The sequence below is a fragment of the Blastomonas sp. AAP53 genome, assembly GCF_000331245.1.
Classification (GTDB): domain Bacteria; phylum Pseudomonadota; class Alphaproteobacteria; order Sphingomonadales; family Sphingomonadaceae; genus Blastomonas.
Map to the genome: position 1 here is coordinate 1 of NZ_ANFZ01000013.1, position 54,505 is coordinate 54,505.

Here is a 54,505-nt window from a genome sequence, read left to right on the forward strand (position 1 = left end):
TCGCACCCAAAATCCTCCCCCAGCTGGCTGGGGCCAGTCTCGCACCCAAAATCCTCTCCCAGCTCGCTGGGGGAGGGGGGCCATTCACGCAGTGAATGGTGGAGGGGCAGCGGGATCGTACCTCGTCAAATCGTTTCACTATCCCGCCGCCCCTCCACCCCTGACCTTCGGCCAGCGGTCCCCCTCCCCGAGACAAGCTCGGGGAGGATTTTGAAGGCCTGACGCACCCACCCCCGCTCAGCCCGAACGAAGTCGAAGGCCCCGCGCCAACGTCCGCGATATTGTTGGATTCCCGCACACAGCTCCACGCCACGCAGCAAGAGAACGCAAGGTGGCGGGCCGGGGCGATCCGGCTGGGCCGGATGGCGGGCGGCGGTGTGCAGCGGATGATTGGGTCAAGGCCTCAGTCCGCCAAGGGCCGGTTGCGCCTTTCCATCTGGTGCTTGCGGTGGCCCCCGGCGCGATGCCGGTTTGCGCGGTGAGGAAGGCGTCTTGACCCGCGCGGCTGACCGTCTGCCTGCCTGGTTCGGCTCCCGACGGATCCCGGCTCTCGCGAAAGCCCCCCGCCAACCCCAACCCGCCACCCCCGGTAAAACGGAGGCCTGTGCCGTGGTTCCGCACCGGGCAGATTGGTACGGCGACGGAGTGGTTTGTAACCTATTTGGTTAAAATAGTCAATCTTGATTGCTGGGTCTTGTGGTTTAGACGATCCATTTAGCACGCGCTACCCCAAGACATGACTCCACTTGCGTTTTCCTGCGACAAATTGCAGGCTTGGCGTGATGTATTTTAACCCACATGAGAACGTTGCATCCATCGAGATCGTTAACGCACTTGGAGATGTCCAAAGCGTGTCAGCGGTAATCCATCAAGACCCCCACTACTTGCATGCAAATCGCATTTCTCTGTTTGGCACTCGCGAACTTGAAATTGAACTTCTTGGATTTAGCAAAGGCGGAGTCGTTCACTGGCGTTACCATGTGCGCCCTGACTGGAAGATCAGCGATGATCCTGGTCATGATTATATCCAACGTGGCACCGGTATACTGCGGTCAACTGGAATGACGTATGGTGTGATGATTGCTGACGATTCAATTCAACCTATCGCCGAGATTGAAGTTATTGAAGCTACTAACGAACTTCGGTTCAACGAAATTAATGACCTCAAGGCAGAATTCTGGTTTTTGCAGAGGCCTAAAGATGGCTGGAACATTTACCGGCGGTCACGGGGGAAACACGAACCTGCTAAGCTCCTAGGCTCTTGGACAAAAGTCGCATCATTGGGGTTGCGCTTCCGGCTGTTACGCATTTCCAGCTACCGTGATGATGAACGTATTACGCAAGAACGCGAGCGAATTGACTTACCAGGCGTTGAGATAAGGCCAATAGAAAGCTTAGAAGAGCCAGAATTCTTCAAATCGGTTGAAAGCATGTGGCTCAGCTTTCGCATTTTGTTAGCTTTTCGCCATAGGCAGTACATTAACACACTTGCTGAGTTTAAGGATAGTGCTTCGAAGCGTGAAGCGAATTGGCAAGCTGTTCGGCTGGAGCCACGTTATAGGCGTCGATCAGACGAGGCTTATGACCCTCCCTTTCGTGGAAAAATTGAGCAATACCTTGCCAAGGGTGCGGCGCGATTGGGTGTTATCGAACAGCAGCGCGAACTACTGCATGCTGCCGCTATTGGTTACGCTACCTCCTACACCGCACCCATTATGGAGAGTAGCTTAACGGCCTGCGTCGAAGGAATCGAGCGGTTGGTGGAAGCGTTTGAGCAGGAACGTCAGCTAACGCGAGAGTGCATTGCGAAAAAACGCTGGCGATACTTGGGCAGTGCGGTGCGCGAAGCGGCTCGTAGCATTGATGCCTCACCTGAAGAGCATCAGGCCGTCAATCGCGCACTTTCTGACGTACCCAAGCTTCGCCTTCTCGAACGGATTGATCGCATGGTGCAAGGGCTCCCGCGCAATCGACGGGGTGGTCTTTTGGAACTTATGGGAGGCGCTGAGGGCATGATTGTGATGCGTAACCAAATAGTTCACGGTCGACTGATCGCGGACTACCAGAGGCTAGACATCGAGCGCACCCGAGCGCAAGGCTTGTTCGAGTTACTTTGGCTCGGCTATCTGGGTAACGGAGACCTTCAAGATTCAGGTTGGGCGAGATACCAAGTCCGTTGCTACGCTTCAGAGCAACGGACGCCAGTCGTGGATTGATCTGTCAGTCCCCCCCCCGCCCCAACCCCCTCAAATCAACTCATCCTCATCCAGCAGCCGGTCGTTCAACAGCGCTTCGGTAATCTGATCCACCCGTTGCTCGACATCGCCGAACCGCATCACCTCGGCGATGTGCACCAAAGCGTCGCCCTGGTTGACCACGGGCAGGACGGCGTGGCCGATGATCATGCCGTCGATGGGGGCACGGAAGTCCTGGGCGTCGTCGCCGAAGATGCCCGCGACGCGGCCGATGATGTCGCCTTTCTTCACCGCGTCGCCCGAGGTGCGCTGCAGCACGCACAGGCCGCCGCGCGGGGCGCGGACCCAGATCGATCGGCGGGAGCGGGCAGGGATGGTGACCTGCGTCGCCTCGGGGTGCGGCTGGATCATGCCCAGATGTGCCATCACGTTGAGCACGCCGTTGACGCCGCAGCGCACCGACAACTCGTCGAAGCGCAGCGCCTCGCCCGCCTCCATCAGCAGCATGTCGACGCCTTCGCCGCGCGCGATGTCGCGCAAGCTGCCGGGGCGGAGCGGGCTCTCGATCACTGCATGCGCGCCGAACAGCATCGCGAGCTCGCGCAACTTGTCGTTATCGGGCGCGATGCGGATCTGCGGCAGGTTGTAGCGGTGGACCGCGGCGGAGTGGATGTCGATGCCCAATGAACAGTGGCAGATCACCTCTTTCAGGAACTTGTTGGCGAGTTGCCCTGCAAGCGAGCCCTTGGCGCTGCCGGGGAACGAGCGGTTGAGGTCGCGCCGGTCGGGCAGGTAGCGACTGTGCGCCTGGAAGCCGAAGATGTTGACCACGGGCAGGAACAGCACCGTGCCCGCCATGCTGGCCGCATCGAGCTTGGCGAGCAGCCGCTGGATCACCGCAGTGCCGATGATCTCGTCGCCATGGATCGCGGCGGAGACGAAGATGCAGGGGCCCGGGCGCGCGCCGTGCAATACGCGGACATGGAGGCTGGCGGGCAGGCCGGTCGCGGTGTTGCTGACCGGGATGGCGACGGTGGCCGAGACGCCCGGATCGATCACGACCCCTGCGAGCGTGAACGTTCTCGCGGCGGCTGTGTCAGTCGTGTCGTCGGTCATACGGCCCCCCTGGCCCCTGATCGAACCGCGTCTGGCTTGCGCGGGGGGCCGGGCAGGAGTATGATCTTTGCCAGCGCAGCCACGCAATCGTTAAATATTGTGCGGCCCGTCTGGTTTGTCTTGTCCCGCGCTTGACAGTGTGGGCGACTCCGCTTATGCGCGGCATTCATTTTCATCAAGCGGCTTACCAACAGGCCTACGCATCATCCCATGCGAAGGCCTGTATTTTGCGCTTTATGGCCGTGAAGCTATGAGATGGGGTTGCGGCATTGGCCCGCGCCCTGTGGAGCAGGAGAAGTATTAAGTGGCACGTATCGCCGGGGTCAACATCCCCACCAACAAGCGCGTTATCATCGCGCTGACCTACATTCATGGAATCGGGCGCACCAAGGCGCTGGAAATCGCCGACAAGCTGGGCATCGACCACACGCGTCGCGTTCAGGACCTGAGCGATGCAGAAGTCCTGCAGATCCGCGAAGCCATTGATGCCGACCACACCGTGGAAGGTGATCTTCGTCGCCAGACCGCGATGAACATCAAGCGTCTGATGGATCTGGCCTGCTATCGCGGCCTGCGTCATCGCAAGGGCCTTCCGGTCCGTGGCCAGCGCACGCACACCAATGCGCGCACCCGCAAGGGCAAGGCCAAGCCGATCGCCGGCAAGAAGAAGTAAGGACGACGGGGCGCGTCATGCGTCCCGCCCTTGTATTCTTTTTCAGCAATCCCTTTATTCCAGGATAACGAATTATGGCACGCGAACCGCAAAGGCTCAAAAAGCGCGAGCGCAAGAACATCTCGTCTGGCGTTGCTCACGTCAACGCCAGCTTCAACAACACCATGATCACCATCACCGATGCTCAGGGCAACACGATCAGCTGGTCGTCTGCCGGCATGATGGGCTTCAAGGGCAGCCGCAAGTCGACCCCGTATGCTGCGCAGGTTTGTGCAGAAGACGCGGGCAAGAAGGCTGCCGAACATGGCGTCCGCACGCTGGAAGTCGAAGTCAAGGGCCCGGGTTCGGGTCGTGAATCGGCTCTTCGTGCCCTGCAGGCGGTGGGCTTTACCATCACCTCGATCCGCGATGTGACGCCGATCCCCCATAACGGGGTTCGTCCGTCCAAGCGGCGTCGCGTCTGACACCCAGGCTGTTCACTACGGGGATGGCGGACGCGCCATTCCAAGAAATTTCCGGCCAGGGCTCCCAAGCGCATTGTACAGCGTCGCCCTCGCCCAACACTCAGGGGAAGTCTATGACTGTCAACATCAAGAACTGGCAGGAACTGAAGAAGCCGAACGGTCTTGAGGTCAAGAGCGGCGGCGATCCCAAGCGCAAGGCAACCTTTGTTGCAGAACCGCTGGAGCGTGGCTTTGGCCTGACGCTGGGCAATGCCCTGCGCCGGGTGCTGCTGTCGTCGCTTCAGGGCGCGGCCATCACCTCGATCAAGATCGAGAACGCATTGCACGAGTTTTCCTCGCTCGCTGGCGTGCGTGAAGATGTCACCGACATCGTCCTCAACGTGAAGCAGATCGCGCTGAAGATGGAAGGCGAAGGCCCCAAGCGCCTCCAGCTTTCGGCAACCGGCCCCGCTCAGGTGAAGGCTGGCGATATCGCTGTTTCGGGCGACATCGAAGTGATGAACAAGGATCTCGTGATCTGTCATCTCGATGACGGCGCGACGCTGAACATCGAACTGACTTGCGACACCGGCAAGGGCTATGTCCCTGCCGTGGCCAACCGTCCGATCGATGCGCCGATCGGCCTGATCCCGGTGGACTCGCTGTTCTCGCCGATCCGTCAGGTGTCGTACAAGGTGGAAAACACCCGCGTCGGCCAGGAACTGGACTATGACCGTCTGTCGCTGACCATCGAAACCGATGGCACCGTGACTCCTGAAGATGCCGTCGCTTATTCGGCGCGCATCCTGCAGGACCAGTTGCAGCTGTTCGTCCACTTCGAAGACAGCATGACCACCAGCACCCCGGGTGCGGTGAGCCAGGCTGCTCCGGATGAAGGCGATGCCAACCAGATCAACCGCTACCTCCTCAAGAAGGTGGACGAGCTGGAACTGTCGGTGCGCAGCGCCAACTGCCTCAAGAACGACAACATCATCTATATCGGCGATCTGGTCCAGAAGACCGAAGCCGAGATGCTGCGGACTCCCAATTTCGGTCGCAAGTCGCTGAACGAAATCAAGGAAGTTCTCTCCAGCATGGGCCTTCGCCTCGGCATGGACATCCCCGGATGGCCGCCCGAGAACATCGAGGAAATGGCCAAGAAGCTCGAGCAGGAACTGCTGGGCTAAAGTTCAATCCTCCCCCAGCTTGCTGGGGGAGGATTTCAAGATCGGCATCGGCGGTGGCCGTCAACATCGCCAGGACCGGGGTACCTTGAACGGCCCCCTTACGAACGGAGTACTGAACAATGCGTCACGGAATTGGCAAGCGCAAGCTGCAGCGGACAAGCTCGCACCGTATCGCGATGCTGCGCAACATGGCAGCCTCGCTGATCAAGCACGAGCAGATCACCACCACTCTGCCCAAGGCGCGCGAACTGCGTCCTTATGTCGAAAAGCTGATCACGCTGGCCAAGCGCGGCGGTCTTTCGAACCGTCGTCTGGCGATGGCTCGCCTGATGGACGACGCCCAGCTGGTCAAGCTGTTCGACACGCTCGCGACCCGTTATGCGGACCGTGAAGGTGGTTACACCCGCGTGCTCAAGGCCGGTTTCCGCGCTTCGGACGCCGCCCCGATGGGCATCATCGAACTGGTCGACCGCGACACCAGCGCCAAGGGCAAGGATTCGGGCCCAGTGATGGTTGAAGAAGACGAGTACGAAGGCGCGTAACAGTATCATCCGATACCGGATTGCCAGACAGGCCGCGAATGTGCACATTCGCGGCCTGTTTTCGTTTGTCCAATCAACATTTTAAAGGATCGCCCATGCGCAACTGCGCCCGTCTTGCCGCTCTGCTGGGAACCGTCGCCATGACCCTGTCCGTGCCCGCTTCCGCCAAGGACGCACCCTTGTCCTATCCGGTGACCGAAACGGTCGACACCGTCGAAGAGCAGTTCGGCGTGAAGGTGGCCGACCCCTATCGCTGGCTGGAAAATGACGTGCGCGTCGACCCCAAGGTCGCCGCCTGGGTCGAGGCGCAGAACAAGGTGACCGACGCGTTCCTCGAGACGCTGCCGGGCCGCGCCGCGCTCGCCAGCCGCATGCGGGCGCTGTACGATTATGCGCGCACCGGCGTGCCCGATGTCGCGGGTGGACGCTATTTCTTCACGCGCAACTCCGGCCTGCAGAACCAGGCGGTGCTGTATGTCCGCGACGGCCAGGACGGCGCCGAGCGGGTGCTGATCGACCCCAATGTCTGGGCGAAGGATGGCGCGACTGCGCTCGATGCGTGGGAGCCCAGCGAGGACGGCACGAAGCTGATCTACTCGATCCAGGACGGCGGCAGCGACTGGCGCACCGTGCGGGTGCTCGATGTTGCGACCGGCAAGGTGCTGGAAGACGAGGTGAAATGGGTCAAGTTCTCCGCGCTGGAATGGGACAAGGCAGGCAAGGGCTTCTATTACTCGCGCTTCCCCGAGCCGGACAAGGCGGGCGAGTTCCAGTCGCTCAACACCAATCAGGAAATCCGCTACCACGCGCTGGGCACGCCGCAGGCCAGCGATCCGCTGATCTACGCCACGCCTGACGAGCCGGAGCTCAACCACAGCGCGCAGGTGTCGGACGATGGCAGCTTCCTGCTGGTCACCTCGTCATCGGGCACCGATGAACGCTATCGCCTGACGATGATCGGCCTGACCGGCAGCAAGGCGCAGCGCGTCATCGTGCCCGAGCTCAAGAACGACTGGCAGATGGTCGGCATGGCCCAGGACCGCATCTATTTCGTCACCAACAAGGGTGCGCCGCGGCTCAAGGTCGTCGCGATGGCGATCGATGGCGACGAGACCAGCATCCAGACCGTGGTGCCCGAAAGCGAGGCCGTGATCGATGGTGCCTCGGTGATCGGCGGCAAGCTGGTGGTCAACTATCTGCAGGACGCGCACGATGTCGTGAAGCTGTTCGATCTGGCCGGCAAGCCGATCGGCGATCTGCCGCTGCCCGGCATCGGGTCGGTCGGCGGATTCCGGGGCGATCTGGATTCGAAGGAAACCTTCTTCTCCTATTCCAGCTTCAACCGCCCGACGACGATCTATCGCTATGACCTGACCTCGGGCGCGGTGACGCCCTGGGCCGAGCCGAAGCTGGCGTTCAACCCGGACGACTACAAGGTCGAGCAGCGCTTCTTCACCAGCAAGGATGGCACCAAGGTGCCGATGTTCATCGTGCGCAAGGCTTCGGTCACCGGTCCTGCGCCGACGCTGCTTTACGGCTATGGCGGCTTCAACATCTCGCTCACCCCCGGATTCTCGCCGACGCGGCTTGCGTGGCTGGAACAGGGCGGGGTGTTCGTCCAGGCGAACATTCGCGGCGGCGGCGAATATGGCAAGGCGTGGCACGATGCCGGGCGGCTCGCCAACAAGCAGAACGTGTTCGACGATTTCATCGCGGCGGGCGAGTTCCTGATCAAGGAAGGCGTCACCGGCAAGGACCAGCTCGCCATCCAGGGCGGATCGAACGGCGGTCTGCTGGTCGGTGCGGTGGTCAACCAGCGGCCCGACCTGTTCGCTGCGGCCAATGCGGCAGTCGGCGTGATGGACATGCTGCGCTTCGATCGCTTCACCGCCGGGCGCTATTGGGTCGATGATTATGGCTATCCCAACAAGGAAGCCGACTTCAGAACCTTGCTGACCTATTCGCCCTATCATACTATCCGCAAAGCCGATTATCCCGCGATCATGGTATCGACCGCCGATACCGACGACCGCGTGGTGCCGGGCCACAGCTTCAAGTACACCGCGCGTCTGCAGGCGACCGAGGCCGGCGACAAGCCGCACCTCATCCGCATCGAAACGCGCGCAGGGCATGGATCGGGCAAGCCGACCGACAAGATCATCGAGGAATCCTCGGACATCTATGCCTTTCTCGCGCACTTCACGGGGCTGAAGATCGCGGGCGAATAATCAGGCCGAGAAACGGGAAGGGGGGGCGGTCGTTCGCGACCGCCCTTTCCGCTCATGACGGGGGCAGGCGCCTTTTGCCCTTCAACCTGCTGGTCAGGTGATAGCGGCCGCAGCGGTCGCAGGCATAGGCGCGCAGATCGATGCTCGCAGCCAGCGCTGCCGCCAGCGCCTCGGCCTCGCTGGCGAAGCGTTGCTTGCGCTGGCAGACGGAGAGCCGGGTGCGGGGCATTTTTGCAACAGCATTCCTGATTTCGGCATCGCGCGATGCCATGCGCTTTGCGCTCTCTTGCACCAGCGGCGCGCTTTGCGCCATGACCATGCAATGACACACCCCTTCCGGGCTCGCGCCTTCACCACCCTGGCCGTTGCGGCCTCGACCCTTTGCTTCGCAGCGCAGGCGCAGGACAAGCCCGCGCCGATCAGCGTCGACGAGGTGCGCAGCCACATCGCCATCCTCGCGAGCGACGCGTTCGAAGGCCGCGGACCTGGTACGGCAGGCGAGACCAGGACGCTCGATTATCTGGCGAAGACCTGGGCAAGCTATGGCCTGATATCGGGGACCAACGATGCCGCGCATCCGTGGTTTCAGCCGGTGCCTCTGGTCGAGCGCAAACCCTATGCGCAGGCGGTGCACGCGACCGTGCGCGGCAAGCTGCTCAAGCTCGCCGAGGATGGCGTGCTGCTGTCCGGGCGCAACCCCACCGACCGCGCGACCGGAGAGCCGTTGTTCGTCGGCTATGGTGTTGGTGCCGATGGCAAGCTGAACGCCGATGTGCAGGGCCGCATCGTGCTGATGCTGTCGGCCGAACCGAAATTCGAGGGCGCGGCCAAGCTGCCGACGTCGCGCGAGCGCCAGAAGATGCTGGCAGAGGCAGGTGCCGCCGCCGTGCTGGTCACTGCGCCCGAAGCCGCGCCCTGGGGGGCGCTGCGCAACCAGCTCGCCAATGGGTCAATGCGCCTGGCGAGCGATGATATCGGCGCACCGATCACCGGCGTTTTGCGCGCCGACGTGACAGAGGCGATGCTGCGCACCGTGCGCCTGTCGCCCGCTGATGCCATGGCCAAGGCGGGCCAATCCGGTTTCGCCGCGATGCCGCTGCCGGTGGCGCTCGATCTGGCGACCAGCACATCCGTCCGCAGTTTCGAGAGCCACAATGTCATCGGCAAGATCCCCGGTGCCAAGCCCGGATCGGGCGCTGTGGTGCTGCTGGGCCATTGGGACCATCTGGGCATCTGCCGCAGCGAGGAGGCCGAGGATCGCATCTGCAATGGCGCGGTCGACAACGCCAGCGGCATGGCCGTGCTGCTGACCGTCGCCGAGCGATTGGGGCGGGGCGCGCCGATGGACCGCGATGTCTATTTCATGGGCACCACGGCCGAAGAGCGCGGCCTGCTGGGCGCCTATCATTTTGCCGACAAGCCCGTGGTTCCGCTCGAGCAGATCGTGGTCGCGCTGAATGTCGATACCGTCGCGATCGCTCCTGCTGGCGCTCCGGTGGCTTTGGTCGGGCGCGGCGAGAACGGGCTCGACGAAATCGTCGATAAAATCGCGCGCGACATGGGCCGCGCGGTCGATGCCGATACCGAGGCCAATGCCTTCATCCGCCGTCAGGACGGCTGGGCTTTGGGGGCCAAGGGCGTCAAATCGATCATGGCGGGCGGCTCGTTCAGCGACATGAAGCTGCTGCAGGCGTTCCTCACCACCGTCTATCACCAGCCCGACGACGAGCTGACCGATGCGACGGAGCTGGGCGGTGCGGCGGATGATGCCAATCTGCATGTCAATCTGGCACGCCATTTTGCCGACGAAGCGAAATATAAGCCCGCAACCACTGGCGATTGACGCGCAGCTTGGTTACATGGGCCGCCACCAGAAACCAGATTCGGATCAAGAAAGTGGCATCGCGCATGGACATCCCCCTCGGCCTTACCTTTGATGATGTTCTGCTGCGCCCCGCCGCGTCGGAAATCGTGCCTAGCCAGGCGGACACCACCACCCAGCTGACCAAATCGATCCGCCTCAACATCCCGGTGCTGTCGTCGGCGATGGACACCGTGACCGAGGCGAGCATGGCGATCGTCATGGCGCAGCTGGGCGGCATCGGCGTGCTCCACCGCAACCTCAGCATCGAGGAACAGATTGCGGCGGTGCGTCAGGTGAAGCGCTTCGAAAGCGGCATGGTGGTGAACCCCATCACCATCACCCCCGATGCGCCGCTGGCCGAAGCCCAGGCGCTGATGCGGCTGCACTCGATCTCGGGAATCCCGGTGGTCGAGGCGTCGGGCAAGCTCGCCGGCATCCTCACCAACCGCGACGTGCGCTTTGCCGAAAACCCGATGCAGCCGGTGCGCGAGCTGATGACCTCGGAGAATCTTGCGACCGTGCCTGCCGATGTCGGGCAGGAGGACGCGCGCCGTCTGCTGCACCAGCGCCGGATCGAAAAGCTGCTGGTGGTCGACGCCAACTATCACTGCATCGGTCTGATCACGGTCAAGGATATCGAAAAGGCGGTAATGCACCCCGATGCCACCAAGGACGCAGCGGGCCGTCTGCGCGTCGCGGCGGCTTCGACCGTCGGCGAGGCCGGGCTGGAGCGCAGCAAGGCGCTGATCGATGCCGAATGCGACGTCATCGTGGTCGATACCGCGCATGGCCACTCCAAGATGGTCGCGGTCGCGGTCGAAGCGATCAAGAAATATTCGAACCACGTCCAGGTCATTGCAGGCAATGTCGCCACCGCAGCCGCCACGCGCGCGCTGATCGATGCAGGCGCGGACGGCATCAAGGTGGGCATTGGCCCCGGTTCGATCTGCACCACGCGCATCGTCGCGGGCGTCGGCGTGCCGCAGCTGACCGCGATCATGGACTCGGCCGAAGAGGCGGACAAGTCGGGCATCCCGGTGATCGCCGATGGCGGGCTGCGCACCTCGGGCGATGCCGCCAAGGCTCTGGCTGCGGGTGCATCGACGATCATGATCGGATCGATGCTGGCGGGCACCGAAGAGGCTCCGGGCGAGACGTTCCTGTATCAGGGCCGCGCCTACAAGAGCTATCGCGGCATGGGCAGCGTCGGCGCGATGGCGCGCGGCAGCGCCGACCGCTATTTCCAGCAGGACATCAAGGACCAGCTCAAGCTCGTCCCCGAAGGCATCGAGGGCCAGGTTCCGTTCAAGGGACCGGCGCGCGATGTTGTCCACCAGCTGGTCGGTGGCATCAAGGCGGCGATGGGCTATACCGGATCGCCGACGATCGACGCGCTGCGCCGCAATGCCGAATTCGTGCGGATCACCAATGCGGGCCTGCGCGAAAGCCATGTCCATGATGTGTCGATCACCCGCGAGGCCCCGAACTATCCGACCCGTTGACAGCTGATGATCGAGCTGGTCCCCTATATGCTGATGCTGGCCTGGGCATCGCCCGGCGAGCCTGGACGGATCCAGATCGAGCGGGTGGCCCAGGTGTTTGCCAGCCAGGCCGATTGCGAAAAGGCGGCGGCGGTGCATGTCGCAGCGGCGCGGCGCGAGGGCGTGACGCACAGGTGCATGGCCATTCCGGCGCGCGATGAATTCGACCGGCTGTTTGCCGAACTGGATGCGCGCGAGGCCCGCAAGTGACGCCCTCGGCGCGGGTGCAGGCGGCGATCGACCTGCTCGATGCGATCCTCAACGCAGCGCGCGGGCAGGGGGCGAGCGCGGATACGCTGGCGCGCAATTTCTTCCGCGAACGGCGCTATATGGGCTCGGGCGACCGGCGCGCGGTGCGCGATCTGGCCTATCGCGCGGTGCGCCGCTTCGGTGAAATTCCCGCAAGCGGACGCGCCGCGATGGCGGGGCTGGCGCGCGAGGATGCGGTGCTGGCGGCGCAGTTCGATGGCTCGCAATACGGCCCGGCGTTGCTCGGCGATAACGAGCCCATGGCCAGCGGCGGGGTGATCCCCAGCTGGATCGAGGCCTTGCTGCCTGCCTTGTTCGACGCCGACGAGAAAACTGCGCTGCTCGACCGCGCCGCGCTCGACCTGCGTTACGATCCATCGCGCACCGATCGGGCGGCGCTGGCGGCGGTCTGGCCCGATATCGAGTTCAGCGATGTGTTGTCCCGCGCCGCACGGCTGCCCAATGGCACCGCCATCGAGGACACGCCGCTGTGGCAGCAGGGCGCGATCGATGTGCAGGACTGGGGCAGCCAGGCGATCGTTCAGGCGTGTCTTGGCGACCATGATCCGGCGCTGGTGATCGACCTGTGCGCAGGCGCGGGCGGCAAGACGCTGGCGCTCTCGGCGATGCTGCCCGAGGCGCGGATCATCGCATCGGACACCAGCCGCGACCGGCTTGCAGCGATGGAGCCACGGCGCAGGCGCGCGGGTGCGGATCGCATCGAGACGCTGCTGCTCAACCCGAAGCGCGAATGGGACAGCCTCGCCGCGTTCGAGGGCCAGGCCGATATCGTGTTGGTCGATGCACCATGCAGCGGATCGGGCACCTGGCGGCGCAACCCCGAAACCCGCTGGCGGCTGACACCCGAACGGCTGGAGCGGCTGGTGGGCGAGCAGGCGCGGCTCGTCGAGATCGCGATGCGGCTGGTGCGCCCGGGCGGCGCGCTCGTCTATGCGGTCTGCTCGCTGCTCCCCGACGAGGGGCCACGGCAGATCGCGCGTGCCTTGTGCAACCAGCCGGGCTGGCATATATCGCTGAAGGATATGAACATTGGCCGCCTGATCGGGGCCGATGGCGGGCTGTGCGATGCGCCGCAGGGCGCTGGCGATGCCGCCGGAAGGCTCCTGACGCCGCATCACGACGGCACCGACGGCTTTTTCTTCACAAGAGCTTGCCGGTCATGATAGCCTTGCGGTCAGCCTGGGAGAATATGATGCGTTTCGCGCCTGCCGCCATTGCCTTGTCACTCGCTCTTGCCACCGTTTCGAGCACCGGAATCGGCCAGCCCATCCGCTATGCCGTCGATCCGGCCTCACAGGCGCTGATGGACGAGGGGGCAAGGGTGCAGACCGCAGGCGACCTGGATCAGGCCACCGGCCTGTTCGAGGCAGCGTTGGCGGTCGATCCGGGCAACCGCGCCGCGTATATCGCGCTGGCACAGGTGGCGAGCGCGCAAGGCCTGCCGGGCAAGGCGATCCGCTTCTATCGCGAGGCACTGCGGCTTGACCCCAATGACGTTGCGGCGCTGGCCGGACAGGGCGAGGCGATGGTCCAGCGCGGTGCGGTGGAAAAGGCGCGGCGCAACCTGGTCCGCATCGAATCGCTCTGCACCACCGGCTGCACCGAAGCCGGCCGCCTGCTCGCCGCGATCGACAAGGCCGCCGCCAAGCCGGTGCTGTCCGCCGAAGCGGTCGCCTCGACGCCGACGGTGACCGAGCAGCCTTGATCGCCTTGCGCTGGGTCTTTGCACCCTACGCCCGCTCCGCCTGAGCCTGTCGAAGGCCCCGCGCCTGACGTTCCCGATGATCTAAACCGTCACCCTGAACTCGTTTCAGGGCCCATTTCTCCCCACGCGGCTTCGATGCTTGGGGCACGATGGGTCCTGAAACGAGTTCAGGATGACGTGAGTATTGTGGCGGGGGGCGGTGCGCAGCCTTCGACAGGCTCAGGCTGAGCGGAGCGGAGCGTCACCTTCTGGAGCAGCCACAGCCGGCCCCATCCCCGGCATTTCCTTGATATACAAGTCCCGCTGCGGGAACGGGATCTCGATGTCGTGTTCCTTGAACAATACCCACACGCGCATCAGCACGTCGCCGCGGATGTTGCCCATGCCGCCTTCGGGATCGCCGATCCACGCGCGGATTTCCCAGTTGACGGAATTGTCGCCGAACTCGGTCATCCAGATGCGCGGGGCGGGTTCTTTCAGCACGCGCGGGGTCTCGTCGACCGCCCGGTAGAGCAGCTCCTGCACCAGCTGCATGTCGCTGCCATAGCCGACCCCGATGGGGATGCGCATCCGCACGTTGCGGTCGGAGTACGACCAGTTCTCGACCGGATGGGTCATCAGGTCCTCGTTGGGGATCAGATGCTCCTTGCCATCGCGGGTGATGACCGAAACCGCGCGCACGCCGATCTTGTTCACCCAGCCGAAGCTGTCCTGCACCGCGATGACATCGCCCGGCTTGATCGAGCGGTCGAGCAGCAGGATGATGCCCGCGAACAGGTTGCCGATCGTCTTCTGCAGCCCGAAGCCGATCGCGAGGCCGAACGCGCCCGAGAAGAAGCTGAGCGCGGTGAGGTCGATCCCCAACGTATCGATGCCGATGAAGAAGGCCAGGACGATGACGCCGACGCTGGCGATCTTCTGCCCGAGCAGCTTCTGCGTCGGGTCGAGCCCGTCGCTGCTGCCGATGATGTGCCCGGCGATGCGGTTGACCACGCGCGCGGCGGTGTAGAGCACCAGGATGGTGATCGCGATGGTGACCACGAGCAGCAACGAAAATCGCTTTTCGCCCAAGTTGAAGCCCACCCGGTCCATCGCAGTGGTGATCGGATCGAGCCCGCCGAACATGCTCGCCAGGATCGAGATGAGCGTGGCGAGGCCCAGGAACGTGCCCAGCCAATCGGGCATGCGCACGCCGCGCACCAGATCGTTGACGAACAAAGCCAGCGCAATCGCCAGCGTGATCCCGAAGATGACCGAGGCGATCAGGCTCCACTCGTAGAGGTTGAGCGCCATGCCGATCAGCATCGCGGTGGTGAAGCGCCGCACCATGTCGCGAATGCGGCGGCGCGCGAGCTGGCTTTCATGGCCCGCGCGGCGTTCCCAGATCGCGGCGAGACGCAGATAGGTGAGGCGGCTGACGCTCCAGCCGATCAGCAAGGCAGCCGTCGCGATCAGCGCGGCGATGACGCCTTCGACATATTGCAGGTCGTCGGGGCGGTCGATCCAGCCCCATCGCATCAGAAGTCCCGAGATCGCTGCGTTCATGCGTGCATCGTAAACGCCGCCAGCCCCTTGGCAAGGTCCGCGATAAGATCATCGGGGTCTTCCAGCCCGATATGCAGCCGCACCGCGTACGGATTGGCATCGCCTTGCGGCGGCCAGGGCGTCACGCTGCGGCAGCGTGCGGGGTCGATCGGGATCGCGAGGCTCTCGAAACCGCCCCAGCTATAACCGATGCCGAACAGATCGAGCGTGTCGACCAAGGCCGCGCGCGCCGCGTCCGATCCGCCGTTGAGCACGAAGGAAAACAGCCCACTCGATCCGGTGAAATCGCGCTGCCACACATCTTGGCCGGGGCAGGTGGGAAGCGCCGGATGCAGCACCCGCGCGACCTGAGGCTGCTCCGCCAGCCAGTGCGCAACCTTCAAAGCCGAGGCCTGATGCTGGCGCAGCCGTACATCGAGCGTGCGCAGGCCGCGCAGCGCCAGCCAGGCATCATCGGGCGAGACGACGTGACCCAGTCCCTGCGCGGTTTGGCGCAGCCGGGGATAGAAGCCTTCCGTGGTGGTGACCGACCCCAGCATGACGTCCGAATGGCCGACGATATATTTGGTGCACGCCAGGATGCTCATGTCCGCACCCAGGGCGAGCGCGGGCAGGAAATGGCCGGTCGCCCAGGTGTTGTCGATCAGCAGCGCGATGTCCGGGTTGGCCGCGCGCGCCGCCTGGCAGATCGCGGGCACGTCCTGCACCTCGAAGGTCAGGCTGCCGGGGCTTTCCATCAGGATGGCGCGGGTGCGTTCGCAGATGAGCGCGGAAATACCGGCGCCTATCAGCGGATCGTAATAGCGCGTCTCAATGCCGAAGCGTTTGAGGAAGCCATCGGCAAAGCCGCGCGACGGGTCATAGGCGCTATCGGTCATCAGCAGCACATCGCCCGGCGACAGCACGCTGAGCAGCGCGCCGGTGATCGCTGCAACACCCGAAGGGTAGAGCATGGTCCCGTACCCTCCCGGTTCGAGCGCGGTCAGCGCCTCGGCCAGCGCCCATTGCGTCGGCGATCCGCGCCGACCATAGAAAAAGCGCCCATCCTCATTGGTTTGCGGGCCAGACTTGAGAGCAGCTGTATCGGGGTATAGGTGCGTGCTTGCGCGCCAGACAGGTGGATTGACCACGGCGCCGGGCTGGTCCGCCGTTCCCGTCCACTCGGCGCGCCTGCCACCGGTGATGATCCGGGTGGCGGGCGATTGCGGGCTGCGGGGGGGCTTGGCCATGGTTCAACTCCGCCATCTCCCCTTGCGGGAGAGGGCAACGAGACTTGGACCGCAAAGCGGGCCTAGTCGCAGTGGGAGAGGGGCTAGCCCTCTCCAACGTCGCCTAGGCAGCAAGCTGCCAAGGCTTTGGTATCCTCTCCCGTAAAGGGAGAGGATGATTTGAGGTCAGCCCATCGCCTTGGGGGTGTCGGAATCGGCGCCCCATTCGGCCCAGCTGCCATCGTACAGCGCCACATCGGTCTTGCCGAGCAGATGCGCGCCGAAGGCGACGACGCTGGCAGTCATGCCGGAGCCGCAGGTGGTGACGATCGGCTGTTCGATGTCGACGCCGGCGGCCTGAAACGCCGCCTTGAGGTCAGCGCCGGTCTTCCAGGTGCCATCGGCGTTGAACAGGCTGGAGTGCGGCAGGTTGACGGCACCGGGAATGTGGCCCGCAGCGATGCCGGGGCGCGGATCTTCTTCGGCACCGGTGAAGCGTGCAGCGGGACGTGCATCGACGACCTGTTCGGCCTTGCTGTGCAGGTTGCCCAGCATGTCGGCCTTGGTGCGGACGTTCTTCTTGTCTTCCCACACGGTGAAGTGGCGGTGACGCAGCGTTTCCTTGCCGGTCTTGATCGGGCGACCTTCGGCCTTCCACTTGGCGATGCCGCCATCGAGAATGGCGACCGCGTGCGCGCCGAACATGGTCAGCATGAACCAGGCGCGGGCCGAGGACTTCAGCGGGCTGTCATCGTACAGCACGATGCGGCTGCCATCGCCCAGGCCCAGCGACTGCATGCGGCTGGCGAACTTTTCGGCAGGGGGCAGGGTGTTTTCGACCGCAGAATTGCTGTCGACCAGCTCTTCCAGATCCATGAACACGGCGCCGGGGATGTGGCCGGCCTCATATTCGGCCAGCGCATTGCGGCCGGTGTCGGCCAGAAACTTGCTCGCATCGACGATGCGAAGATCGGAGGCGCCCATCTCATTGGCGAGCCACTCGGTTGAAACCAGCGAATCCATCTTGGTGTGTCTCCCTACTGCGATTACGCGCCCGTGTTATTGGCGTTTTTCCCGGCTTTTTAGACGTGAAACCCGGCTGGTTGCTCAGCCGGGGTGCCATGATTTTGTTGCGCTGCACCATCAACATTATCCTGTCACGGCGGGCGCGTCGAGTCGCAACGGGAAGCCCGGTCCAGTTTTTTCACCTATGTTGCAATGATGTGCAGGCGGCGGTGGCATGGCCCGGAGGTTCGCGGTACCAAGCACGGCAATGACACTGAAAGGAACTCCATGCGCATCCTGCTGACCAACGACGATGGCGTTCATGCGCCGGGGCTGGCGGTTCTCGCCGATATTGCGCGGGCCATTTCGGACGATGTCTGGATCGTCGCGCCCACAGAAGAGCAATCGGGCGCGGGACATTCGCTCACCATCACCCGGCCGCTGCGGATCCACCAGCATGGCGACAAGCACTATTCGGTCACCGGAACGCCGACCGACGCGGTGATGATGGCGGTGGCGCGGCTGATGAAGGAGACGCCGCCCGATCTCATCCTGTCAGGCGTCAACCGGGGCGCGAACCTGGCCGAGGATGTGACTTATTCGGGCACCGTGTCGGCTGCGATGGAAGGGGCGCTGGCCGGGGTGCCGTCGATCGCGCTGAGCCAGGTCTATGCGCGCGAAGGGGCAGGGCTTGATGTCTCGTTCGATGCCGCCGCCCATTGGGGCGAGCAGGTGGTGCGCAAGATCATCGGCCAGCCGATGCCGCGCCGCACATTGGTCAATGTCAATTTTCCCGCCCGGTCCGCAGACAGCGTGCGCGGCGTGCGCGTGGTTGCACAGGGGTTCCGCGATTACGGGCGGTTGAAGATCGTCACCAACACCGATCCGCGCGGGTTCGAATATCACTGGTTCGGGCTGGGCCAGGCGGAACAGACCCCGGCGCACAGCACCGATCTGGAAGCGGTGGCCGATGGCTATATCGCGGTGACGCCGCTGCATCTGGACCTGACGCACCATCAATCGGTCGCGTCGCTCGCAGCCACATTCGATCAGGCGTGAGCGGGCCGGAGGGCAGTAGGGCGGTGTAAATCCTGCCCAAACCGGTGGCAAAGCGCGCAATCCGTGCTAGATGTTGACGCCATGGCGTGGGGAAACAAACGTAAGTTCGCAAGTGTGGCCATTACGGCGACGCTGCTTTTGGCAGGCTGCATACCTGGCGGGGTGAGCGAGCAGGGACTGCAGCCCGAGATCAGCGAGGCAGGCGTTCCGGCCGAACTGCCGCAGGAGGTGGTGACGGGTAGCGACGCGCCGGTGTGGGAAAGCCGCAGCGTTGCCGCCAACGCCGCTGACGTGATCGGCACGGTCTATGTCGTGAAGCCCGGCGACACGCTGCGCGGCATCGGCAACAGCACCGGCGCGGGGTCCGAAGCGATTGCTGCAGCCAACGGCCTGGCTGCACCCTATGTGCTGCGTCCCGGGCAGCAGCTGACCATTCCGGGCGGGCGCTACCACACCGTGGCGCAGGGCGAGACGGGCATTGCCATCGCCTATGCCTATCGCGTCGCGTGGAGCGATATCGTCGCGCTGAACGATCTGGCCGAACCCTATATCCTGCGCATCGGGCAGAAGCTGAAGCTGCCGCCGGGTGCTCAGCTGGCCGTCAGCGCAGGAAGAACCGCTCCTGCGGCGGCGCCTGCGACCAGGACGGGGCGGATCGGTGAGCTGGTGGTCAACATCGATGATGTCGTCACCGGCAGCCAGCCTGCCATCGCAGAAGGCTCGGCCGTCCCCGCCGCCAGGCCCGCGCGCGCGCCGGTCGCCGCGAGCGTTCCCGTCAAGGTACCGGACGCCTTTGCCGGCCGGTTCACCTGGCCGCTGTCGGGCCCGCTGCTCACCCGCTTCGGCCCGGTGGGCAAGGGGCAGATCAGCAACGGCATCGACATCACCGCGACGCGCGGCCAGCCGTTTCGCGCGGCCGCCGATGGCGTGGTGTCATACGCGGGCAGCGAAGTCGCGATCTATGGCGGGCTGATCCTGGTCAGCCATGGCGGCGGCTGGGTCAGCGCCTATGGCCATGCCGAGCGGATCGATGTGACCCGCGGTCAAGCGGTCAAGGCCGGGCAGGTGCTCGGTTCGGCAGGGCAGAGCGGCTTCGCCGAGAGCCCCAAGCTGCATTTCGAGCTGCGCAAGGACCGCAAGCCGGTCGATCCGCTGCTGTATCTGCCCAGGAAGTAAGCTGCGCGCATGGCCGATTCCGATATCAAGCCCAGGGCCCTGTTGAAACGGGCGTCGCGTCTGCCGGTCTGGGCCGACGTGGCATTGCGGCTCAGCGTGGCGTTCATGCTGATCGGCGTGGTCATCCTGATCCACTGGCTGGACCGCGATGGCCTGGTCGACAATGTCGATGGCGATATCAGCTTTCTGGACGTCGTCTATTTCACGATGATCTCGGTCACCACCACCGGCTTCGGGGATATTGCACCGGTTTCGGACCGGGCACGGCTGATGGAATCGGTGGTCGTGACCCCGGTGCGGATCGCGGTCATCTTCATCTTCGTCGGCACCGCGTACAGTTTCGTCATCAAGCGCACATGGGAAAAATGGCAGATGAGCAGGATCCAGCAGCGCCTGACAGGGCATATCGTCGTGCTGGGCTTCGGCACCAGCGGCACCGAGGCGGTGCGCGAACTGGTTGCGCGCGGCACCGACCCTTCGTGCATTGTCGTGGTCGATCAGTCGGAGGAATCTCTGGCACGCGCCGAGGCTTTGGGCTGCAATGTGCTCAATGCCGATGCGACGCGCGACGAAACGCTCAAGGACGTGCATATCGACCGGGCGTGCTCGGCGATCGTCTCGGCCGGGCGCGACGATACCTCGATCCTGATCGTGCTCACCATCCGCCATCTGGCCCCCGATGTACCGATCAGCGTGGTGGTGCGCGCGAGCGACAACGAGCTGCTGGCGCGGCAGGCGGGCGCGAACACCGTCATCAACCCGGTGAGCTTTGCCGGGCTGCTGCTCGCAGGATCGTGCCATGGCCCGCACATCAGCGCGTATCTGGCCGATCTCGCCTCGTCGAGCGGACGCGTGGTGCTGATCGAGCGCGCAGTGCGTAACGAGGAAATCGGCGTGCCGCTCAAGGACATCAAGGATGGCGTCGGCGTGCGCATCTATCGCGATGGCAAGCCTTACGGTTTCTGGGATGATGAAACCGCCAGCCTGCGCGCGGGCGATCTGGTGGTGGTGATCACCCAGGGCGATGGCCGCAAACCGGTGACCATGGCGAACGATTGAGGGGGAAAGGTTGTTGGGGCCGCTGGCAGCGCGGGGCCTTCGACAGGCTCAGGCTGAGCGGGTTTGGGTTGGATCTCGCTTTTCTGCCACTTGGCACCACCTCCGCTCAGCCTGAGCCTGTCGAAGGCCCCGCGCCGGGGTCGGCCAAGCGCACAATTTCAATCGCCGCCGCCGCAGCCTCCGCCGCAACCACTGCTGCTGCAGCCGCTGTCGCCGCCCGAATCGCTGCTGTCGCTCGAATCGCTCCAGTCGCCATCCGCGCCACCGCCGCCGAATTCGCCACCGCCCGCTGCGAAGGCTGCGCCGCCCGCTGCAGCCGTGCCCGTGCCCGAACTTAGCCAGCCATCGGACGAACTGTCGCCGCCAATGGAGCTGTCGCCCCTGTCGCGGCGGCGCTTGCGGTTGTGCACAGTTCTGGTCTGGCGGGCATGGCTGCGCCGACGGTCGATCAGCAGGCCGAGCAGGAACAGCATCAGGCCAAGGCCAGTGATGAAGGCGATAAAGCCGAAGCTGGTTCCGAACGCGATTTCCCAGAACCGTTTGAACAGCGGCGCATTCCCGGCGGCGGCGCTTTCAGCGGCCAGTGCCGTGCACGCCGCGAGCAGGGTCGCACCGCCAGCCATCGCCGCCAGCGCAACATGGCGCCGCGCCAGAAGATAGTGGCGCGAACGGTCAACCCATTGATAACGCACGCCAAAGCGCAGATCGCTGGGTGGCCAGATGTCTGATGGGGGCTCGCTGCCAAAGGTGTCACGATAGCGTTGCAGCGTGGCGGCATAGAGGCTCCGGTACTTGCGCCCCTCGGCGCTGCCGCCTGCGGTGGGGCCATGGTGCAGCGGCCGCCCGATGATCCGCGCGCACAGCTCTTCCCAGTAATGCCGGGTATAGGCCAGGTGCAGATGCCAGGCCTGATCGACCTGATCGGACGGGGTGACCATGTCCGTGCCGGTCGCTGCAAGATAGAGAAAGCGGCGATACTCTTCCATCACCGCTTCGGCATGGTGGCGCGACCAGCCGTTTTCGCGTGCGAGCCGCCGCGTGAAGCTCAGCGCCGCACCCTCCGGCTCGATACGCATGGCAGCAAGCGCCCGCCAGATCGGATCATCGACCATCACCGCCCTCCCGCCGTTTTGGTGACTGGCAGGCTATCGAGTCCTTGTGGGATGAGCAATCACTGAATGTAAAATGACAATGGGAGCGGCCGCAGCGTGCGGACGCTCCCATTGGGTGGACCTGCCGGTCGGGAAAAAATCAGCGGCGCACGCGCGCCCGGGTTTCCAGATCGCGCAGGCGACGTTCCAGATAGGCACGATCGTCGGCGCTGGCGTTCAGCCGGGCATAGGCCGCTTCCAGCCGGGTGAGGTCCTCATGCTCGACACGCAGCTGCGCCTGGGCGCTCGCGGAAAGGCCGCTGGCGGGCAGGGCGCGGGCAATGGCGTCCAGCCGCGCGCGCGAGGTCATCGCAGGCGTGGTGCCAGCGCCGGTCGAGGCCATGTCGCCCACGCGCGCATCGAGCGCTTCCAGCCGGGTATACAGGTCATCGCGCTCCTGCTCGGTCACGCGGCCATCGCGCAGATAGGTCGCTTCGGTGCGGACCAGGGCTGCGTAATCGGTCTTGAGCCGGGCCCCTGCGACGCGCGTGATGCGGCGAGCCGTCACCGATGCATCGACGCGCTGGTTGAATTCGCCCTGTCCGTCCGCGACCGAGATGCCGATGTCGTTCTGACCGTCATCGCCATAGCCGCCATCCGACACGATCTGCGTCAGACGACCATAGCGGTCGGTCAGATCCTGGCGTTCCTGCGTGGTGAAGCGACGATCGGCGCCATAGCGGGCCTCCAGCTGGACCAGATCGTAATAATCGGACTTCAGCCGGGCGGCGGTGCGCTGGTCGATCGCGCCCGAGCGCACATCGGTATCGATGCGCTGTTCGAACTGCGCGCGCTGCGTCGCCAGCGGGGTGCGACCGATCGACCACTGGGCCTCGATCGACTGAGTCGATCCGGTGCGGTCCCCAAACAGCGCGCCAAAGATCGAGTTCAGCCGGTCCTGCTGGCGCGTTGGCTGCTGGTTGCTGGTGTCGGTCTGGGCGAAGGCGCTGGTTCCGCTGAGCAGCAGGGCTGCAGCAGCAGTGGCGGTATAGAATGACTTCATTTCGGGTAATTCCTCGGTGAACGATCCCCACACTACGTGCAGCATCACCGAGGGTTGCGTCGAACAGAGCCGCAGGCGCGACCGACAGGTCAGCTCGAGAGGCTGGCCTTCATTGCATTCATCACCTGATCCTGGCCGTCCAGCAGCGCCAGGACATGCTGGCGGGCCTGCTCGATCTGGTCGCTGCCACCCGGCTCCAGCTCGCCTGCGGCTTCCTTCGCCAGCCGTGCGACGTACAGCTCTTCCAGATCGCCTAGCAGCTGGGCAAGGTCGCGGCGGGGCGCTCCCAGCGCACTGATCCGCGTCTGCGCCACCGACCAGGCTTCCGACCCCACCTCCTTGCCCCGCGCGGCACCGGTTGCGGCCTGTGCGGCCGAACGGGCCAGCGCGAAATCGGCCTCCGCCTTGTCGGCCCGCGCGAGCATCGCTGTCAGGTCCCGCGCCAGCGAAGGATCGGCTATGGCCGTGATCGCCGGCGGCGGCGCCTTGGCTTCTGCCTGCCGATCGCGCAGTTCTACCTCGCGCCGGGCCAGCGAGGGCCGGTCCGCCATCGGCTCGAGGCAGGCCGACAGAAGCAGCGGAGTTGCAACAATCAGCATAGGGGCGAGACGGATGGTAGTGACTTTCATGCTTCAAGGCTCTAAGGCACTGGCAACGCATCGGCAACCGGCAAGCCGGACCGGGCGGGGGGGAATAGGTCGATTACGGTCGGGCAAAACCGCCAAAAAAGCGGTGCCGAAGGTTGACAGCCCCGGCACATTCACCTAACGGGCATGGCTTTCCGGCGCGGGACATCCCGTCGCAGGGCAGCGTTTTTCACTCCGGTGATTCGGGACTGGCAACAGGTCGATAGTCAGAGCGGAACTCGCATATTGCGTGCCCGGAACCGATTGAAGCAAACAGAAACGAGACAACCCATGTTCGCTATCGTGCGCACAGGCGGCAAGCAGTATCGCGTTGCAGCCGGAGATAAAATCGCAGTGGAAAAGCTGGCCGGTGAGGCTGGCGACGTCATTGCGCTGAACGACATTCTGCTCGCCGGTGACGGTGGCGAATCGAAGGATCTGGCCGGTGTGGTCGTTTCTGCTGAGATCATCGCGCAAGCGAAGGCCGACAAGGTCGTGATCTTCAAGAAGAAGCGTCGCCACAACTATCGCCGCAAGCTCGGCCATCGCCAGCAGCACACGATCCTGCGCATTCTGGGCGTGGGCGATGCGGTGAAGGAAGCGCCCAAGAAGGCCGCTGCCAAGACCGAAGCACCGGTGGAAGCCGCTGCAGACGCACCCGCCGCTGAAGCTGCGCCCAAGAAGGCTCCGGCCAAGAAGGCAGCACCGAAGAAGGCCGCCGCCAAGCCTGAAGCCGATTCGTCGGCCGACAACGCCTGATAGCGCGCGCACAAGGAGTTTTGAAAAATGGCACATAAGAAAGCTGGCGGTTCGTCGCGCAACGGTCGTGATTCCGCAGGTCGCCGTCTTGGCGTGAAGAAGTTCGGCGGCGAGCCGGTCATTGGTGGCAACATTATCATCCGCCAGCGCGGAACCAAGGTCTATGCCGGTGCCAATGTCGGCATGGGCAAGGACCATACGCTGTTTGCGCTTACCGAAGGCCGCGTGAAGTTTCACGAAGGTCGCCTCGGCCGCAAATACGTATCGGTCGTGGCCGAAGCCATGGCGATGGCTGCCGAATAACGGACGATCAATGACGGGTCGTCCCTCACAGGGATGACCCCGGCCAGTGGCGCGCCACTGGACCAAATGACAGGGAGATGGGGTCCGTCCCATCTCCCTTTCTTTTTGTCTCCCTGTCACCGCTTTGACTCAGGCCTGTCACGTTTGGCTGGCATGGGCGCGGGGTACACAGGAGAGACATAATGTTTGCTAGAACGCAAAGATTGTTGCTGCGGCCGGTCTGGCCCGAAGATGCGGAGGGCTTGTTCGCTGCGATCAACGACGCCGGTATCGTGTGCAACCTGGCGCGCGCGCCCTGGCCCTATGGTCGCGACGATGCCCGCGCCTTTGCCGAACGTGCGCAGGATGCGCGCTTCCCCCATTATCTGCTGACGCGTCCGGACGATGTCGGCCAGACACTGATCGGCAGTTGCGGCCTGGGAGAAACCGACGGCGCGGCGGAGCTGGGCTATTGGATCGCGCGCGATCACTGGGGCAAGGGCTATGCCACCGAGGCGGCGCGCGCGGTGATCGCCAACGCCTGGGCGATCGGCCACCGTCGCCTGGTCGCCAGCCACTATATCGACAATCCCGCGTCGGGCGCGGTGCTGCGCCATCTGGGGTTCAAGCCCACCGGCATTACCCGCCCGCGCTTCAGCGCAGGGCGCGGCTATGCCGCCATGGCACAGGAATATGCGCTGGACAGCGACATGGCGGACGTGGAGCGACCGCTCGCGGCCTGAGGGCGGACGGGGGGCCGGATTTGACGGTCGCAAACTGAGCGCGGCGTGGACCACTGCCCGCGTTGCACCGAGTCCCCAACCTCCGCTCAGCCTGAGCCCGTCGAAGGCCCCGCGCAGTCGCTAGCCGGCTCGACCCGGCCTGACTGACAGCTGCCGTCGGTGTGCCGCTACGAAGCAATGCGTAGCCGACCGTGCCATGCACGCTGCCGTTCCTGCGGGGCCTTCGACAGGCTCAGGCTGAGCGGACGGGGGTATGGCTAGCCCCTCCGGAAGAGCCTATTTCTTCACCGCGAAACAGGCCTGGCCGGTGCGGACCACATTGTCGCAGGCCTTTTTCGCGGCGGCCTGGGTGGCGAAGGGGCCGGCTTGGAGCTTGGTGACGGCGCCGGCCTTGACCAGATAGGGTTGCAGGCCTGCGAGCGCCGCATTCTGGCGTTCGAGACCGTTCCACAGCGTGCGGGCGCGGCCCTCTTCGCTGAAGGCGCCCAGCTGAATGCGCCAGTCGCCACTGGTGGCGACGGCGGGGGCGGTCGAGGCAGCAGCGACCGGAGCGGGCGCGCGGGGAGCAGGTGTCGGCACCGGAGCCGACGGCGATCCCATGGTCGCGAAATCAACCCCGGCGCTGGCGGCGGTGCTGGTTGGGCTTGAAGGGATGGTGGGGATCACCGATCCGTTCGCGCTCGATGGCGGCAGGCTGGTGGTCTGGATGGTCGAGGGTGCAGCCGGTTGACGGATGATGGGCGCAGGCGCGGGCTTGGCGGATGCCAATGCGGGGCCAGAGCCGCCCGCCGCTCCGGTGGCAGGATCGGTCCGCATGCCCGCTGCGGCGCCTGCCAGCTTCTGGCGCTCGGCAATGGCCTCGCGTTCCAGCTGGGCTGCAAGCTGCGTGCCCTTGGTGCGTTCGGCCATCGGAATGTACTTGTCCATCGTCGCCAGGCTGCGCGAGGCCTGCGGCAGGCCCTGCGCCGAGGCGCGGGTCATCAGCGCATAGGCGCGCACCCAGTCCTTTTCGGCAATGTCACCGTTGAACATCGCGGTGCCCAGCACGTATTGCGCGCGCGGTTCGCCGCGCGTGGACGAGGCGCGGATATAGGGCATTGCCTCCTCGCGCCGGTTGTCCTGGAACAGCACCAGCCCGTAATTGTCGGCGGCCTGGATATGGCCGCGATCGGCAGCCTTCTTGTACCAGCTTTCCGCTTGCTTGAGGTCCATCGGGACGCCGCGACCCAGCTTGTAGGCCTGTCCCAGATTGAACTGCGCATCGGGATCGCCCTTGGCAGCAGGGTCGCGCCATTCGGTGACGGCGCGTTCGAACTCGCCGCGCTCCCAGGCATCAACCCCGGCCTTCACATCGGCCAGCGCCGGTCCTGCGGTCGCCAAAGCGACGATGGCGGCACCTAAAAGACCGAAATTGCGAGAAAATTTTGTCGAACGTGCCATGCGGGTGTTGCTCCATCGCATATGGTAAAGCCTTCGGACAACCATATCAGGCCAGAAATGCGCCGCAAGCAGCGCTTGCCGGTCGTTACATGCGTAAATTGCTATAGCTAACGACATATTAGCAAAGCGTTGATGGAAGGTTCAATAGCCTCCCGTGACTATGCAAAGGCCCCGGATATGCCGCCCGGATGGGCCGCCTCCAGACCAGCGTTAACCCAAAATTAGCTGCCCCGGCGCATTTTCCACCCCGACCGAATGGACCGTATAGGGGGTTTGAGTGCGCGTACTCGCTTTGGCATCTCAAAAAGGAGGATCGGGCAAGACGACCCTTTCAGGTCATCTGGCCGTGCAGGCGCAGCTGGCCGGCGACGGCCCGGTGGTGCTGATCGACATCGATCCGCAGGGCTCGCTGGCCGATTGGTGGAACGAGCGCGATCCCGAATATCCCGCCTTTGCCCAGACCACCGTCGCGCGGCTGCCCGCCGATCTGTCGATCCTGCGGCAGCAGGGCTTCAAGCTGGCGGTCATCGATACGCCGCCCGCCATCACCATGGCGATCCAGTCGGTGATTTCGGTCGCCGAGCTGATCGTCGTGCCGACCCGGCCCAGCCCGCACGATCTGCGCGCGGTGGGGGCCACCGTCGATCTGTGCGAGCGTGCCGGCAAGCCGCTGATCTTCGTCGTCAACGCCGCCACGCCCAAGGCGCGGATCACGTCCGAGGCCGCCGTCGCGCTGTCGCAGCACGGTACCGTGGCGCCGACCACGCTGCACCACCGCACCGACTTTGCCGCATCGATGATCGATGGCCGTACGGTGATGGAGGTCGACCCCAACGGCAAGTCGGCAGGCGAAGTCCGCGCGCTGTGGACCTATATTTCCGATCGGCTGGAAAAGAATTTCCGCCGCACCGTCTTCGCCGTGCCCAATGCGCCCGTCGCGCCGGGGGCCATCCGCCCGATGGGTGGCTTCGGCCGCCGCGTGGCCGGATCGTGATGCAGCAGCGGGGCAAGGATGAGCTTCATGGCTGAACCCAAACCGATCGCGTCGCTTTCGTCCGGGCTGCTCGCGCGCAAGGGGGCCGCACGCCCCGCGATGCGTCGCCAGGGGCTGGGGATGGGTGGCATGATGTCGCACCCGTTGCCCGATGACGGCCTGAACGAGGACCTTGGCTGGAACGACATGGGCTATGATGTCGATCCCGCGCATGACGAAGGCGCCCCGCAGTACGGCAATCTGTTGGCAGGCGCGATCCCCGATGCGCCAGCTGCTCACGCTGCTCCTCCAGCGCCGATCGCAGCGCCAGCAGCCGAACCGGTACCGGTGGTCCCCGATGTCGTGCGCCAGCAGGCCGAGATCGCCCACCGTATGGCCGAGCCTGTTGCCGCCGCCGAGCCTTCCGCCATTGCCGAGGCGGCTGTGCCCGTCGCAATCGAGCTGCCCGAAGCGATCGAGGCGCCTGCACCGGTGCTGGCGGTGCGAAAGGGCAAGCGCAAGCAGGCTGCGATGGACGAGGTTGTCGCTGCGGCTGCCACTCCACAGGGCCGCCGCGCGGCCTTCACCTTAAGGCTCGACAGCGATCGGCACCTCAAGCTGAGGCTGGCCAGCGCGGTCACCGGTCAGTCGGCGCAACAGCTGCTGACAGCGGCGCTTGACGAATTCTTAACCAAAATACCCGAAATAGAAGACCTGGCTGGTCGCGTGCCACGCGCTGCACCGCGCTGAGGCATGAAGACAGGTTGAGCCGGACGAAGAGGGAAAACAGGGCTATGGCAAGCGGATCGAAGATCAACGGCGCACTGGCGCTCAAACTGGCCGCATCCACCATCCTGGTCGGCAGCGTGCTGGTCAGCTGCTCGGCGCACTCGGGCGGCGGTCGTCCGCAAACGCTGTCTGCCAATGCGCAAAAGGCGCTCGCCTCCGGCAAGCCCGAAAAGGCCCTCGAAAGCGCCGAAGCCGCCGTCGCGCTCGATCCCCGCAATGCTGGCCTTCGCAACGCCCTGGCGCAGGCCTATCTCGCCAACGGCCGCTTCTCGTCCGCCCGCCAGAGCCTCGATGATGCGCTTGCGCTGGGTGATGCCAGCGCGCGCACCGTGATCAGCCTGGCGCTGATGCATGTCGCCGATGGCCGCAATGCTGCAGCCAACGCGCTGCTGCGCGAACACCGCAATACCATTCCCGCTGCCGATTATGGCCTGGCACTGGCGCTGGCCGGTGAGACCGGCCAAGGCGTCGATGTGCTGGTGGACTTGATCCGCAATGGAGAAAACTCCGCCAAGGTACGGCAGAACCTCGCTTTTGCCTATGCGCTCGATGGCCGCTGGCGCGAAGCGCAGATCATGGTCGGGCAGGATCTCGACCCCAAGGTCGCGCAGGACCGCATCGCCGAATGGGCGCGCCTGGCGCATCCGCAGGCGCATGCCCAGCGTGTCGCTTCGGTGCTCGGCGTCAGCCCGGCTCAGTTCGATCCTGGCCAGCCGGTCATGCTGGCATTGGCGAACACGCCTTCGATGGCGCAAATCGGTCAGCAGGCGATGGCTGAAGCCACTCCGGTTGCAGGTCCGATCCAGCTTCCGCCGGTGCAGGATGCGCCGATGGAACTGGCCGGTGTCGAACCCGCCCCGGCGCCCATGGCCGCACCCGCCACCGTCTATGCCGAAGCTGCGCCCGCCATGCCTGCCGAACAATCGCGCGCGGTCGTTGCGCCCTTGCTGGTTGCGCGCGAGATCGTGCAGCCGCTGCCGGGCAATTACCGCGCCAAGCCCGTGCGCAAGACGCGCCCCGTCCAGGTCGCCTCGCGCGAACCGATCGTCGAGCACCAGGGCGCCCCCCGTAAGCCGGTGGCAGCGCCCAAGATTGCTGCGCCCGCGCCCAAGCCCGCCGCTGCGCCTGCGGTCTTCCAGAAAGCCAGCTTCTCGCCGGTCAGCAATGGGGCCTTCGCGGTCCAGCTGGGCGTGTTTTCGAACGCGGAGAACGCCAATCGCGCCTGGGCTGGATACAGCGCCAAGCACAAGGATCTGGCGGCGTTTTCAAAGGTCGCCGTGCCGACCACGGTCGGTGGTCGCAAGTTGCACCGCCTGACCGCCAATGGCTTTGGCGATGAAAAGAGCGCCCGCGCGATGTGCGCCCAGGTCCGCTCGTCCGGCGGCGAGTGCATTATCGCGCGCGCCACGGCCAAGCCCGCCGGAACGCAGATCGCCGCGCGCCGCTGAGCCGCGGCACCCACTCACCCAGACCCACTCACCCAGACCCGCTCAGCCTGAGCCTGTCGAAGGCCACGCTATACGGCCAACGTGAGCGCGGGTCCTTCGACTACGCGGGCTGCGCCCGCTGCTCAGGATGAGCGGAGGTGGTTAGGCGGGGGCCGAAAGCGCCTTTCAAGCCTTCACCAGCCCGATTTCGACCAGCCGCTGGTGCAGATAGTCATCCGCGAGGATCGGCTCGGGATACCGATTGGGCGCGTCGTCGCTGATGCAGCCTTCCAGCGTGCTGATCGGGAAGTCCGAACGCAGGTGGAGGAAGAACGGCATCGAATAGCGGCTGAATTTCGCGCGGTCGCCCGCCGGGTTGCGCACGCGGTGCGTGGTCGAGGGCAGGGCGTGGTTGGTCAGCCGCTGCAGCATGTCGCCGACATTGACCACCAGAGCGCCTTCGGGCGGACGCATGTCGATCCATGAACCATCGCGCGCCAGAACCTCCAGCCCGCCTTCTTCGGCGCCGAGCAGCAGCGTGATGAGGTTGATGTCCTCGTGCGCGCCGGCGCGAATCGCGCCTTCTGCGCCCTGGGCGGCATCCATCGGCGGATAATGCAGCAGCCGCAGGATCGAATTGCCCTCGTGCACCGCAGGCTCGAACCAGTCCTTGTCGAGCCCCAGATACACCGCGATGCGCGACAGGATGATGTTGCCCACGCGGTCGAACTCGGCGAACAGCGGCTCGAACGTGTCACGAAAACCCTCGGGCCGCTCGGGCCAGACGTTGGCGGGCATGGTGTGCGCGATCGGGCTGGCGGGATCGACCTCGCGCCCGACGTGCCAGAATTCCTTGAGGTCGTGCGCCTTGGCATCCTTGGCGATCTCGGTGCCGAACGGGGTATAGCCGCGCTGACCGCCGGCCTCGGCGTCGTAATAACGGCGCTTTTCGTCCGTTGGCAGCGCGAAAAAGTCTTCGGTCTGCTGCCAGCCGCGGTTGACCAGATCAGGGTCGAGCCCGTGATCCTTGATCATGGCAAAGCCGTAGGTGGAGAAGCTGTCACCCAGCTTGCGCGCCAGTTCGGCAGGTTCATCGGTAAGCGAGAGAATGGGCAGTTGTATCATGATGCAGTCCGCAATAGCTGAGTCTCGAAGTTCGAGCGATGCGCCCATCTAGGCGCACGGATGGGAAAAATCATGACTCAATATTGGCTGATGAAGTCTGAACCCGAAGAATATGGCTGGCACGATCTGGTCCGCGATGGCGAGGGCACCTGGGACGGGGTGCGCAACGCGCAGGCCTCCAACAACCTCAAGGCCATGCGGACAGGCGATCTGGCACTGTTCTATCATTCGCGCACCGGGCTTGAGGCGGTGGGGATCATGGAAATCAGCGCAGAGGCGTTTCCCGATCCCAACGACGAAAGCGGCCGCTGGGTCGCGGTGAAGGTCAAGCCGGTCGAAGCGCTGAAAAAACCGGTGTCGCTCAAAGCAATGAAGCTGCGTCCCGCGCTCGCCGACATGGCGATGCTGCGCCAGTCGCGGCTGTCGGTCGCTGCGCTGAGCGCGGAGGAATGGGCGGAAATTCTGGCCATGGCGGGGAACGGATAGGCCCAGCCCGCGTAATCTGTCTTGAAGCCGGGGATGATCCCCCGCAGCCATTTTGAGGAGACAGAACATGGGTGAATTTCAGGACAAGGCCAAGGGCACCGGCAACGATCTGGCGGGCAAGGTCAAGGAAGGCATCGGTTCGGTGACCAACAATCCCGAACTCGAAGCCGAAGGCAAGGCCCAGCAGCTCAAGGGCGATGCTCAGAAGCTCAAAGGCGACGTGAAGGGTGCGTTCGGCGACAAGGCCTGAGCGTTTTCTGATCTGAACTGACATCAAGACCGGCCCTCCGCGCAAGCAGGGGGTCGGTTTTTTGTGTCCTCATGTGACGCGCGCGCCGTTGACTCGGTCCCCTGCGAAGGCAGGGGGCCATCTCCTGACCGATGTGTCGGATGTGCCTGCAGGAGATGGACCCCCGCCTTCGCGGGGGATCGCCTTGAGAGATGAGGTTTTTACGCGCGACCCCGCAGGCCGCTGACGGTGGCACCGCTTGCGGCGATATTCTCGATCTCGGTCTTGAGGTGCAGCAGCTTGAGCCCCGGGCGCTCCAGCGCATCGGCCAGCGCGGGCGCGAAATCGTCGGTGCGCTCCACCGTCGCGGCCCAGCCACCATAAGCGCGGGCGAGGGCGGCGAAGTCCGGGTTCTGGAGCGTCGTCGCCGACAGCCGCGTGGGGTATTCGCGCTCCTGGTGCATGCGGATGGTGCCATAGGCGCCGTTGTCGATGACGATCACCAGCAGGTCGACGCCATATTGCACCGCCGTCGCCAGCTCCTGCCCGTTCATCAGGAAATCGCCATCGCCTGCCAGTGCGACGACCTTGCGGTCGGGGAGGCGCAACGCGGCTGCGACCGCAGCGGGAACGCCATAGCCCATCGCGCCCGCTGTCGGGGCCAGCTGCGAGGGCTTTTCGCCATAGGGCCAGTAGCGGTGCCACCAGCCCGAGAAATTGCCCGCGCCGTTGCAGATGACGGTGTCGGCAGGCATCGCCTCGCGCATCGCCTTGACGCACTGGCCGAGGTCCAGCGTCGCGCCGGTCGGCTGCGGATCGGAGAATGCCAGCCATTCGGCATGCGCCTGCGCCCCGGTGTCGAAATGCACCGCATCTTCATCCCCCAAGCCTTCATCCCAAAGCGCGGCGGCCTCTGCGAATTCATCCATGTCGGCGCACAAGGGCAGGTCGGTGCGATAGACGCGGCCCAGCTCATTGGGGTCGGGATGAACATGCGCGAGCAGCTGGTCGGGATGCTCGGGCGTGATCAGCGTATAGCCATCGGTCGTCGCCTCGCCCAGCCGCGCACCGACCGCGAGGATCAGGTCGGCGGACTTGACCCGGGCAACCAGCTTGGGGTTGGGGCCATAGCCCAGGTTGCCTGCCCAGACCGGCGAATTATTGTCGAACGCATCCTGCTGGCGGAACGCGCAGGCCACGGGCAGGCCGATACGCTCGGCGAAGAGCTGGAAGTTGGCGCGCGCCGATGGGCTCCAGTCCGCGCCGCCGATGATCGCGATCGGGGACTTCGCACCGGCGAGCATCTCCATCAGCACTGCAAAGCCGTTGGGGCACACCGGCTGCACCGGGCGCGTGACGCGCGGGCGATCGATTGCCTCGACCACGTCCTTGAGCATGTCCTCGGGCAAGGCGAGCACGACAGGGCCGGGGCGGCCCGAGATCGCGACCGAGAACGCACGCGCGACATATTCGGGGATGCGCGCCGCATCGTCGATCCGCGCCGCCCATTTGCAAAGCGGGGTGAACATCGCCTGGAAGTCGACCTCCTGAAAGCCCTCGCGGTCGCGCATGCTGCGATCCACATCGCCGATGAACAGGATCATCGGCTTGCTGTCCTGCATCGCCACATGCACGCCGATGCTGGCGTTGGTTGCGCCCGGGCCGCGCGTGACGAAGGCGACGCCGGGACGCCCGGTCATCGCACCATCGGCGCAGGCCATGAACGTCACGCCGCCTTCCTGGCGGCAGACCACAGTCTCGATGGCGGGCACATCGTGCAGCGCATCGAGCACCGCGAGGAAGCTTTCGCCCGGCACGGTGAAGATGCGGTCGGAGCCCTGGATCGCGAGCTGGTCCACAAGCACGCGTCCACCAGTGCGGGGGGTTTTGCCGGTCATATCGATCCTCGCCTTGTTCTTTTGCGCTTATTCGTCGCCGTAGATGGCGACCGAGCGTGCGCCGTCGCTGCTCGCCATGCCGCGGAACATGCCGGGCGTGTCGAAGCTGTAGCCCTTGTGGCCCCACGGGGTGAGATAGATGATCCCGCCCGAGCCGCCCAGTGCCCCCATCTCGCCGATCACCGCGTCGGCAATCGCCTGCACCTCTTCGGCAGACAGCGAGCTGGCCAGCAACCGCGCCTGCGATGCCGCATCGAGCGTCGTTCCGCCGCGTTCGGCCTCCTGCGCCAGGAATTCGGCGCGCGCCTCGGCTTTCATGCGGATGCGCGTGCAGATTTCATGCGCCACGCCGACGCGGATGAAGAATTCGCCCGCGCCGGTGGCGGAGATCGCGCAGCTGCGGTCATCGGCATAAGTGCCCGCGCCGATCAGCGGCGAATCGCCGATGCGGCCATAGCGCTTGCCGGTGAGCCCCCCGGTCGATGTGCCCGCCGCGACATTGCCATGCGTATCGCGCGCGACAGCGCCGACGGTGCCGTATTTCAGATCGACATCGAACCAGCCGACCTTCTTCGCCTTGAGCTCTTCCAGCTGCCGCTTGCGCTCGGGCGTTCCGAAATAGCTGTTGTCGACCTGGACCAGCCCCATTTCGGCAGAGAAACGGTCCGCACCTTCGCCCGAAAGCAGCACATGCGGGCTTTCTTCCATCACCTTGCGCGCGAGCAGGATGGGGTTGCGGGTATTGTGCGCGCGGGCGATGGCGCCGGCCTTGCGATCGGTACCATCCATGATCGCGGCATCCAGCTCGTTGGTGCCCTCATAGGTATACACCGCGCCATGTCCTGCGTTGAAATTCGGGTCGTCCTCCAGCACGATGATCGCCGCCTGCACCGCATCCATCGCGCTGCCGCCCTGGCGCAGCACATCGGACCCGGCGGCGAGCGCCCGGTCGAGCGCCACGCGCACGGCGGCGTCGGTCTCGGGCGAAACGCGCGAGCGTTCGAGGATGCCTGCGCCGCCATGGATGACCAGCGACCAGCCAGGCTGGGCAGTCTCGGGCGTGGCGGCGGCGGGGGCGGATACAGACATCAGAAAGGCTCCAAGCAACAGGATCAGGCGCATGTTCAGCTCCCAGCGTCCAGGGCATAGCGTTAGCCCGGGCGATTAAAGACCTTTGAGGCCCCACGCAAACTTTGTGTGGAAACCGGACCAACGCTTGGGCAATGTCTGGCCTGGGCAAAGGTTCCGGGGAGGCACGGCGATGGACCAGACGATCACGATCAGCGAGGATGACCTGACCGGCGACGATATCGTCGCGCTGCTGCGCTACCATCTCGGTCAGATGGTGCAGCACTCGCCGATCTGTTCGGTCCACGCGTTTCCGGTCGAGCGGCTGCGCGCACCCGATGTCACCTTCTACGCGCTGCGCATCGATGGCCAGCTTGCCGGGTGCGGGGCGCTCAAGCAGATCGACGCCACCCATGGCGAGCTCAAGTCGATGCGCACCGATCCTGCATTCCTGCGGCGCGGGCTGGGCGAGGCGATGCTGCTGCACCTGATCGGCGAGGCGCGCGCGCGTGGCTATACCCGGCTCAGTCTGGAGACCGGCTTGCCCGAGCCGTTCCATCCGGCGCACGCACTGTACGCCAAGCACGGCTTCGAACGCTGCGCCCCCTTTGGCGATTACACCGAAGACCCGTTCAGCATGTGCATGACGCGCACGCTGTAAGGCTGGTCAGCGCACGACGGAGACGTCGGTGATCCAGACGCGTGGCCATTCCCACACGCCGCGGCAGTCGCCCATCTCGTGCTTTTCGCTGAGGCGGAACATCTCGCCATCCCAGACATAGCTGCTGGCGACGCCGCAGTCGCCCAGCCCGCGGCCCTTGGCGAATTCGGACAGCTCGCCGGTTTCCGGCGAAAAGCTGGCATTGACCACCTGCGGCACCTGATCGTCCCCGCCCCAGCCGGTCGCGCCGTCGAACTTCGCCGGCTTGAACTCCCATGCCGCATTGGGGTCTTCCATCGGCCGTTCGGCGATCATCACTGCCGCGCCGAAATTATACGCACCCGAATCGCAGGCGATCAGCGCCAGCGCCATGTCCTTGCCTTCGCGCTGACCGAGCGGATGTACCGTGTCTTCCACGCCCTCCATCCGGTATTCGCAACCGGTCTCGGTGATGATCCTGGGATAATCCTTCATGTCGGGCAGTTCGGTCAGCCTGGATGCCGCGCGTGCGACCAGCTTCGGCGCTGGAGGGGGCAGGGCGCTGTCCGTCTTGGGCCCGGTGGCGATGATCGCGCCGCTGGTGCCCGCGCGCTGCTGCACCGCATCGATGTAGCGCAAGGCCGCCGAGGATCCTGCGAGCGAGAGCAGCACCGACGTGCCATCGGACAGGATCAGCTGCGCCTGGCTGCCATTGGCAAGCGTCCGGGCGATGCCAAGCGTCTGCGCTTCGTCCAGCCGGGTGTTGCCGCTGGTCCTCTGCGTGCCGGCCAGCGTGGGGCGCGCATCGATCTTCAGCCGCGCCGGGCCTGTCGCCATATCCTGGGGCGGGGTAAGCTCGATCCGCAATGGCGCATCGGGTCCGCCCTTGCGCCAGATGCGCACCGCCATCGCGGTGGTGAAATCACCACCTTCTTCCGCGAGCGTCCCGGCCTCGCACGACCACACATTGTCGCAGGCGACATACCAGTCCTTGAAGGTCTTGATCTCGCCCGGAACGGACCCCGGAACCGGGGCAGCAGCGGTGGCGGCGGCGGCAAGCAGCAGAGCGGTAATCATCGCGGTGTTCGATCCTAGCCAGAGAGGAATTGATCCGTTATGCGGCGGACCTATCCTATTCCAGCGGTACCAGAAAGAGGCTCTTCATGGACAAAATGGCAGTTATCGGCGCAGGCCAGATGGGCGCGGGCATCGCGCAGGTCAGCGCGCAGGCAGGCATCCACGTGTTCCTCTCCGACGTGTCGGTGGAGCTGGCTGAAAAGGGCAAGGCGGGCATCGCCAAGCAGCTGGCGCGCGCGGTCGACAAGGGCAAGCTGGACGCTGCCGATGCTGAAGCTGCGCTCGCGCGGATCGAGCCGGTGGGCGATTATGCCAGGATGGCCGATGCCGGTCTGATCATCGAGGCAGCGACCGAGCGCGAGGACATCAAGCGCATGATCTTCGAGAATGTCGGCAAGGTGCTCCACAAGGACGCGATCCTGGCGAGCAACACCTCGTCGATTCCCATCACGCGCATGGCCGCCGCCAGCCCCGACGCATCGCGCTTCGTCGGCGTGCATTTCTTCAATCCGGTGCCCGTCATGGGGCTGATCGAGCTGATCCGCGGGCTTGCAACCTCGGACGCGACGGTCGATGCCGTGCGCGCCTATGCCGAGCGGATCGGCAAGCGCGTGGTGCAGGCCAATGACGCGCCCGGCTTCATCGTCAACCGCATCCTGCTGCCGATGCTCAACGAGGCGTGCTTTGCGCTCGGTGAGGGCGTCGCGACGATCGAGGATATCGATGCGGCGGTGCAGCTGGGTCTCAACCACCCGATGGGGCCGCTGACGCTCGCCGATTTCATCGGGCTCGATACCTGCCTCAGCATCACCCAGGTGCTGCACAGCACGACGGGCGACCCCAAGTTCCGCCCCGCGCCGCTGCTGGTGAAATATGTTGAAGCCGGGTGGCTGGGCCGCAAGACCAGGCGCGGTTTCTACGACTATTCGGGCGAAACTCCGGTCCCAACGCGCTGATATCCATCACAGGCTGACAGCCCCGGCAGATTGCGATACACTCGGGTCCGCCGGGGGCGCACAGGGCACAGGCAGTTCGGAGAGCGATGATGACCGCGCATGCGTTGAAGATTGATATCGTGTCGGACGTCGTCTGTCCGTGGTGCATCATCGGCTACAAGCAGCTGCAAAAGGCGCTCGAGATGGTCGGCGACGAGGTCGAACCGCAGATCACCTGGCATCCGTTCGAGCTCAACCCCAAGATGCTGCCCGAGGGCGAGGCGATCTCGGAGCATGTCGCGCGCAAATATGGTGCAAGCGCGGAGCAGAGCGCGGCCAACCGCCAGCGGCTCAAGGACACCGGCGAGCGGCTGGGCTTCGAGTTCCAGTACGGCCCCGGCATGCGCATCTACAACACCTTCAAGGCGCACCAGCTGCTGACCTGGGCGGGCGACACCCAGGGCGGCGAGGCGCAGACCCGGCTCAAGCTCGCGCTGTTCACGGCGTATTTCCAGGACAATCGCGACGTCAGCGATGAGGAGGTGCTGCTGGATATCGTTGGTCAGGTCGGGCTCGATCCGGACGCGGGCCGCGCGATCCTCAACGATCCCGACAACGAGGCCGAAGTCCGCGCGCATCTCGACCACTGGATCGAACAGGGCATCAGCGGCGTGCCCGCGATCATCTTCGACGGCAAATACCTGGTCCCCGGCGCACAGGAGGCCGAAACCTTCGTCAACGTGATCCGCAAGGTGCGCGAGAAGGCGCTGGCTTGAGTGGGTGCAACCGGAGGTCTCCCACCGACATCCGCTCAGCCTGAGCCTGTCGAAGGCCCCGCGCTGCCCTGTCCGGATTTCGCCGGTAGATACCGCACCAAGCTCCGCTCAGCCTGAGCTTGTCGAAGGCCCCGCGCTACTCTGTCCGAATTGAGACCGGTTCCGTGCAAGGCTTGAAACCAATTCCCAGTCGCTCGCAATCAACGCTTCCTTCTTCGCGCGAGACCAGCCCTTGATCTGCTGCTCGACCCAGAAGGCGTCGTCGCGCGTCGAAAAATCTTCCGACCAGATTAGCGTCACTGGAAGCCGCCTTGCGGTGTATCCGCCCAGAGCGCCGCATTGATGCTGCGATAGCCGATGCTCGAGATCATCAGTGTGCCCGGCATAATAGCTGCCGTCGCTGCATCGCAAAAGGTATGCGTAAAAGGCCATCGTCTACACGCTACCGTCTTCGCGGGGCCTTCGACAAGCTCAGGCTGAGCGGGGGGTGGGTGCGGGGCCTTCGACAAGCTCAGGCTGAGCGGAGGTTGGTGCAGGTGACAATATAGGGCAGCCCCCCTAAACCAGCCCCAGCCGTGACAGTTCGCCCAGCATCTCTGCCGGCATCAGGTCCGCCTCGCTGAGCCCTTCGCCCAGGTCCGCAGGGGCATCGGCGGCTTCGAGATAGCGCCAGCCCTGGTGCGCGCGGCGGGCGATGGATTGCACCGCGATCAGCCGCGGTTCGATGCGGATCCAGATGCGGCCCTGGCCATTGTCCATGAAGCCCAGCAAGGGGCTGCGGCCGACGATCGCCTTGTTGAAGATCCAGTAGAGCGAACCGCCCGCCATCTCTTCATGCCGCTTGGGCATGTAGCGCGTGGTCAGCCGCGCCTCGCCGAGCGGGGCGTGGCTTTCGATCCACTGGCGCAGAGATCCCACGCTCTGCGCGCCAAACGCGATCTTGGTCATGCCGAGCGCCATCGCGGTCAGAGGCTCGCCAGGCCGCTCGCCACGGCGAGGCCGAGGAACGCGAAAAAGCCCATCGAATCGGTGATCATCGTCACGAACACCGAACTGGCGACTGCCGGGTCCTGTTCCAGCCGATCAAGCGTCACCGGCACGATGACGCCCGCCATGCCGGCGACGATGATGTTGACCAGGATCGCGAGCGCGATCACCCCGCCGAGCATCAGATCAGCAAACACGATCCCGGTGCCGACGCCTATCAGCACCGCGACCGTCGCGCCATTGAGCACCGCGATGCGCAGCTCGCGCCCGATGATGCGGCGGGTGTTCGATTGCGTCAGCTGGTTCATCGCCAGCGCGCGCACCGCGACCGCCATGGTCTGCGTGCCCGCATTGCCGCCGACCGAGGCGACGATCGGCATCAGCACCGCGAGCGCCACCAGCTGTTCTATCGCGCCGCCGAACACCGCGATAATGCCGCTGGCGACGAGAGCCGTGCCGAGGTTGGCGATCAGCCAGCGCACGCGGCTGCTATACGACTGGCGGATCGGCTCGTTGATGTCACCATCGCCCGCGCCCGACATGCGCAGGATGTCTTCGCCCGCCTCTTCCTGGACGATATGGATGATGTCATCGACGGTGATCTGCCCGACCAGGCGCCCAGCGCCGTCGATCACGGCGGCAGAGATCAGCGCGTATTTCTGGAAGCGCAGCGCGACCTCTTCCTGGTCCATGTCGGTGGGGATCAAGGTCTGGTCGCGCTTCATCACATCGGCGAGCGCGATGTGGCGCGGGGTGCGCAGGATCCAGCTCAATTGGCAGGTGCCGACGGGGCGATGCTTGGCATCGACGATGAAGATTTCCCAGAATTCGGTGGTCAGGTCCGCATGTTCGCGCAGATAATCGATCAGCTGGCCGACGTTCATATGCTCGGGCACCGCGACCAGATCGCGCTGCATCAGGCGTCCGGCGGATTCCTCGGGAAACGACAGCGCATCGACGATCGCGGCGCGATCGGCCGGTTCCAGCTCGGCGAGCACCGCGCGCTGGTCGGCCTCTTCCATTTCCTCGATTATCGCGACCGCGTCATCGGTCTCGAGCTGCCCGGCGAGCTCGGCCACCTGCGCGGCGGGCAACGCATCGATGACGTCGTCTCGAACGTAATCGTTGAGTTCGGTGAGCACGTCGGCGCCCAGCAGGTCGGTGATCGCGCGCGCCAGCGGGCCGCGATATTCGCGTTCGACCAGCTCGAAAAGGTCGGCGATGTCAGCGGGGTGCAACGGCTCGACCAGATCATAGGTCGCCTCGTCGTCGCCACGGTCCAGCGTCTCGCAAACGTCGCTGACGAAGCCCGGAAGCAGGCGGTTGTCCTCGTCGAGGCTGGTGCTGGCATCGCCGCTGTCGTGCGGGTCGGCGCTGTGCGGATCGGAATCGCGGAGCGGAGCGTCGGTCGTCTCGGTCAAGGCCTGCTCCTTCTGTGCGCGGGTGGGATGGGGGGCGTGCGGCGTACCGCGACGGCTGTGTTTGGCCCTTCGCACCTGCAAAAGCAATCCCGATCCGCCGCTCCCGGCACGGTCGGACCGGCGGTCCCGACCAAGGGGTGACATTCGCCCGCCCGACGCTATATCGGCGGCTCCATTCGTTTATCGACAGAAGGACAGACCATGACCGCCGAAACGCTTACCTTTCACATTCAGGACGGCGGCGATGTCGTCATCAAACTGCGTCCCGACCTCGCGCCTGCTCATGTCGAGCGCATTGTCGAGCTGGCCGGCGAAGGCTTTTACGATGGCGTGAAGTTCCACCGCGTGATCGCGGGCTTCATGGCGCAGGGCGGTTGCCCCAACGGCACCGGCACCGGCGGATCGAAGAAGCCCGATCTGAAGCAGGAATTCAACGACGAGCCGCATGTCGAAGGCGTCTGCTCGATGGCGCGCACGATGGACCCGAACAGCGCGAACAGCCAGTTCTTCATCTGCCTCGACGATGCCCGCTTCCTCGATCGTCAGTACACCGTCTGGGGCCAGGTGATCGAAGGCATGGAACATGTCCATGCGCTGCCCAAGGGCGAACCGCCGGCAAAGCCGGGCGTGATCGCATCGGCGACCGTGGCCTGATCAAATAAGAAGCGCCCCTCCCTTTTAGGGAGGGGTAGGGGGTGGGTAGGCGTCTGGACGCGACCTACAGCGCAGACGACCCACCCCTAGCCCCTCCCTGTCCAGGGAGGGGAACATTCTGCAGCGGGGCGGTTATCCCGCAGTGCGCTAAATCCCCGCTTCGACCAGCCAGTCGTGGAACAGCCGCACGGCGCGGGTTTCCAGCGCGCGCGGCTTGCAGACGAACCAGTAGCTGTACGGGCTCTCGACACGCACATCGAACAATCGGGCCAGGCGCGCGTCGCCCGAGCGGGTGAGGTGGTCATCGTGCATGATCGCGATGCCCAGCCCCTGCGCGGCGGCTTCCAGCATCAGCGGGCCGCTGTCGATATGGTCGATCGACGCCGGATGCAGATCGGCAAGGCCCAGCACGTCTTTCCACGCCTCGAACGACTGCGGCATGTCGTTGTGGACCAGGATGGTCTGACGGTTGAGCTGTGCCAGGTCAGGCGTGGGGCCCAGGCTGTCGGCCAGTTCGCGCGAGGCGATGGCATAGACATAATTGCGGTCGAGCCGCACCGCATGCAGCGCAGGGTCGGGGGTTTCGGCCAGCACGATCGCGGCATCGAGCGTATCACCCAACCGCGCCTCACCATGGCCCGATGTGTCTACATCGATATGGAGCATCGGATACAGCCGGCGTAGCTCGCCCAGCCGGGGCAGGAGGCGCTGGCTGCCGAACAGCGGCAGCATGCCCAGTCGCAGGCGCAGGATGCGGCTGTCGTCCATATGCGTGGCGACCGCATCTGCCAGGGCATCGATCGCAGGTGCAACGCTGGCGAACAGGGCTTCGCCCGCTTCGTTGAGTTTCAATTGCTGGTTGTGCCGTTTGAACAGCTTCTTGCCGACAAAATCTTCAAGCCCGCCGATTCGCCGACTCAGGGCCGAAGGGGAGAGCGCCAGTTCGCTGGCCGCCGCCTTGGCAGAGCCGAGTCGGGCGACACGCAAAAATGCTTCAAGGGAACGCAAAGGGGGGAGACGTCGCATGGCCATATTCGGCATCTTTATTGCACTGCAGCGGAATTGTGCAATTGCAAATAGCGTAACGGTGCGGTTTTCTGCGATCTCGGTTGCGTTCTTTGCAACTCAGATAAATCATTTCGCACTTGCACAATAAGGGATGCTGACCCATATTGATCATGCCTTTCAGGCATCCTCTCCTAAAAACTTTATCGGGTCAGCCTTCGGGCTGGCCCTTTTTTTGTTTGCTGGATGGCCTGTGGGCGCGACGCCTAAAGCAAGTCGGCAGGCTTGGCAAATCCTTTGATTCCCGGGGTATTTCTGGATCCAACCGCCTTTTGCAGCTGCAAAGGATTGCGGACGGGAGGGTAAGCGGTGTCACCCAGCGCGCTTGCAAAAGATGTTAGCGTTCACCTGATCGGGCGATTCGGTGGGCGAATCACATGGTGATGGTGCGAGTCGCCGGATGATGCCTGTCCAGGTGCTTGCGAATGATCTTCAGATTGCGCGTATTGGACCGCCAGAAGAAATCGAACGCATCGCCCACCAGCGGAACCGCACCCAGCAGGCTGTCAAAGCCGACATTGGCGGCCATCCGCGCGAGCTGGAACTTCGACATGCCCAGGTTGCGCGCCTCCCAGACGATGTACAGCCCCATGGCGCCCGTTATCAGGTCGCCGAGCACGGGCACCAGACCCAGGATGAAGTCGAGCCCGACCTTGCGGTTGATCCCGGGCAAGGTGAGACTGCGCTCGAGCAGCTGCTCCATCACTTCCACGCGCTGGCGGATCGCCGCCGGGTCGTTGGACAATGCGGGCATCGCCGCGCGCAACTGCTCCATCTGATCAGGCCGGATCGTCTTCATCGTCACCTCCATGGCCCCTTGCCGAACATCATCTGGGGACGGCAACAAGGTCCGGCAAGGCGTGCCAGCCATCAGCGGTGATCGCAAAGCCCGGTACGTTGCCCTTGACGAGTGAAAAGCGCACCGGCGTACCCAGCGGAATATAGATGTTGGCCTGTGTCATCGCGACCTCGGCCTCGGCCATGCGCGTCATCCGCACATCGGGGTCAACCGCGCGGCGCGCCTGCGCCAGCAGCACATCGCCCTGTTCGTTGCATACCGGGCGAACCGCGCACGCCAGCTGGTTGAGGAACCAGCCCGGTTGGCGGTAGTTGGCCACTTCATCGATCAGCTTCAGGTCCGCGCTGGCATCGGGGGCAACCATGCGGCTTTGCAGCCCGACCGAGGCGAGATCGCGGCGCAGGCGGGCAAAGACCAGGCGGCTGCCGGGCCCGCGCGGCATGGCGATGCGCAGCTCGGGCAGCGCCCCATTCTCCTCCCGCCAGCGATCGATGCGTCCGCGCGCCACAATACGCCGTTCCTCTACCGACAGATCCGCCCAGCGATCGCCGATCAGTGGCTGATAGCGGTCCAGCCCCAGCGGAATAATCCGTGTCAGCGTCTGCCACTGGCCGATGCCCAGCGGCGTCATCAGCGCATCGCGGTCGATGGCCAGCGCAATCGTCTCGCGGTTGGCCGGATCACCCAGAAACCCCTTGCCGTTGACGACCAGCAGCCCGAACATTCCCGTCACCGGGTCCGCGCGCACATCATTGTCGGCGATGCGCGCCGCGCTGAGCAGCGGCAGGTGCTCGAACCGCCCGCCCAGCACCAGCGTGCTCTCCCCCAGCGAAAAGCGGGCGATGGCGCGGGCAGCGCTTTCCGTGCGGACCTGCAGCGGGCGCACACGGCGACGACTATCAGGGTCCTGCGTGTCATCGATGCGCTCGGTCAGCAACGTCCAGTATTCCTGCCGATCGGCGACCAGAGGTCCCGTGCCGCGGCCATTGCGGCGCAGGCCCAGTTCGGGCAGCGCCAGGATTCGCAGCAATTCAGGTTGCGGGGCGAGCAGGCGGATTTCGATCACCCGGCCTGTCATCGATCGGATGTCGCGCACCTCGGCGGTGTCGGAGCCGATCGCGGTGCGCGCTTCGATGGTCAAGCGGCGCTTGAGCGCGGCGGCGACATGCTCGGACGTCACCGGATCACCATTCTCCCACCGCGCGTTGCGCAGGCGGAAGATATAGCTGAGGCCGTCATCGGTCACGATCCAGCGTTCGGCCAGCCCCGGCACGATGTTGCCCAGCGTATCGAGCCGGACCAGCCCTTGCGAGGTCGCGGCGCGCAGATATTCGGCCCCCGGTTCCAGCACAGCGGCATCGAGCTTGTCTTGCGCGGCGGGATCGATGATCGAGATGCCCAGCGGTGAACTGTCCGAACCGCTGCACGCGGCCAGCGCCAGCATCGCTGTCGCTGCAAGGCCCGTTGCGGCCTTTTTCCATGCGCTGGTCATGTTCCGCCTCGTGTCGCCTGGCTGCCCGCACCCGCGATAGCAGGGCTGTGCCGTAGCGACAACGCCGCGCTGGGATGGATGTTGCCGGGATTTTCTGTCCAGCCGGCAACACGCGGGGATACCAGCGCCCCGCTGCGATAGAACCACAGGGGAATGACCGGCATCGCATCAATGAGCCTTGCCTCGGCTGCGCGCATCGCGGCGGTGCGCCGCACCGGGTCGCCTTGCGCCATCGCCGCATCGAGCAGGGCGTCGAATTCGCGATCGGCGTGGCCCGAATAGTTCACCTCGCCCGCATCCGACCGGTGCACGGCCAGGAAGTTCTCGGGCGCGGGCAGATCGGCGATCCAGCCCGAACGCGCCATCTGGAAATCGCCCCGGCGCATCGCGGCGAAATGCAGCGCAGGTTCGCTGTTGAGGATGCTGGCCTCGACGCCCAGCGGCTTCCACATTGCCGCCAGCGCCACCGCCATGCGCCGGTGCTCCGCCGAGGAGTTGATCCTGATTTCGAAGCGCAGCGGGCGCGCCGGCGAATAGCCCGCCTGTGCGAGCAGCCGCCTGGCTTCGCGCTGGCGGCGAGCGAGCGGCCAGCCGGCCCATCCGGGCTGAACCGCCGCCCCGGCATGGAGCGCGGGCGGCACGATGCCAAAGGCCGGCGCATTGCCCATCGGCAGCAGCGCGCGCGCGATCCAGGCGCGATTCACCGCCATGCCCAGCGCGCGGCGTACGCGCGAGTCATCGAACGGCGGCTTGCGGGTGTTGAGCGTGAAATAATAGCTGCCCAGATAATCGCCGGTGCGCACCGCACCGGGCCTTTGCGCAGCGAGCCATGCGTGACGGCTTTGCGGATAGTCGCCCGAGATATCGGCCCCGCCGGCGAGGAACAGCCGCATGCCTGCCAGAGCATCGTCGACCGGCTTCCACACTACCGTGGCAATCTTGGCGCGGCCTGCGTGCCAATGCGGGTTGCGTTCCAGCACCAGCCGGTCGTTCAGCCGCCAGTCCCGGGTGCGATAGGGGCCGGATGTCACGAGCGGCCGCTCGGCCGTCCAGTCCTCCGTGGCGCGGTGGAGCGGCAGCGCCGCCATCGCCGGATGGGCCAGCAGCGCGGGCAGCTGCGGGAAGGGGGCGTGCAGCCGAACGGTCACGATATCATCGCCATCGGCCTGGATATTGGCGATGGCCGTGAACAGGGCGGTGTGTGGGGAGCCGGTCGCAGGCGCATTCAGCCGCTGCCACACCTGTGTGAATGCCTCTGCCTTGATCGGCGTGCCATCCGAAAACCGCAGGCCGGGGCGCAGGGTGAACGCCCAGGAGCGACCATCGGGCGAGATTGACCATCGCCGCGCCAGGCCGGCCACCGGCTGACCAGCGCCATCGAAACGGGTCAGCCCTTCAAACTGGTCTGCGGCCACGCGCAGCGAGGCGAGGTCGGAATAGACCTGCGGGTCGAGCCCGCGGATCTCGGCATCGGCCAATCGCACCAGCCGGCCAGGCTCCGGCGTGCTGCCCGAAGATGCAGACTCGCCCGAACAGGCGGTGAGCAGCAACGCGAACAGCAGGGGAAGGATGCGAAGCATTGTCACAGGTCATGCCCCCTAACGGCGCTGCGGGGAAGGGCCAATGCTGCCGCCAAGGGGTGCGAAATGCGATGCGATGGGGAACGGTTATCACGGTTTGCGCGTCAAGGTCTCAGACAGAGCGAGGAACACCATGACCATTTTGAACAGGAAGAGCATGTCGCTGGGCGCGGCCTTGATCGCCGCAACCGTCGTGAGCGGCTGCGCCGGATCGGGCGTGCGCGATCGCGGTTTCGCGTCGTACCGCCAGTATGATTACAACCGCCCCGACCCCGCCTATGGCGGCTATGATGCCGGGCGCTATTATCGCGACGACCGCCGCTATCGCGAACGCCGCCTGGGCCGCAACGATCGTGTCTATCGCGGCCAGGACGGACGCTACTATTGCCGCCGCCCCGATGGCACCACCGGCCTGATCGTCGGCGGCCTTGCCGGCGGCGTGCTGGGCAATATCATCGCTCCGGGCGGGTCCGATACGCTGGGTACCATTCTGGGTGCAGCCGGCGGTGCCGTGGCCGGTCGGGCGATCGATCGCAACGGCGCGCGTTGCCGCTGACACTGCCGATGTTCACGAAAAAGGCGCCCCGGGTTTCCCCGAGGCGCCTTTCTTGCGTCTGAACAGTGGCGGCTTACCAGCTGTAATACATGTCGAATTCGACCGGCGAGGGGGTCGTTTCCCAACGCGTGACTTCGGCCCACTTCATTTCGATATAGGCTTCGATCTGGTCCTTGAGGAACACGTCGCCCTTCAGCAGGAAGTCGTGGTCGGCGATCAGCGAGTCGAGCGCTTCGCGCAAGCTTGCGCAGACGGTCGGCACTTCCTTCAGCTCTTCGGGCGGCAGGTCGTACAGGTTCTTGTCCATCGCCTCGCCGGGATGGATCTTGTTCTGGATGCCGTCGAGACCTGCCATCAGCAGCGCCGAATAGCACAGATACGGGTTGGCCATCGCGTCGGGGAAACGGAATTCCACGCGCTTGGCCTTCTCGCCGGTGCCATAGGGGATGCGGCACGATGCCGAACGGTTGCGGCTGGAATAGGCCAGCAGCACCGGTGCTTCAAAACCGGGCACCAGACGCTTGTAGCTGTTGGTGGTCGGGTTGGTGAAGGCGTTCAGCGCCTTGGCGTGCTTGATGACCCCGCCGATGAAGTACAGGCACATGTCCGACAGACCGGCATAGCCATTGCCTGCGAACAAGGGCTTGCCTTCCTTCCAGATCGAGATGTGGGTGTGCATGCCCGATCCGTTGTCCTGCTTGATCGGCTTGGGCATGAACGTTGCCGTCTTGCCATAGGCCTGCGCGACCATGTGAACGACATACTTGTAGATCTGCATGCGGTCGGCGGTCTGGGTCAGCGTGCCGAAGGTCAGGCCCAGCTCGTGCTGTGCGGCGGCGACTTCATGGTGATGCTTGTCGCAGGGCAGGCCCATTTCGAGCATGGTGCTGACCATTTCGGCGCGGACATCGACAACGCTGTCGACGGGAGCCACGGGGAAATAGCCGCCCTTGGCGCGCGGACGGTGAGCAAGGTTGCCGCTTTCGTACGCACGGCCCGAGTTGGTGGGCAGTTCGATGTCGTCGATCGAGAACATGGACCCTGCATAGCCGTCCGAGAAGCGCACATCGTCGAACATGAAGAACTCGGCTTCGGGGCCGACATACACGGTGTCACCGATGCCGGTCGACTGCAGATAGGCTTCGGCGCGCTTGGCGGTGCTGCGCGGATCGCGGGCATAGAGCTCGCCGGTGCCGGGCTCGACGATGTCGCAGAACAGGATCAGCATCGGATCGGCCGAGAACGGATCGATATAGGCCGCGTCCATGTCAGGGCGCAGGATCATGTCGGATTCGTTGATCGCCTTCCAGCCTTCGATCGACGATCCGTCGAACATCAGGCCGTCTTCCAGCTCGTCTTCGCCAATGACGCCGGCGCACATCGTGAGGTGCTGCCACTTGCCCTTGGGATCGGTGAAGCGGACGTCCACCCACTCGATCTCGTTTTCCTTGATCATTGCCAGAATGTCTTTGGCGGTTTTTGCCATGTTAGCTTTCCCTCTTCATGTAATCGCGATCAGGGCCCTGCGGCCCCCCCTTCGATTGGAACTGATGTTGTTGTTGCGGCCTTGCCGGGGCAGGCCTCTCCTGCAGGTTGCGCGCGCCTTGTTGAATCAGACCGCGTCGTTGTCGCGTTCACCCGTGCGGATGCGCAGAGCCGTCTCCACCGGGATCACGAAAATCTTGCCATCACCGATACGGCCCGTCTGCGCGGCGGCGGCGATCGCTTCCACCACGCGATCGGCCAGTGCGTCGTCGACCACCACTTCCAGCTTCACCTTGGGCAGGAAGTCCACGATATATTCGGCGCCCCGGTACAGCTCGGTATGGCCCTTCTGCCGCCCGAAGCCCTTGGCCTCGGTCACGGTAATGCCGGATACGCCGACTTCATGCAGCGCCTCCTTCACCTCATCGAGCTTGAACGGTTTGATGATCGCCTCGATCTTCTTCATAAGTCCCTGATCATCCTGTCATCGGCCGCCGCGCCCGGTGGGGCAGGGCGGTTATGGGAAAGAACGGTGCAGGCACGCCGCACCGTTATGGATATTGCCGCAAAGGTCTCCGGGCGTGTGCGCGGCACTGCGCCCGAGTCCCCCATGGACTGCTACCAAACAATTAACGTGCCAAGACGCAATCCGCCACAAAAGCTTGGGCGTCTTGCAACATTATTACGGGGCGTGATGGAATTGCGGGCAAGCAGTGTTCACAGTGCCTATATTTTGAGCAGTTCGCGCGTGCGCGGTGGCGATTGTCAGGCAGGCTGTGGTGGGATATAATCCTACTATCGCAAAAGGACGAGTTATGGAAAAAGCCAGCATCACACTGACCGAGGCTCATCATCAAATGCTTCATGCCGCTATTGAAGCGGGCGAATATGCGAGCATCAGCGAGGCCATTCGCGATGCGCTGCGCGGCTGGGAAATCCAGCGGCGCGTGCGTGAGGCAGAGCTCGAGGATCTGCGCCGCGAAATCCAGAAAGGTATCGATGACATCGAGGCTGGCCGCGTGGTTGCGTGGGATCCGGAGGCGATGAAGCAACGCCTTCGCGCCAAGTTTGCCCAGTGATCGCATTGATCATCTCTGCCGAGGCACAGGATGATCTCAATGCCATTGCCGAGTTTATTGCGCGAGACAATCTGTTGGCTGCCGAGCAGTTCATTGACAGGTTGACGGGCATATTCGGGCGGCTCTGTGAAGCCCCTGGCATCGGCTCTCTGCGCGACGAACTGATGCCCGGTTTGCGGGGGCGAGCCTTTGGCAGCTATATCGTCTATTACAGGATGGGCCACGACAGTCTTGAGATCATCCGCGTCGTGCACAGCGCGCGTGACCAGGCTAAGCTATTCCGTGCTCCTCCGGCAATGGAGCGCTATCCATCAATAAGGCGGATGGTCCAATCCCTTGGGGCTCTTGGTAAAGATCTCGCAGCCCGTCTCGGTGATGCCGATCGAGTGCTCGAACTGAGCCGACAGCGACCGGTCGCGGGTCACGGCCGTCCAGCCATCTTCCAGCATCTTGACCGCCGGCTTGCCGATGTTGATCATCGGCTCGATGGTGAAGAACATGCCGGGGCGAAGCTCTGGCCCGGTCCCGGGGCGACCAGCGTGGACGACCTCGGGCGCATCGTGAAACAGGCGTCCCAGGCCATGGCCGCAGAAATCGCGGACCACGCCATAGCGGTGCTTTTCCGCGAATGACTGGATCGCATGCGCAACGTCGCCCATGCGGTTGCCGGGCCGAGCCTGCTCGATGCCCAGCATCAGGCACTCATAGGTCACATCGACAAGGCGCCGCGCCTTGACGCCGACATCGCCGATCAGGAACATGCGGCTGGTGTCGCCATGCCAGCCATCGACGATCGGGGTGACATCGATATTGATGATGTCGCCGTCCTTGAGCTTCCGGTCGGCGGGGATGCCGTGGCACACGACATGGTTGATCGAGGTGCAGCAGCTGTGCGTGAATCCGCGATAGCCCAAAGTCGCCGGAATGCCGCCGCCCGCCAGCATCAGTTCGCGCGCCCTGGCGTCGATCTCTGCCGTGGTCACGCCTTCGGTGACGAACGCGGTCAGCTCGTCCAGAACATGGGCGGCGAGCTGGCCTGCCTTGCGCATTCCATCAAAGCCATCCTGGCCGTGGAGCTTGATCGTGCCGTCGCGCATCGGCGTGTCGGCGTTCGTGACGGTGACATACTGGTTCATGGTGATTCCATATAGGGGAGGGCAATCGCTTTTGCGACCCCGACATTGGCATGGACTTAGTCCGTTGACTTAGTCCAGTCAATGGGCTAACCGTGTTGCATGACCAGCATCGTCAACGTCCATGACGCGAAAACGCATTTTTCCAAGCTGCTTGACCGCGCGCATGCGGGCGAGGAGATCATCCTGGCCAAGGCGGGCAAGCCCTATGCCCGGCTGGTACCGCTGGAAAAGCCCAGGGTGGAGCGACGGCCCGGCGGGCTCAAGGCCAAGATTCCCGATGGTTTCTTCTTTGATCCGTTGCCCGAAGAAGAGCTTCGGGCCTGGGAGTGAACGGCCTTCTTTTCGACACGCATGCGCTGATCTGGTGGTGGAACGACAATCCGCTGCTCTCGCAAGGCGTGCGGCGCAGGCTGCTCGACCCGTCTGGTTCCATCTACGTGAGCGCCGCATCGGCATGGGAAGTGGCGACGAAGGTGCGGCTGGGCAAATGGGCCGAAGCCGAAGAGGCCGCCGAACTTTTCGAGAGCCTTTGCGATCGCAACGGGTTTGAATTGCTGCCGGTGAGCGTTGCGCACGGCCTGCTCGCCGGAGCACTGCCCGGCGAGCATCGCGACCCGTTCGACCGGATGATCGCGGCGCAGGCGATTCATGACGACCTCGTCGTGATCACCCGTGACCCCGCGCTGGCCGCCTTGGGCTGCGCCACCTTCTGGGAATGACGCACCTTTTCGCCGTTCACGCTTCGTAGGTCGAAAAGCCCTTGCCCAGCGCCATTTGGCGTGGCCCGGCCGTGCCGACCGCGACTGTTGCCGGCCAGCGGATGCCATTGGGCAGCAATCGATCCTTGGCGATGCGCACCACCGAAACCTTGTCGCCCTGGTTGCCGCCCAGCACGTAATAGCCTTGGCTATCCTCGCCGACATAGAAGCCGACATGGCCCTTCCAGCTGGTCGGCTTTTCGCGCCAGAATACCAGGATCGCGCCGGGTTGGGGTGCGCAGGGTCCACCGAACCGTTTCCAGTTCTGCGCGCCCAGGGGATTGGCGGGGAGCGGCTCGCTGCTCAATGTCGTGCCGATGCAATGCGCGACGAACAGCCCGCACCACGCGATATCATCCGATTTGTAGGGGATGCCCAGATCGGTCGCCCAATCGAGAATGACATGGTTGTTATCGGGGCCGGGCTTTTCCCGGACGCCAAGCAGTTTCCTGGCTTCCAGCAGCCATGGGATGGCAGGGTCGTCGATGATGTCGGCCGACAGTGCGGCTCCCTGCGCCGGGTTGTCGAGGCCAAGCGCGGCCTTGGTCAGCGGCCCGACAATGCCATCGACCTGCAGGCCATGGGCAGCCTGAAAGGCCCTGACCGCAGCTTCGGTGCGCTTGCCCCAGCTGCCATCGATATTGCCCGGGCTGAACCCCCTGGCGGCGAGTGCCTGTTGAACCAATACGACGTTTGATTTCGCTGACATTGTACGGGACCTCCGACTCATTCAAAGCGTGCTGACGACGCTGAGGATAAGGCAGCGCTGCGCGCCGGCTGGTCCAATCTGGTCCATTTCCGAGCGAAGCCCGGGCAGATGCAGATGCGGCCCGGTGCGCTGGCGGCGCGCTCGGGTCTTGCGCGGCCGGGCAAAGTGGGTATTGCAATGCCCTTATGCTCCCCACCCAAAACCCCCGCATCTGGACCGCCGCGCTGATCGTGATCGGCGACGAAATCCTCTCTGGCCGCACCCAGGACAAGAATGTCGCGCAGGTCGCGACATGGCTGAATGTGCAGGGAATCCGGCTGAAAGAGGTGCGGGTGGTCGCCGATGACATGGATGCGATCGTCGAGGCGGTGAACCTGCTGCGCGCGCGCAACGATTACCTGTTCACCACCGGCGGGATCGGCCCGACGCATGACGATATCACCGTCGATGCCATTGCGCAGGCGCTGGGCGTCGCCGTGGTGATCCACCCGACAGCCCGCGCCATTCTGGAGCGATATTATGAGACGCGTGGCGGCCTGAACGAAGGGCGGCTGCGCATGGCGCGGGTGCCCGAGGGTGCAGAGCTGATCGAAAACCGCATGTCGGGGGCGCCGGGCATCCAGATCGGCAACGTGTTCCTGATGGCGGGCGTGCCGCATATTACCGCAGGCATGCTCGATGCGCTCACTGGCACGCTCGAAGGCGGATTGCCGGTGCTGTCAGCCACCCTTGGCTGCTGGGTCGCCGAGAGCGAGGTCGCAGACATGCTGGGCGCGACCGAACGCGCGCACGAGGGATGCCAGATTGGCAGCTATCCGTTCTTCCGCGAGGGCAAGGTCGGCGCGAACTTCGTCATCCGCTCGGTCGATCAGGCGCAGCTCGATGGCTGTGCCGCCGCGTTGACGTCCGCGCTTCAGGCCACCGGGCGCGAGGTCACGCCCGGCGGTATCTGATCAATCTTGCGCCGATCAATCTTCAGGTGCGATGGTGACCTTCAGGCCGTCGAGCGCGGCGGTCATCTGGATCTGGCACGACAGACGCGAGGTGGCGTTGCGATGATCCGAGCTGTCCAGCAGATCGTCTTCATCGGCGCTGATCGGGGGCAGCTTGTCGGTCCACTCGCCATCGACATGGATATGGCAGGTCGCGCACGAGCAGCATCCGCCGCACAGCGCCAGCAGTTCGTCGAAACCATTGTCGCGGATCGCTTCCATAACGGACAGGCCGTTATCGGCGTCAATGGTGCTCTCTTCGCCTGCGCGGTTGATGACGGTCAGCTTTGGCATGGAAACTCCCCACAAGATGGCAGGGACGTCTGGTCCCAGCAAACGCCGCTGCTATGATCAACGCGACGCCCGAATGCAAGGGGCGGATAGGGCCGGGAACCAAGATATGGGAATGACAGAGCAGCAACTCACCCAGGGGCTCGACGCGGTTGCGGCGCGCGAACCAGCGATTGCGCGCGCGCTCTCCATCGCCGGCTATCCCGAAACGCGCATTCGGGAGAGGGGCTATGCAACCTTGCTGCGCACCATCGTCGGCCAGCAGGTCAGCGTGGCATCAGCGGCATCGGTGTGGACCAAGCTGGAGGCGGCACTGGGCACCGGCTGCGCGCCCGAAGTGCTGATCGCAGCGGATTTCGATGCTTTGCGCGCCTGCGGGCTGTCGCGCCAGAAACAGGGCTATGCCCGGTCGCTGGCAGAACTGGTGGTGGCAGGCGCGCTCGACCTGGAGCAGTTGCCCGCCGACGACGAGGCCGCGATTGCCGAGCTGGTGCGGATCAAGGGCATCGGCCGCTGGTCGGCGGAAATCTATCTGCTGTTCGCCGAAGGACGTCCCGATATCTGGCCGGCAGGCGACCTGGCGGTGCAGGCAGGGATCGGGCGCATCCTGGGGCTGGAGGCGCGCCCCTCGGAGAAGGAGACGCGCCTGATCGCCGAGCCCTGGTCACCGCATCGCGGCGCGGTCGCGATCCTGACCTGGCATTGCTACAACAACGCCGCGCTGTGACCGATCAGCCCTTGAACAGGATGCGGCCATTGGCCAGCCGGTTGCGGTTGAGCGAGGTCACTTCCTTGAGGAAGCTGGTGGGCTTCTTGTAGAACTTGCTGCCGGGGTTGATCTTCAACCCTGCGGCGGTGGCGACTTCGCCGATGAAATGGACGCAGTTGGCCTTGTTGAGGTTGTAGCTCTTCTGCTTCTTGGTGCGCCATTTCTCGCGCACCGCGATCACCGCGCGATATTCGGCATCGGTCAACTCATAGCTGAAATGCGGTGCGCTGCTGGCGATGTACTTGGGCTTGAGCACGCTGGTCTCGCCCTCGACCCAGCCGAACAGGATGCTGGGTCCGGTGCTGGTGGCGGTGAAGCCGATATTGGTGTCGACCATTTCGCCGGTCGAATCGACCTTGCCCTTCAGCGTCGCGAAGGCATGCGGAAACTGGCTGCCCAGTTCGTGGCTGTAGAAGGTGATGGTCACGGCGGCGTGCGCGGCATGGGCCCAGCACAGCATCGGCGCGATGAAAAAGGTCAGCATCAGGC

General features: G+C 64.5%; 58 protein-coding genes (1 of these 58 cut by a window edge). 32 read left to right on the forward strand and 26 right to left on the reverse strand.

Features of this window, described 5'->3' with window-relative positions:
- The first annotated feature begins 779 nt into the window (after nt 1–779).
- The gene (locus D618_RS0112380; RefSeq protein ID WP_152414707.1) at nt 780–2,216 is read left to right on the forward strand and encodes a hypothetical protein; all 1,437 of its coding nucleotides are present in this window, start codon (nt 780–782) and stop codon (nt 2,214–2,216) included.
- A 30-nt stretch (nt 2,217–2,246) separates the two neighbouring features.
- On the opposite strand, the gene D618_RS0112385 is transcribed toward D618_RS0112380, so the two are convergent.
- Nucleotides 2,247–3,311, reverse strand: coding sequence for a succinylglutamate desuccinylase/aspartoacylase family protein (locus D618_RS0112385; protein WP_017671841.1), 1,065 nt, complete (start codon nt 3,309–3,311; stop codon nt 2,247–2,249).
- Between the two features lie 304 nt (nt 3,312–3,615).
- Between D618_RS0112385 and rpsM the strand changes: the two genes are divergently transcribed.
- The 5 genes from rpsM to D618_RS0112410 all read left to right on the forward strand — a co-directional run bounded on the left by rpsM (nt 3,616) and on the right by D618_RS0112410 (nt 8,384).
- Nucleotides 3,616–3,984: a 30S ribosomal protein S13 gene (gene rpsM, locus D618_RS0112390; protein ID WP_017671842.1), complete on the forward strand. Its 369-nt coding sequence runs from the start codon at nt 3,616–3,618 to the stop codon at nt 3,982–3,984.
- 74 nt (nt 3,985–4,058) lie between these two features.
- A complete protein-coding gene (gene rpsK / locus D618_RS0112395; RefSeq protein WP_017671843.1) occupies nt 4,059–4,448 on the forward strand; it encodes a 30S ribosomal protein S11 in 390 nt (129 codons plus the stop codon).
- Between the two features lie 113 nt (nt 4,449–4,561).
- Nucleotides 4,562–5,614: a DNA-directed RNA polymerase subunit alpha gene (locus D618_RS0112400; RefSeq protein ID WP_017671844.1), complete on the forward strand. Its 1,053-nt coding sequence runs from the start codon at nt 4,562–4,564 to the stop codon at nt 5,612–5,614.
- 119 nt (nt 5,615–5,733) lie between these two features.
- The gene (gene rplQ / locus D618_RS0112405; protein WP_017671845.1) at nt 5,734–6,156 is read left to right on the forward strand and encodes a 50S ribosomal protein L17; all 423 of its coding nucleotides are present in this window, start codon (nt 5,734–5,736) and stop codon (nt 6,154–6,156) included.
- A 95-nt stretch (nt 6,157–6,251) separates the two neighbouring features.
- Nucleotides 6,252–8,384 carry a prolyl oligopeptidase family serine peptidase gene (locus tag D618_RS0112410; RefSeq protein ID WP_017671846.1) on the forward strand — a complete coding sequence of 711 codons (2,133 nt, stop codon included), beginning with the start codon at nt 6,252–6,254 and terminating at the stop codon, nt 8,382–8,384.
- Between the two features lie 52 nt (nt 8,385–8,436).
- Here the strand turns inward: D618_RS0112410 and D618_RS18315 are convergent, their stop codons facing one another.
- Entirely contained in the window at nt 8,437–8,703 is a 267-nt protein-coding gene (locus D618_RS18315; RefSeq protein WP_017671847.1) for a hypothetical protein, read from the reverse strand.
- Between the two features lie 3 nt (nt 8,704–8,706).
- Between D618_RS18315 and D618_RS18320 the strand changes: the two genes are divergently transcribed.
- The 5 genes from D618_RS18320 to D618_RS0112440 all read left to right on the forward strand — a co-directional run bounded on the left by D618_RS18320 (nt 8,707) and on the right by D618_RS0112440 (nt 13,764).
- Nucleotides 8,707–10,227 carry a M28 family peptidase gene (locus D618_RS18320; RefSeq protein WP_017671848.1) on the forward strand — a complete coding sequence of 507 codons (1,521 nt, stop codon included), beginning with the start codon at nt 8,707–8,709 and terminating at the stop codon, nt 10,225–10,227.
- A gap of 65 nt (nt 10,228–10,292) precedes the next feature.
- Nucleotides 10,293–11,750 (forward strand): IMP dehydrogenase, encoded by a 1,458-nt coding sequence (gene guaB / locus D618_RS0112425; protein WP_017671849.1) that lies wholly within the window; start codon nt 10,293–10,295, stop codon nt 11,748–11,750.
- Nucleotides 11,751–11,756: 6 nt separating this feature from the next.
- Nucleotides 11,757–11,999, forward strand: a complete 243-nt coding sequence (locus D618_RS0112430) for a hypothetical protein (protein WP_017671850.1) — start codon at nt 11,757–11,759, stop codon at nt 11,997–11,999.
- Nucleotides 11,996–13,222: an RsmB/NOP family class I SAM-dependent RNA methyltransferase gene (locus D618_RS0112435; protein ID WP_017671851.1), complete on the forward strand. Its 1,227-nt coding sequence runs from the start codon at nt 11,996–11,998 to the stop codon at nt 13,220–13,222. Before D618_RS0112430 ends, D618_RS0112435 begins: the two co-directional genes overlap by 4 nt.
- Before the next feature lie 29 nt (nt 13,223–13,251).
- Nucleotides 13,252–13,764, forward strand: a complete 513-nt coding sequence (locus tag D618_RS0112440) for a tetratricopeptide repeat protein (RefSeq protein ID WP_026091628.1) — start codon at nt 13,252–13,254, stop codon at nt 13,762–13,764.
- 219 nt (nt 13,765–13,983) lie between these two features.
- On the opposite strand, the gene D618_RS0112445 is transcribed toward D618_RS0112440, so the two are convergent.
- The 3 genes from D618_RS0112445 to sseA all read right to left on the reverse strand — a co-directional run bounded on the left by D618_RS0112445 (nt 13,984) and on the right by sseA (nt 17,540).
- On the reverse strand, nt 13,984–15,309 hold the full coding sequence (locus tag D618_RS0112445) for a mechanosensitive ion channel domain-containing protein (protein ID WP_017671853.1): 1,326 nt from the start codon (nt 15,307–15,309) through the stop codon (nt 13,984–13,986).
- Complete coding sequence (metC, locus tag D618_RS0112450; protein WP_017671854.1) at nt 15,306–16,538, reverse strand: cystathionine beta-lyase; 1,233 nt, start codon at nt 16,536–16,538, stop codon at nt 15,306–15,308. The genes D618_RS0112445 and metC overlap by 4 nt, the downstream gene beginning before the upstream one ends.
- 165 nt (nt 16,539–16,703) lie before the next feature.
- Entirely contained in the window at nt 16,704–17,540 is an 837-nt protein-coding gene (gene sseA, locus D618_RS0112455; protein ID WP_017671855.1) for a 3-mercaptopyruvate sulfurtransferase, read from the reverse strand.
- A gap of 270 nt (nt 17,541–17,810) precedes the next feature.
- Here sseA and surE point away from each other — a divergent pair, with 270 nt between their 5' ends.
- From surE to D618_RS0112470, 3 genes are all read left to right on the forward strand, one after another.
- The gene (gene surE / locus D618_RS0112460; protein ID WP_017671856.1) at nt 17,811–18,581 is read left to right on the forward strand and encodes a 5'/3'-nucleotidase SurE; all 771 of its coding nucleotides are present in this window, start codon (nt 17,811–17,813) and stop codon (nt 18,579–18,581) included.
- Nucleotides 18,582–18,743: 162 nt separating this feature from the next.
- Nucleotides 18,744–19,757 (forward strand): M23 family metallopeptidase, encoded by a 1,014-nt coding sequence (locus D618_RS0112465; protein WP_017671857.1) that lies wholly within the window; start codon nt 18,744–18,746, stop codon nt 19,755–19,757.
- Between the two features lie 9 nt (nt 19,758–19,766).
- On the forward strand, nt 19,767–20,816 hold the full coding sequence (locus D618_RS0112470; protein ID WP_017671858.1) for a potassium channel family protein: 1,050 nt from the start codon (nt 19,767–19,769) through the stop codon (nt 20,814–20,816).
- 158 nt (nt 20,817–20,974) lie between these two features.
- Here the strand turns inward: D618_RS0112470 and D618_RS19705 are convergent, their stop codons facing one another.
- The 3 genes from D618_RS19705 to D618_RS18335 form a co-directional block, all read right to left on the reverse strand.
- Nucleotides 20,975–21,928 carry a hypothetical protein gene (locus D618_RS19705; protein WP_017671859.1) on the reverse strand — a complete coding sequence of 318 codons (954 nt, stop codon included), beginning with the start codon at nt 21,926–21,928 and terminating at the stop codon, nt 20,975–20,977.
- 139 nt (nt 21,929–22,067) lie between these two features.
- Nucleotides 22,068–22,970: a hypothetical protein gene (locus tag D618_RS19075; protein ID WP_017671860.1), complete on the reverse strand. Its 903-nt coding sequence runs from the start codon at nt 22,968–22,970 to the stop codon at nt 22,068–22,070.
- A gap of 89 nt (nt 22,971–23,059) precedes the next feature.
- Complete coding sequence (locus tag D618_RS18335) at nt 23,060–23,569, reverse strand: hypothetical protein (protein ID WP_017671861.1); 510 nt, start codon at nt 23,567–23,569, stop codon at nt 23,060–23,062.
- A gap of 318 nt (nt 23,570–23,887) precedes the next feature.
- On the opposite strand from D618_RS18335, the gene rplU reads away from it, so the two are divergent.
- From rplU to D618_RS0112500, 3 genes are all read left to right on the forward strand, one after another.
- Nucleotides 23,888–24,355 (forward strand): 50S ribosomal protein L21, encoded by a 468-nt coding sequence (rplU, locus tag D618_RS0112490; RefSeq protein ID WP_017671862.1) that lies wholly within the window; start codon nt 23,888–23,890, stop codon nt 24,353–24,355.
- Between the two features lie 27 nt (nt 24,356–24,382).
- Nucleotides 24,383–24,658: a 50S ribosomal protein L27 gene (rpmA, locus tag D618_RS0112495; RefSeq protein ID WP_026091630.1), complete on the forward strand. Its 276-nt coding sequence runs from the start codon at nt 24,383–24,385 to the stop codon at nt 24,656–24,658.
- Nucleotides 24,659–24,840: 182 nt separating this feature from the next.
- Nucleotides 24,841–25,380 carry a GNAT family N-acetyltransferase gene (locus tag D618_RS0112500; RefSeq protein ID WP_026091631.1) on the forward strand — a complete coding sequence of 180 codons (540 nt, stop codon included), beginning with the start codon at nt 24,841–24,843 and terminating at the stop codon, nt 25,378–25,380.
- Between the two features lie 276 nt (nt 25,381–25,656).
- Here the strand turns inward: D618_RS0112500 and D618_RS0112505 are convergent, their stop codons facing one another.
- A complete protein-coding gene (locus D618_RS0112505) occupies nt 25,657–26,820 on the reverse strand; it encodes an SPOR domain-containing protein (RefSeq protein WP_081590509.1) in 1,164 nt (387 codons plus the stop codon).
- A 277-nt stretch (nt 26,821–27,097) separates the two neighbouring features.
- On the opposite strand from D618_RS0112505, the gene D618_RS0112510 reads away from it, so the two are divergent.
- Genes D618_RS0112510 through D618_RS18340 form a run of 3 tightly spaced genes read left to right on the forward strand, consistent with a single transcriptional unit; the run spans nt 27,098 to nt 30,030 of the window.
- Nucleotides 27,098–27,814 carry a ParA family protein gene (locus D618_RS0112510; protein ID WP_026091632.1) on the forward strand — a complete coding sequence of 239 codons (717 nt, stop codon included), beginning with the start codon at nt 27,098–27,100 and terminating at the stop codon, nt 27,812–27,814.
- A 27-nt stretch (nt 27,815–27,841) separates the two neighbouring features.
- Nucleotides 27,842–28,543 (forward strand): hypothetical protein, encoded by a 702-nt coding sequence (locus D618_RS0112515; protein ID WP_026091633.1) that lies wholly within the window; start codon nt 27,842–27,844, stop codon nt 28,541–28,543.
- 44 nt (nt 28,544–28,587) lie between these two features.
- Nucleotides 28,588–30,030 (forward strand): SPOR domain-containing protein, encoded by a 1,443-nt coding sequence (locus tag D618_RS18340; protein WP_017671868.1) that lies wholly within the window; start codon nt 28,588–28,590, stop codon nt 30,028–30,030.
- 165 nt (nt 30,031–30,195) lie between these two features.
- Here the strand turns inward: D618_RS18340 and D618_RS0112525 are convergent, their stop codons facing one another.
- The gene (locus D618_RS0112525) at nt 30,196–31,134 is read right to left on the reverse strand and encodes a 2-oxoglutarate and iron-dependent oxygenase domain-containing protein (RefSeq protein ID WP_017671869.1); all 939 of its coding nucleotides are present in this window, start codon (nt 31,132–31,134) and stop codon (nt 30,196–30,198) included.
- 90 nt (nt 31,135–31,224) lie between these two features.
- On the opposite strand from D618_RS0112525, the gene D618_RS0112530 reads away from it, so the two are divergent.
- Nucleotides 31,225–31,620, forward strand: a complete 396-nt coding sequence (locus tag D618_RS0112530; protein ID WP_017671870.1) for an EVE domain-containing protein — start codon at nt 31,225–31,227, stop codon at nt 31,618–31,620.
- 67 nt (nt 31,621–31,687) lie between these two features.
- A complete protein-coding gene (locus D618_RS0112535; protein WP_017671871.1) occupies nt 31,688–31,870 on the forward strand; it encodes a CsbD family protein in 183 nt (60 codons plus the stop codon).
- 200 nt (nt 31,871–32,070) lie between these two features.
- Here the strand turns inward: D618_RS0112535 and D618_RS0112540 are convergent, their stop codons facing one another.
- Nucleotides 32,071–33,747 carry a thiamine pyrophosphate-binding protein gene (locus D618_RS0112540; protein ID WP_026091635.1) on the reverse strand — a complete coding sequence of 559 codons (1,677 nt, stop codon included), beginning with the start codon at nt 33,745–33,747 and terminating at the stop codon, nt 32,071–32,073.
- 27 nt (nt 33,748–33,774) lie between these two features.
- Nucleotides 33,775–34,836, reverse strand: a complete 1,062-nt coding sequence (locus D618_RS0112545; RefSeq protein WP_051041396.1) for an isoaspartyl peptidase/L-asparaginase — start codon at nt 34,834–34,836, stop codon at nt 33,775–33,777.
- Nucleotides 34,837–35,008: 172 nt separating this feature from the next.
- Between D618_RS0112545 and D618_RS0112550 the strand changes: the two genes are divergently transcribed.
- Nucleotides 35,009–35,476 carry a GNAT family N-acetyltransferase gene (locus tag D618_RS0112550; RefSeq protein WP_017671874.1) on the forward strand — a complete coding sequence of 156 codons (468 nt, stop codon included), beginning with the start codon at nt 35,009–35,011 and terminating at the stop codon, nt 35,474–35,476.
- Between the two features lie 6 nt (nt 35,477–35,482).
- Here the strand turns inward: D618_RS0112550 and D618_RS0112555 are convergent, their stop codons facing one another.
- Nucleotides 35,483–36,532, reverse strand: a complete 1,050-nt coding sequence (locus D618_RS0112555) for a DUF1176 domain-containing protein (protein WP_017671875.1) — start codon at nt 36,530–36,532, stop codon at nt 35,483–35,485.
- Between the two features lie 86 nt (nt 36,533–36,618).
- On the opposite strand from D618_RS0112555, the gene D618_RS0112560 reads away from it, so the two are divergent.
- Nucleotides 36,619–37,488 carry a 3-hydroxybutyryl-CoA dehydrogenase gene (locus D618_RS0112560; protein ID WP_017671876.1) on the forward strand — a complete coding sequence of 290 codons (870 nt, stop codon included), beginning with the start codon at nt 36,619–36,621 and terminating at the stop codon, nt 37,486–37,488.
- A 104-nt stretch (nt 37,489–37,592) separates the two neighbouring features.
- Complete coding sequence (locus tag D618_RS0112565; RefSeq protein WP_238550671.1) at nt 37,593–38,243, forward strand: DsbA family oxidoreductase; 651 nt, start codon at nt 37,593–37,595, stop codon at nt 38,241–38,243.
- A gap of 108 nt (nt 38,244–38,351) precedes the next feature.
- Here D618_RS0112565 and D618_RS19425 read toward each other — a convergent pair whose 3' ends face one another.
- The 3 genes from D618_RS19425 to mgtE form a co-directional block, all read right to left on the reverse strand.
- On the reverse strand, nt 38,352–38,675 hold the full coding sequence (locus D618_RS19425) for a GIY-YIG nuclease family protein (RefSeq protein ID WP_081590506.1): 324 nt from the start codon (nt 38,673–38,675) through the stop codon (nt 38,352–38,354).
- A 126-nt stretch (nt 38,676–38,801) separates the two neighbouring features.
- Nucleotides 38,802–39,203 carry a DUF1489 domain-containing protein gene (locus D618_RS0112575; protein ID WP_017671879.1) on the reverse strand — a complete coding sequence of 134 codons (402 nt, stop codon included), beginning with the start codon at nt 39,201–39,203 and terminating at the stop codon, nt 38,802–38,804.
- Nucleotides 39,204–39,208: 5 nt separating this feature from the next.
- Nucleotides 39,209–40,651 carry a magnesium transporter gene (mgtE, locus tag D618_RS0112580; protein WP_017671880.1) on the reverse strand — a complete coding sequence of 481 codons (1,443 nt, stop codon included), beginning with the start codon at nt 40,649–40,651 and terminating at the stop codon, nt 39,209–39,211.
- Nucleotides 40,652–40,852: 201 nt separating this feature from the next.
- Here mgtE and D618_RS0112585 point away from each other — a divergent pair, with 201 nt between their 5' ends.
- The gene (locus tag D618_RS0112585) at nt 40,853–41,305 is read left to right on the forward strand and encodes a peptidylprolyl isomerase (protein ID WP_017671881.1); all 453 of its coding nucleotides are present in this window, start codon (nt 40,853–40,855) and stop codon (nt 41,303–41,305) included.
- Nucleotides 41,306–41,452: 147 nt separating this feature from the next.
- Here D618_RS0112585 and D618_RS0112590 read toward each other — a convergent pair whose 3' ends face one another.
- The 4 genes from D618_RS0112590 to D618_RS0112605 form a co-directional block, all read right to left on the reverse strand.
- The gene (locus D618_RS0112590) at nt 41,453–42,337 is read right to left on the reverse strand and encodes a LysR substrate-binding domain-containing protein (RefSeq protein WP_081590510.1); all 885 of its coding nucleotides are present in this window, start codon (nt 42,335–42,337) and stop codon (nt 41,453–41,455) included.
- Between the two features lie 406 nt (nt 42,338–42,743).
- On the reverse strand, nt 42,744–43,169 hold the full coding sequence (locus tag D618_RS0112595) for a DUF4112 domain-containing protein (protein WP_051041397.1): 426 nt from the start codon (nt 43,167–43,169) through the stop codon (nt 42,744–42,746).
- A 28-nt stretch (nt 43,170–43,197) separates the two neighbouring features.
- Nucleotides 43,198–44,661 carry an ABC transporter substrate-binding protein gene (locus tag D618_RS0112600; RefSeq protein WP_017671884.1) on the reverse strand — a complete coding sequence of 488 codons (1,464 nt, stop codon included), beginning with the start codon at nt 44,659–44,661 and terminating at the stop codon, nt 43,198–43,200.
- Nucleotides 44,658–46,241, reverse strand: coding sequence for a peptide ABC transporter substrate-binding protein (locus tag D618_RS0112605; protein ID WP_017671885.1), 1,584 nt, complete (start codon nt 46,239–46,241; stop codon nt 44,658–44,660). Before D618_RS0112605 ends, D618_RS0112600 begins: the two co-directional genes overlap by 4 nt.
- A gap of 133 nt (nt 46,242–46,374) precedes the next feature.
- Here D618_RS0112605 and D618_RS0112610 point away from each other — a divergent pair, with 133 nt between their 5' ends.
- A complete protein-coding gene (locus tag D618_RS0112610) occupies nt 46,375–46,797 on the forward strand; it encodes a glycine zipper 2TM domain-containing protein (RefSeq protein WP_081590508.1) in 423 nt (140 codons plus the stop codon).
- A 73-nt stretch (nt 46,798–46,870) separates the two neighbouring features.
- Here the strand turns inward: D618_RS0112610 and glnA are convergent, their stop codons facing one another.
- Together glnA and D618_RS0112620 are read right to left on the reverse strand one after the other, a co-directional pair.
- Entirely contained in the window at nt 46,871–48,283 is a 1,413-nt protein-coding gene (gene glnA, locus D618_RS0112615) for a type I glutamate--ammonia ligase (protein ID WP_017671886.1), read from the reverse strand.
- A gap of 126 nt (nt 48,284–48,409) precedes the next feature.
- Nucleotides 48,410–48,748: a P-II family nitrogen regulator gene (locus tag D618_RS0112620; RefSeq protein ID WP_017671887.1), complete on the reverse strand. Its 339-nt coding sequence runs from the start codon at nt 48,746–48,748 to the stop codon at nt 48,410–48,412.
- A gap of 349 nt (nt 48,749–49,097) precedes the next feature.
- Between D618_RS0112620 and D618_RS0112625 the strand changes: the two genes are divergently transcribed.
- Nucleotides 49,098–49,361, forward strand: a complete 264-nt coding sequence (locus tag D618_RS0112625) for a type II toxin-antitoxin system ParD family antitoxin (RefSeq protein WP_017671888.1) — start codon at nt 49,098–49,100, stop codon at nt 49,359–49,361.
- A 311-nt stretch (nt 49,362–49,672) separates the two neighbouring features.
- Here D618_RS0112625 and map read toward each other — a convergent pair whose 3' ends face one another.
- Nucleotides 49,673–50,497 (reverse strand): type I methionyl aminopeptidase, encoded by an 825-nt coding sequence (map, locus tag D618_RS0112630; RefSeq protein WP_017671889.1) that lies wholly within the window; start codon nt 50,495–50,497, stop codon nt 49,673–49,675.
- Nucleotides 50,498–50,596: 99 nt separating this feature from the next.
- Between map and D618_RS0112635 the strand changes: the two genes are divergently transcribed.
- Both D618_RS0112635 and D618_RS0112640 read left to right on the forward strand, forming a co-directional pair.
- Entirely contained in the window at nt 50,597–50,827 is a 231-nt protein-coding gene (locus tag D618_RS0112635; RefSeq protein WP_017671890.1) for a type II toxin-antitoxin system Phd/YefM family antitoxin, read from the forward strand.
- A complete protein-coding gene (locus D618_RS0112640) occupies nt 50,824–51,216 on the forward strand; it encodes a type II toxin-antitoxin system VapC family toxin (protein ID WP_017671891.1) in 393 nt (130 codons plus the stop codon). The genes D618_RS0112635 and D618_RS0112640 overlap by 4 nt, the downstream gene beginning before the upstream one ends.
- Before the next feature lie 16 nt (nt 51,217–51,232).
- On the opposite strand, the gene D618_RS0112645 is transcribed toward D618_RS0112640, so the two are convergent.
- On the reverse strand, nt 51,233–51,964 hold the full coding sequence (locus D618_RS0112645) for a TIGR02594 family protein (RefSeq protein ID WP_017671892.1): 732 nt from the start codon (nt 51,962–51,964) through the stop codon (nt 51,233–51,235).
- A gap of 185 nt (nt 51,965–52,149) precedes the next feature.
- Here D618_RS0112645 and D618_RS0112650 point away from each other — a divergent pair, with 185 nt between their 5' ends.
- A complete protein-coding gene (locus tag D618_RS0112650; protein WP_017671893.1) occupies nt 52,150–52,917 on the forward strand; it encodes a molybdopterin-binding protein in 768 nt (255 codons plus the stop codon).
- Between the two features lie 15 nt (nt 52,918–52,932).
- Here the strand turns inward: D618_RS0112650 and D618_RS0112655 are convergent, their stop codons facing one another.
- A complete protein-coding gene (locus D618_RS0112655) occupies nt 52,933–53,250 on the reverse strand; it encodes a 2Fe-2S iron-sulfur cluster-binding protein (RefSeq protein WP_017671894.1) in 318 nt (105 codons plus the stop codon).
- 106 nt (nt 53,251–53,356) lie between these two features.
- Between D618_RS0112655 and D618_RS0112660 the strand changes: the two genes are divergently transcribed.
- On the forward strand, nt 53,357–53,974 hold the full coding sequence (locus D618_RS0112660) for a DNA-3-methyladenine glycosylase (RefSeq protein WP_026091641.1): 618 nt from the start codon (nt 53,357–53,359) through the stop codon (nt 53,972–53,974).
- Nucleotides 53,975–53,978: 4 nt separating this feature from the next.
- Here D618_RS0112660 and D618_RS0112665 read toward each other — a convergent pair whose 3' ends face one another.
- Nucleotides 53,979–54,505, reverse strand: partial view of a hypothetical protein gene (locus D618_RS0112665; protein WP_017671896.1) — the 3' portion only. The gene runs 13 nt beyond the window's last position; 527 of the gene's 540 nt are visible here — the last part of the coding sequence; its start codon lies beyond the right edge, outside the window — the gene reads right to left on this strand; its stop codon occupies nt 53,979–53,981.

Excerpts from the sequence above, each read along its gene's own strand:
- D618_RS0112385 (WP_017671841.1), bottom strand. The coding sequence starts at position 3,311 with ATGACCGACGACACGACTGACACAGCCGCCGCGAGAACGTTCACGCTC.
- rpsK (WP_017671843.1), top strand. The coding sequence starts at position 4,059 with ATGGCACGCGAACCGCAAAGGCTCAAAAAGCGCGAGCGCAAGAACATC.
- D618_RS0112400 (WP_017671844.1), top strand. The coding sequence starts at position 4,562 with ATGACTGTCAACATCAAGAACTGGCAGGAACTGAAGAAGCCGAACGGT.
- rplQ (WP_017671845.1), top strand. The coding sequence starts at position 5,734 with ATGCGTCACGGAATTGGCAAGCGCAAGCTGCAGCGGACAAGCTCGCAC.
- D618_RS0112410 (WP_017671846.1), top strand. The coding sequence starts at position 6,252 with ATGCGCAACTGCGCCCGTCTTGCCGCTCTGCTGGGAACCGTCGCCATG.
- D618_RS18315 (WP_017671847.1), bottom strand. The coding sequence starts at position 8,703 with ATGGTCATGGCGCAAAGCGCGCCGCTGGTGCAAGAGAGCGCAAAGCGC.
- D618_RS18320 (WP_017671848.1), top strand. The coding sequence starts at position 8,707 with ATGACACACCCCTTCCGGGCTCGCGCCTTCACCACCCTGGCCGTTGCG.
- guaB (WP_017671849.1), top strand. The coding sequence starts at position 10,293 with ATGGACATCCCCCTCGGCCTTACCTTTGATGATGTTCTGCTGCGCCCC.
- D618_RS0112430 (WP_017671850.1), top strand. The coding sequence starts at position 11,757 with ATGATCGAGCTGGTCCCCTATATGCTGATGCTGGCCTGGGCATCGCCC.
- D618_RS0112440 (WP_026091628.1), top strand. The coding sequence starts at position 13,252 with ATGCGTTTCGCGCCTGCCGCCATTGCCTTGTCACTCGCTCTTGCCACC.
- D618_RS0112445 (WP_017671853.1), bottom strand. The coding sequence starts at position 15,309 with ATGAACGCAGCGATCTCGGGACTTCTGATGCGATGGGGCTGGATCGAC.
- metC (WP_017671854.1), bottom strand. The coding sequence starts at position 16,538 with ATGGCCAAGCCCCCCCGCAGCCCGCAATCGCCCGCCACCCGGATCATC.
- sseA (WP_017671855.1), bottom strand. The coding sequence starts at position 17,540 with ATGGATTCGCTGGTTTCAACCGAGTGGCTCGCCAATGAGATGGGCGCC.
- surE (WP_017671856.1), top strand. The coding sequence starts at position 17,811 with ATGCGCATCCTGCTGACCAACGACGATGGCGTTCATGCGCCGGGGCTG.
- D618_RS0112470 (WP_017671858.1), top strand. The coding sequence starts at position 19,767 with ATGGCCGATTCCGATATCAAGCCCAGGGCCCTGTTGAAACGGGCGTCG.
- D618_RS19705 (WP_017671859.1), bottom strand. The coding sequence starts at position 21,928 with ATGGTCGATGATCCGATCTGGCGGGCGCTTGCTGCCATGCGTATCGAG.
- D618_RS19075 (WP_017671860.1), bottom strand. The coding sequence starts at position 22,970 with ATGAAGTCATTCTATACCGCCACTGCTGCTGCAGCCCTGCTGCTCAGC.
- D618_RS18335 (WP_017671861.1), bottom strand. The coding sequence starts at position 23,569 with ATGCTGATTGTTGCAACTCCGCTGCTTCTGTCGGCCTGCCTCGAGCCG.
- rplU (WP_017671862.1), top strand. The coding sequence starts at position 23,888 with ATGTTCGCTATCGTGCGCACAGGCGGCAAGCAGTATCGCGTTGCAGCC.
- rpmA (WP_026091630.1), top strand. The coding sequence starts at position 24,383 with ATGGCACATAAGAAAGCTGGCGGTTCGTCGCGCAACGGTCGTGATTCC.
- D618_RS0112500 (WP_026091631.1), top strand. The coding sequence starts at position 24,841 with ATGTTTGCTAGAACGCAAAGATTGTTGCTGCGGCCGGTCTGGCCCGAA.
- D618_RS0112505 (WP_081590509.1), bottom strand. The coding sequence starts at position 26,820 with ATGGCACGTTCGACAAAATTTTCTCGCAATTTCGGTCTTTTAGGTGCC.
- D618_RS0112515 (WP_026091633.1), top strand. The coding sequence starts at position 27,842 with ATGGCTGAACCCAAACCGATCGCGTCGCTTTCGTCCGGGCTGCTCGCG.
- D618_RS18340 (WP_017671868.1), top strand. The coding sequence starts at position 28,588 with ATGGCAAGCGGATCGAAGATCAACGGCGCACTGGCGCTCAAACTGGCC.
- D618_RS0112525 (WP_017671869.1), bottom strand. The coding sequence starts at position 31,134 with ATGATACAACTGCCCATTCTCTCGCTTACCGATGAACCTGCCGAACTG.
- D618_RS0112530 (WP_017671870.1), top strand. The coding sequence starts at position 31,225 with ATGAAGTCTGAACCCGAAGAATATGGCTGGCACGATCTGGTCCGCGAT.
- D618_RS0112535 (WP_017671871.1), top strand. The coding sequence starts at position 31,688 with ATGGGTGAATTTCAGGACAAGGCCAAGGGCACCGGCAACGATCTGGCG.
- D618_RS0112540 (WP_026091635.1), bottom strand. The coding sequence starts at position 33,747 with ATGACCGGCAAAACCCCCCGCACTGGTGGACGCGTGCTTGTGGACCAG.
- D618_RS0112545 (WP_051041396.1), bottom strand. The coding sequence starts at position 34,836 with ATGTCTGTATCCGCCCCCGCCGCCGCCACGCCCGAGACTGCCCAGCCT.
- D618_RS0112550 (WP_017671874.1), top strand. The coding sequence starts at position 35,009 with ATGGACCAGACGATCACGATCAGCGAGGATGACCTGACCGGCGACGAT.
- D618_RS0112555 (WP_017671875.1), bottom strand. The coding sequence starts at position 36,532 with ATGATTACCGCTCTGCTGCTTGCCGCCGCCGCCACCGCTGCTGCCCCG.
- D618_RS0112560 (WP_017671876.1), top strand. The coding sequence starts at position 36,619 with ATGGACAAAATGGCAGTTATCGGCGCAGGCCAGATGGGCGCGGGCATC.
- D618_RS19425 (WP_081590506.1), bottom strand. The coding sequence starts at position 38,675 with ATGGCCTTTTACGCATACCTTTTGCGATGCAGCGACGGCAGCTATTAT.
- D618_RS0112575 (WP_017671879.1), bottom strand. The coding sequence starts at position 39,203 with ATGGCGCTCGGCATGACCAAGATCGCGTTTGGCGCGCAGAGCGTGGGA.
- D618_RS0112585 (WP_017671881.1), top strand. The coding sequence starts at position 40,853 with ATGACCGCCGAAACGCTTACCTTTCACATTCAGGACGGCGGCGATGTC.
- D618_RS0112590 (WP_081590510.1), bottom strand. The coding sequence starts at position 42,337 with ATGGCCATGCGACGTCTCCCCCCTTTGCGTTCCCTTGAAGCATTTTTG.
- D618_RS0112595 (WP_051041397.1), bottom strand. The coding sequence starts at position 43,169 with ATGAAGACGATCCGGCCTGATCAGATGGAGCAGTTGCGCGCGGCGATG.
- D618_RS0112600 (WP_017671884.1), bottom strand. The coding sequence starts at position 44,661 with ATGACCAGCGCATGGAAAAAGGCCGCAACGGGCCTTGCAGCGACAGCG.
- D618_RS0112605 (WP_017671885.1), bottom strand. The coding sequence starts at position 46,241 with ATGCTTCGCATCCTTCCCCTGCTGTTCGCGTTGCTGCTCACCGCCTGT.
- D618_RS0112610 (WP_081590508.1), top strand. The coding sequence starts at position 46,375 with ATGACCATTTTGAACAGGAAGAGCATGTCGCTGGGCGCGGCCTTGATC.
- glnA (WP_017671886.1), bottom strand. The coding sequence starts at position 48,283 with ATGGCAAAAACCGCCAAAGACATTCTGGCAATGATCAAGGAAAACGAG.
- D618_RS0112620 (WP_017671887.1), bottom strand. The coding sequence starts at position 48,748 with ATGAAGAAGATCGAGGCGATCATCAAACCGTTCAAGCTCGATGAGGTG.
- D618_RS0112625 (WP_017671888.1), top strand. The coding sequence starts at position 49,098 with ATGGAAAAAGCCAGCATCACACTGACCGAGGCTCATCATCAAATGCTT.
- map (WP_017671889.1), bottom strand. The coding sequence starts at position 50,497 with ATGAACCAGTATGTCACCGTCACGAACGCCGACACGCCGATGCGCGAC.
- D618_RS0112635 (WP_017671890.1), top strand. The coding sequence starts at position 50,597 with ATGACCAGCATCGTCAACGTCCATGACGCGAAAACGCATTTTTCCAAG.
- D618_RS0112645 (WP_017671892.1), bottom strand. The coding sequence starts at position 51,964 with ATGTCAGCGAAATCAAACGTCGTATTGGTTCAACAGGCACTCGCCGCC.
- D618_RS0112650 (WP_017671893.1), top strand. The coding sequence starts at position 52,150 with ATGCTCCCCACCCAAAACCCCCGCATCTGGACCGCCGCGCTGATCGTG.
- D618_RS0112655 (WP_017671894.1), bottom strand. The coding sequence starts at position 53,250 with ATGCCAAAGCTGACCGTCATCAACCGCGCAGGCGAAGAGAGCACCATT.
- D618_RS0112660 (WP_026091641.1), top strand. The coding sequence starts at position 53,357 with ATGGGAATGACAGAGCAGCAACTCACCCAGGGGCTCGACGCGGTTGCG.